This window comes from Gordonia paraffinivorans NBRC 108238, from assembly GCF_000344155.1.
Taxonomy (GTDB): domain Bacteria; phylum Actinomycetota; class Actinomycetes; order Mycobacteriales; family Mycobacteriaceae; genus Gordonia; species Gordonia paraffinivorans.
The window spans coordinates 1-57671 of sequence record NZ_BAOQ01000021.1 but is presented as its reverse complement, the minus strand read 5'-3'; the positions used below and the strand labels follow the sequence as shown (position 1 = coordinate 57671).

Genomic DNA, 57671 nt, shown 5'->3' with positions numbered 1-57671 from the left:
ATTCGTCGTCGGTCTCCTCGGCAACGACCCCGAGGGCGATCCGGTCGAGGCCGGCGTCGAAAGTGCCCTGCCGGAAGCGTTCGAGCCCGAAGCGGGCCCGTTCGGCGGTGCCCAGACCCCATCGGACGTTGCTGTTGGCCAGCCACTCCCGCACCAGTTCGAGATCGTCGTCGGTGAAGCCGAACCGGGCACGCACGGGCGGCGCGGAGAGCAGGTCGAGGACGTCGCCCGCGGTGACGCGTCCGGCCGCGAGTTCGACGATCTCGACGATCGTGTCGACGATCGGGTTGACGTGCCGCAGTCCGCGGTCGGCGAGGCGGACCCGCAGCTTGAAGGCGGGATGGGGCAATCCCGTCTGGCCGAACGCGCCCCGGATCAGCGGTGCGAATGTCTCGACGTCCGGGCACATGACGAGCACGTCGCGGGGTTCGAGCGTCGGATCGGCGTCGAACAGGTGCAGCAGCCGGTCGCGCAGCACCTCGACCTGGCGTTCGGGGCCATGGCAGGCGTGGACCTCGACCGAGCCGTCGTCGGCGACCGGTTCGGGCGGACGGCCGGCGGTGCCGTCGCGGATACCGGCCTGCAACGCCCCGAGGAGGGTGTCGGACCGCGGCGGGTCCACCGGCTCGTGGTGGAGGTCGGTGTCGACGATCCCGTCGAGTCGCAGCTGCAGCTCCTGCACGTCACGCGAGAGTGCGGCCAGCAGCGGGTTGTCCGGCTCCGGGGCCGGCCGGTCACGACGCCGCGGCGGCACGCCCGGCCCGGCCGGGGCCGCGTCGAGCGCGCGCAGGTCCGCCCACAGCCGCGGGCTCGGGTGCGGCACGAACAGATGCACGTCGTGATGTGCGGCGACCGCGGCGATGATCCTGCGGAACGACTCGGTGATCCGCGTGGGGCCGAACACCGACAGGCGTTCGGGAAGATCGGCCGCCTCCGGGTCGGCGCGCAGGCGTTCACACACCTCGTCGAGCCGTTCCGCCGGATGCGGCCGGCCGATCTCGGCGCGCACGGCGCGCCAGAAGTCCGCCTGCCAGGCGAGGTCCTCGCGCAACGCGGCACCTGCCCCGTCCAGGTCGCGCCCGGCCGCCCAGTCGGCGATCATCGACGGGCGCGAACGGCCGTACCGCTCGAACAACTCGGCGATGAACCGGGCCGTGGCGTAACGCCGCCCGGCGTTCGGGGAGTCCTCCTCGCCGAAGCCGAGGTGCCGGGCGATCACGGTCAGCGCCGGGTCGGCGACCCGCTCGTCGAGCACCCGCAGCACCGGCCAGGTGAGTTCCGCGGCACGCCACGGGTTCTCCGCCGACACCGGGGTGCCGGTGTCGAGACGCCGGCCGTGGAGCACGGCGTCGGCGATCGCGTCGGCGAGTCGGCCCGGGCCGGTGAAGTCGATGTTCGCGGCGATGCCGTCGGCGCCGAGGCGGCCGGCGCCGAGGCGGCACGCGAGATGCTGGGCGATCCAGCGTTCGACCCCCGCTGCGGGGACCGAGACGATCTCGGTCCGCATCGGGTCACGCAGCGGCGTCGACAGGACCTCGGCCAGGGCGTCGGCGAGGGTGTCGGTCCGTTCCGCCCGGTGCAGGATCAGCATGCGGACCGCTCGGTGTCAGCCCGCGAAGCCCCGCCGGCCGCCGAACTCCACCGGCCGGCCGAGACTGTTGGTGAGGACCTCGCGCAGGGGACTCTGGATCGGGGCGGGACGACCGGCCACCGGGTCGACGACCACCATGGTCGTCTCCGCGGACGCGCAGTGGACCCCTTCCTTGTCGAAGAGTCGCAGTGCCATGGTGAACGACGAGTTCCCGACCCGGCCGACGCACGACGTCACCGTCACCGGGTGTGTCGAGTAGTGGACCGGGGCGTGGAACTCGATGTCCTGACGGACCACCAGGAACGAGAAGTTGCGGGGCGCGTCGGCGATCCACGTGTGGAACGAGCGCACTCGCGCCTCTTCGAAGAGTCGCGCGATCTGCACGTTGTTGATGTGGTTGTTGATGTCCATGTCGCCCCACCGCAGGTGGATGGGGATCTCGAGGGAGTAGTCGGCTGCCGCGGATTCTGATGCCACGGACCAACCTTATCGGCGTGACACGCACGCGCCGAAGCGCGGTCCGCCGCAGGTCGAGACCGTAGACTCGCGACCGGGGACCGGAAGACCACCGGCGAGAACCGGGCGCGTCGCCGCGATGCGGACGACGCCGACGCGAGCGACCGCAGTGAGGGGCCAGGTGTGAACATCGACACGGCGCGGGCACGGTTGCGCCCGGTGTCCGCGTCCGACATCGACGACCTGGTGCATCTCGACAGCGATCCGGAGGTCATGCGCTATGTCAGCGGTGGCGTGCCGACGCCGCGCGCGGTCATCGAGGAGTGGGTGCTCCCCCGCGCCGAGGCCGAACGACGCCGGTACGGGACGGGCACGTGGGCGCTGTGCGACCCGGCCACCGGCGCATTCCTCGGTTGGGCGTCGCTGCGGACGCCGCGACACAGCAGCCGCACCGAACTCGAACTCAGCTACCGGCTGCGCCGTACGGTGTGGGGACGTGGCCTCGGCACCGAGGCGGCTCTCGCTCTCATCGCCTTCGCCTTCGACCACCTCGGGACCGAGCGGGTGTTCGCGAGCACGCTCGCGAGCAACATCCCGTCACGGCGCGTGATGGAAAAGATCGGGATGAGCCTGACCGGCATCCACCTGTGCGACGACTCCGACCTGTTCGGCACCCCCGACGCGCCCGGGCACGCAGTCGACCCGCGCACCGCTCCCTACGACCCCGATCGGTACGAGGTCGAGTACGAGATCCTGCAGACCGAATGGCGCCGGCGTTCTCTGCGCTGGTCATCGACGCGGCATCGCAGCGCGTGAGAGGCTCGGCACTGCCCGATCGGTCCGTCGTCCGCCCGCTCGATGTGCCGGATAACACCACACTGGCCGCGCCGTACTCGGAGTCATTGACTACCGTTGTGGGCATGTACGGTTCTCGTCGGCTCGCACGCCGATACGGTGAGACCGTGACGGTCTGATCCGCTGAGGCCGAACCCACTCGGGACCGACGCCGAACCGTCCCCAATCGAGCGAGAAGGAGATGTCTGGAGATGAGCAGCCCCGCCGCCCAGGCCCCCGCACTTGCGGGCAAGGACCGCCGCAAAGTGGTCATCATCGGCTCCGGCTTCGGCGGATTGTTCGCCGCCCAGCGTCTTGCCAAGGCAGACGTCGACGTGACGCTGATCGCCAAGACCACCCACCATCTCTTCCAGCCGATGCTCTACCAGGTCGCGACCGGCATCGTCGCCGAGGGTGAGATCGCGCCGGCCACCCGCGTGGTGCTGCGCAAGCAGAAGAACACCCAGGTGCTCCTCGGCAACGTGTTCGACATCGACCTCGAGGCCAGGACCGTCACCTCGCGCTTCCTCGAGCGCATCACGGTCACCCCGTACGACGACCTGATCGTGGCCGCCGGCGCCGACCAGTCGTACTTCGGCAACGACCACTTCGCCGAGTACGCCCCCGGAATGAAGACCATCGACCACGCCCTCGAGCTCCGCGGCCGCATCCTCGGCGCCTTCGAGCAGGCCGAGCTGTCCCACGACCCGGCCGAGCGCGCCAAGCTGCTGACGTTCGTCGTCGTCGGCGCGGGCCCGACCGGTGTGGAGCTCGCCGGCCAGATTGCGGAGATGAGCGACAAGACACTCAAGGGCGCCTTCCGCAACATCGACCCGACCGAGGCCCGGGTCATCCTCCTCGACGCCGCACCGTCGGTGCTGCCGCCGTTCGGCCCGAAGCTCGGGCAGAAGGCCGCGGCCCGCCTGGAGAAGTTGGGCGTGGAGATCCAGCTCAACGCGATGGTCGTCGACGTCGACTACGACGGTCTCGTGGTCAAGGAAAAGGACGGCACCACCCGCCGGATCGAGTCCCAGTGCAAGGTCTGGTCGGCAGGCGTCCAGGCCAGCCCGCTCGGCAAGCTGCTCTCCGACCAGTCCGGCGCCGAACTCGACCGGGCCGGCCGCGTGAAGGTCCTGCCCGACCTGACGATCCCGGGCCACCCGGAGGTCTTCGTGGTCGGCGACATGATGGCGGTCGACGGTGTGCCCGGCGTCGCGCAGGGCGCGATCCAGGGCGGCCGCTACGCCGCGGACGCGATCAAGGCGTCGATGAAGGGCCAGACGCCGGACCAGCGCAAGCCGTTCAGCTACTTCGACAAGGGCTCGATGGCGACCATCTCGCGGTACTCCGCGGTGATGCAGGTCCCGATCCCGGGCACCAAGAAGAAGTTCGAGACCGAGGGCTACTTCGCGTGGCTCGGCTGGCTCGCCCTGCACCTCGTGTACCTGGTCGGCTTCCGCAACCGCCTGAACACGCTGATCAACTGGTTCTTCGCGTTCACCACCCGCGGACGCTCGCAGCTCGCGGTGACCGAGCAGCAGGTCTACGCGCGCACCGCGATGTCGGCGCTGGAGAAGCAGAACGCCGAGATCGAGGAGGCGGCAAGAAAGCGGGCGAAGTCCGGGGCGGCCGCCGCAACCGACCCGGGGACGGTGTCATCGGACGAGACCCCCGCGACCGGATCGGTGCCGACGGAGGGCGACAAGTCCAAGGAGAAGGAGCCCGAGGCCAGTTGACGGCACGACCGACGCCGTAGATTCTCGACCGCAGCCCTGGGCCCTCAGTGGGGGACCAGGGCTGCGGCGTCGAGTGAGTCGGCGAGGCGCCGGGTACCCGCAACCGACGTGCCGAGGGCACTCGTCAGGGTCGCCGCGCCCGCCAGACGCAGCCGGGCGGCGAAGGCCGTCGGGTGGACGTCCTCGGGACGGTCGTCGGGGTGGCGGAAGACACTGCTCATGGCCCGGTGTCCGGCGGTCGCCGCCGGCGTCCGGTCGCCGAGCGCCACGCGATGCGCCAGCAGTAGCTCTCCCCCGACCTCGACGCGCAGACCGCCCGTCCACCGGCCGGCACGGTCCCGCCGGTTCCGGTCGGGATCGCCGCTGCTCGACGCGCGGCCGATCTGCACGTGTTCGTGAAGGTCCAGAGTGGCCGCGGGATCGAGGTCGACGACGATGTCCGAGGTGTGGAACGCACCGCCGGCGACGATCGTCGGTTGCGGGTCGACGCGCAGCCGCCCGCCGGCCCCGACCGTGATCTCCCACCGCGCACGCGAGTCGGCGCGATCGTGTGCCGGCAGTGCGATGGCGGCCGCCACGCTACCGAGGTGGAGATATGCGCCGGGTTCGACGGTGACCCGCACGACGATCTCGTCGCCGCCGAGCGGCGTGGCCGCGGTTCCGATCAGTTGCGCGTGGCCGGGCGCGGTCACCCGGACGGCGAGACCGCCTGTCGCCCTGTGCCGCACCCCGCGGCCGGCGGTCGCGACGATCTCGACGAGGGTGTCCACCGCTATCCGGCCGTCACGGTGCCGCGAGCTGTTCACGCACCCACGCCAGCACGTCGGTGGCGGCCGGATCCTCGGTCAGCGAGATCATCGCGGTCGGCCGGCCCTCGCGCACGTTCTCGGCATCGCGGCGCATGACGTCCAGGTCGGCGCCCACGCGCTCGGCGAGATCGGTCTTGTTGATCACCAGCAGATCCGAGAAGGTCACGCCCGGGCCGCCCTTGCGCGGCACCTTGTCCCCGCCCGCGACGTCGATGACGAAGATCTGCACGTCGATGAGGCCGGTCGAGAACGTCGCGGTGAGGTTGTCGCCGCCGGACTCGACGAGGATCAGGTCCAGGGGCGGATTCGCCTCGATGAGGTCGTCGATGGCGTCGAGGTTGGCGGTGATGTCGTCGCGGATCGCGGTGTGCGGGCAGCCGCCGGTCTGCACCGCGGTGATCCGCTCGTCGGGCAGGACCGCGTTGCGGCGCAGGAAGTCCGCGTCCTCGGTGGTGTAGATGTCGTTGGTCAGGACCGCGACCGACAGCTCGTCGCGCAACTGGCGGCAGAGGGCGGCGACGAGCGCGGTCTTGCCGGAGCCGACGGGGCCGCCGACGCCGATCCGCAGCGGCTCGCCCGGTGCACGCTTGCGGCGGGGCCGGTCGTGGTCATGGGCGTGCGGCTGCCCGTCGATGAGATGCGGGGGCATCGGTGACTCCTCTCGGTGGGGCTGTGCTCTCGGTGGGTTTGGCGTCCGGTCGGTGGGGACTGCATCCGAGCGTCGGCGCGCTCAGGACATGAACAACGGCATCGGTTGCCGCTCGTGGCGTTCGGCGAAGACGTCGAGAATCGGATCGGACAGGTCGGCGAGCCCGACCGCGGCCTGTGCCGCGACGCGTTCGCACTCGGCGCCGAGCTCGGCGATCATGATCGCCACATCGGCCGGGTCGAGCGCGAGCAGTCGCTGCCCCGCGGTCGCCGAGCCGCTCATCGTCGTGTAGACGAGGACCAGCGCGGTATGGAAGCCCGACAACGACGACGCGGCGCCGATCGACCCGCTGATCACCGGCAGGTGCGTCGCCGGGCGGTGCGCCGACCAGTCGTGGTCGGGGAACATCCTCCGGGCGAGGCGGACCATCCCCCTCCCCTGCGCCAGCGAGGCCTTGCGCGCCGCCGCCGACGGGGTGCGGGCATCGGTCTCCCGTTGCGCAGCGGCGACGTCGAGCCTGCCGTCGGCCACGGCGGCCGCGATCGACCCCGTCACCAGACCGCTGGTGGTGACCCGGCGGTAGAGGAAGCCTGCGAGCTCGTCTGCGGTGCGGATGAATCCGTCGGCGATGGCCTGCTCGACGCCGCCCGAGTGGACGTGACCGCCCACCGGCAGCCGGGAGTCGGCCAGCGACAGCATCATCGCCAGCGGGGCGTGCGCGGGCGACTGCGTCCCCGGCGCCGGGCCGGCGGGTTCCGGTCGGTCCGACATCAGAACAGGAAGTATCTCTGTGCCATGGGCAGTTCGGCGACCGGCTCGGCGTCCCAGACCTCGCCGTCGACCGTGACCGTGAACGTGTCCGGATCGACCTCGATGGTCGGGCAGGCGTCGTTGTTCACCATGTCGGCCTTGCCGACCTTCCGCGTGTACTTGACCGGGACGAGCCGGCGGTCGACGCCGATCCGCCCGGCGAGGTCCGGATCGGCGCCGGGCGCGACGAAGCCGACCGACGTCGCGGACGCGAGTTTCGGCGCGGAGCCGAACATCGGCCGCGGCAGGATCGGCTGCGGCGTGGGGATGGATGCGTTCGCGTCACCCATCGCCGCCCAGGCGATCGCCCCGCCCTTGATGACGAGGTCGGGACGGACGCCGAAGAACGCGGGGTCCCACACCACGAGGTCGGCCAGCTTGCCAACCTCCACCGAGCCGATCTCGTCGTCGAATCCGTGCGCGACCGCGGGGCAGATCGTGTACTTCGCGACATAGCGCCGGGCGCGGTTGTTGTCGGCCCGCCCGTCGCCCGGCAGCGAGCCGCGCTTGCGTTTCATGACGTGGGCGGTCTGCCAGGTCCGGAGCACGACCTCGCCGATGCGGCCCATGGCCTGCGAGTCCGACCCGATCATCGAGATCGCGCCCAGGTCGTGCAGCAGGTCCTCCGCGGCGATCGTCGACGGCCGGATGCGGCTCTCCGCGAAGGCGAGGTCCTCGGGGACCGTCGGGTTGAGGTGGTGGCACACCATGAGCATGTCGAGGTGCTCGTCGAGGGTGTTGACGGTGTGCGGACGCGTCGGATTGGTCGACGAGGGAAGCACATTCGGGTACGCGGCCACGGTGATGATGTCGGGCGCGTGCCCGCCGCCGGCCCCCTCGGTGTGGTACGCGTGGATGCTCCGGCCGCCGATGGCGCCGAGGGTCGACTCGACGAAGCCCGCCTCGTTGAGCGTGTCGGAGTGCAGGGCCACCTGGACGCCGGTCTCGTCGGCGACCCGCAGGCACGCGTCGATCGCCGCCGGGGTGCTCCCCCAGTCCTCGTGGAGTTTGAATCCGGATGCGCCGGCGCGGATCTGCTCGTGCATCGCCTCCGCGCTGACGGTGTTGCCCTTGCCGAGCAGCGCGATGTTCATCGGCCAGTGATCGGTCGCGGCGAGGATCGACGCGAGATGCCAGGCGCCCGGGGTCACGGTCGTGGCCTTGCTGCCCTCGGCCGGTCCGGTGCCGCCGCCGATCAGCGTGGTGACGCCGTTGCCGAGCGCCTCGTCGAGGATCTGCGGGCAGATGAAGTGGACGTGGCAGTCGATGGCGCCGGCGGTGACGATCTTGCCGTTGCCGGCGATGATCTCGGTGGTCGGCCCGATGACAAGGTCCGGGTGGACGCCGTCCATGGTGTCGGGGTTGCCGGCCTTGCCGAGCGCGACGATGCGTCCGTCGCGAATCCCGAGGTCGGCCTTGACGATTCCCCAGTGGTCGAGCACGACGACACCGGTGATGACGGTGTCGGGGGCGCCGTCGGCGCGGGTCGCGCGGCTCTGCCCCATGGATTCGCGGATCACCTTGCCGCCGCCGAAGACGGCCTCGTCCCCGGCGCGCCCCGGTCCGCCCGAGAGGTCGTCGGTGATCTCGATGAGCAGGTCGGTGTCGGCGAGGCGGATGAGGTCGCCGGTCGTCGGGCCGAAGAGCTGCGCGTACCGGTCGCGTCCCAGGATCGCCATCACGGCCTCCCGTCGGCAGCGTCGGCCACCGGGCCGAGCGCGCCCGGCGGGTCCAGCGAGATCCCGTGCACCTCACGGGATCCGCCCAGCGGGACGAGCGCGACGGTCATCTCGATCCCCGGCTCGAACCGCACCGCGGTCCCCGCGGGGATGTCCAGACGCCGCCCGCGCGCGAGTGCGCGATCGAACTCGAGCGCCGCGTTGGCCTGGGGGAAGTGGACGTGGCTGCCCACCTGCACGGGCCGGTCGCCGGAGTTGACCACGGTCACCTCGACGACCTCGGCGCCGGCGTTCAGCTCGATCGTGCCCCCGGCGGCGATGATCTCGCCGGGGACCACGGACGACCTCGTCGATGTGGTTGGCGTTCCCGACATCTCGGCCTTTCTCGGTTGCGTCAGCGGCTTCGGGTGGTGCGGTACTACGAGATCGGGTCGTGGACGGTCACCAGCTTGGTGCCGTCCGGGAAGGTCGCCTCGACCTGCACGTCGTGCAACATCTCGGGCACCCCGTCCATGACGTCCTCGCGGCGGAGCACCTCACGGCCGGAGGCCATGAGCTCGGCCACCGAACGACCGTCGCGCGCGCCCTCGAGCACGTGGTCGGTGATGATCGCCACCGCCTCGGGGTGATTCAGCTTGAGCCCGCGGGCCTGTCGTCGTCGAGCGAGTTCGGCCGCGTAGGAGATCAACAGCCGTTCCTGTTCATGCGGCGACAGTCGCACCGGGTTCACTCCTCAGCAGTTCGCCGACCGTGGGTCGTATCTGGTGTCGGTGACGGGTCTTTCGGTGACAAGCCGACATCCTGCCACGCACCGGCGTCATCGGCGCGGCGACGACGAGCGCAGGGGCGAAGACCGAGGTCAGTCCCCGAGGCTCCCGCCGGCCGACCGCAACTCGTCGAGCCACGCCGCGGTGACGAGCGGCGCGATCGCGGCGACCTCGTCGTGGGTGAACGCCCCGGCGTGGACCCCGCGCCGGATGACCAGAGCGAGCGACATCGCGGTGGCCGGTTCGTCCATCACGTCCGAGCCGGTGCGCTCGGCATACGCCTGCAGGCGCCGGGCCGCGACGGGCATCGCCGACCGGTAGAACCCGGCGACCGCGAGCCAGCGCGTGACGAGATGGCCCGGATGCATGTCCCAGCCCTGATAGAACCCCCGCTCGAGGGATCGCACGACCAGGCCGTGGTGGCGCCGGACCGCGGCCTCGACGGCGTCGCGCGGCCCGACGGGCACGACCTGTGTCGAGCCGTCGCTTACCCAGACCCCGGTCTGGGCGGCCGCGGCCTGCATGACGGCCTTCGCGTGGTCGGCGACCGGATGCGCAAGCGACTGTTGCGCCGAGACGATGCCGCACGCCGCGCTGTAGTCGTAGGTTCCGTAGTGCAGTGCGCGCACCCGCGGCCGGCCACGATGGATCGCCTCGGCCACGGTCGCCCGGCCGTCGGCGCCGAGCACCGCCTGCGGGATCTCGACCTGCAGTTCGTAGCCGAGAGCGCCCTCGTCGAGACCGTGGACGCGTTCGAACTCGGCGCAGATGAGGTTGACCGCGTCGACCTGCCGGGCGTCGCGCAGCTTCGGGACGGTGAAGACGAATCCGTCCGGCACGCCGCCGGCCGCGTCGAGGACCAGCTCGAGGGTGCGCAGGCCTCGGCGGCGTTCGCCGGCGCCGAGGCCCTTGGCCCGGACCCCGGCCATGCGCGGGGCGGCCGGACGCATCGACGTCCACGCCGCGAGCACCTCGCCGGCGTGACGGGCGTGACGATCCTCGACGGCGTCGTCGCGCCGGCCGTAGCCGTCCTCGAGATCGATGCGCAGGTCCTCGATCGGGTTGGTCCGCAACCTGCTCAGCGCGACCGCGAGCGCCTCCTCGCCGGCGAGGTCGGCCAGCACCGGACGTACGTCGGCGGCGAGTTCCAGGGCTCGCCGGCCCCACTGCGCCGGCGTGTCGACCTCGACGTCGGCGGCGCTGACGTAGACGGTGTGCACCGGCTGCGGTTCGGCCCGGTCACCCGGGAACCCCGCGGCGAGGTCGGCGTCGACCGCGCCGAGGATCTCCTCGATCCGTGACGTGGTCTCGGGGTTCACCGACCCCTCACTCGCCCTCGAGGTTCTGGAGGCGGACCTGGGTCTTGGCGACCAGCCGGCCACTCTCGTCGACCATGTCGACCGCCCACAGCTGCTGGCGACGACCACGGTGGATCGGCGTGGAGGTCGCGGTGATCGTGCCGGAGGAGACCGAGCGCAGGAAGTCGGTGTTGTTGTTGACGCCGACCGCGTGACCGCCGATGCCCGTCTCGTGCAGCCAGAGGAATCCACTCATGCTCGCGACGCTCTCCCCGACCGCGCAGTACACGCCGCCGTGGACGATGCCGAACGGCTGGTGGTGCTTCTCGGTGATCTCCATGGTCGCGACGATCCGATCGGGCCCCGCCTCGACGACCTCGAGGCCGAGAACGCCGTCGAGTCCCTTTCCGGCCGAACCCCGGAGGATGTCATCCACACTGTTCGCTGTCATGGCGTCAACATTCGCATGAGCGCCCGCGGTTCGCGATCCCACCCCGGGAACCCCACCCCGGGAACACAGTCGGCGCGCGCGGGAACACAGACGCCGCGCGCGTCGTTGACACCGCACACGAACGAACCGGAAGGCCCCGCACCTCGGGGAGATGCGGGGCCTTCCGTGATGTGGACCGGGGGTCTCTGCAGCCCTCAGGACACTCGCGCGGTCCGACGACAATTAATGTAGGCTAGCCTTACCAACGTGTCAAGGGCGCGGGAAGACGCCACGCGAGAGGCGTGGCCACCCGTGCCGAACCACAACGAGGTGGAGCGCGACGGGCCGGCGGACAGACAGAGGAAGGCACGGCAGTACAATGCGAAAGATGAATGGGCTCGGCGACCTCGAACGCGCGGTCATGGACACGCTGTGGGCGAGCGCGGAACCGCAGACCGTGCGACAGGTGCACGAAACGCTGTCGCGCGATCGCTCCCTCGCGTACACCACGGTGATGACCGTCCTGCAGCGTCTCGCCAAGAAGAATCTGGTCACCCAGATCCGCGACGACCGCGCCCACAAATACGTCCCCACCCACCCGCGTGAGGATCTGGTGGCAAGCCTGATGGTCGACGCCCTCAGCGAGGCCGATGCGCCCGGATCGCGTCACGCCGCGCTGGTCTCCTTCGTCGGCCGCGTCGGCGCAGACGAGGCCGCCGCACTCCGCCACGCACTGGATGAACTCGAAGCAGCACGAGGAACTCGCGAAAAGGGATAGATTCTCCGCACGCCCCCGCAGCCGACCCTGAGGAAGACACCGGATGACCGCCCTGCTCTTCGGCATCGTCAGCCTGGTGCTCGCCGGACCCGTACCCGAGGCCTTGTCCCGGGCCAAGTGGCCGATCCGAGCCCCACGCGCGGCGATGACGCTGTGGCAGGCCATCGCACTCGCCGCGGTCCTCTCGGCATTCAGTTGCGGCCTGGCGATCGCGTCCAATCTCCTCGTCATCGGCCCCGACGGCACACCCTCGGCCAATCCGCTGCGCGAGATCGACCGCCTCGGCCTGCCGCTGTGGCTCACGTGTGTCGCGGTCTTCGTGCTCACGCTGCTGATCGGCGCCCGCCTCTTCTACACCACGATCCGCGTGGGACTGCGCACCCGCGCCCGCCGCAAGGCCCATCGCCAGCTCATCGACATCCTCGACCGCTGCGACCGCAGCGACGCCGACGATCCGCTCTATGCCCGCGACGTCCGGATGATCGACGTCGAGCAGCCCCTCGCCTACTGCCTCCCCGGACTCCGGCAGCGGGTCGTCGTCAGCGAGGGCGTCGTACACCGGCTCACCCGTGACGAACTCGTCGCGGTGCTCGCCCACGAACGGGCCCACCTGCGCGCTCGACACGATCTCGTCCTCGAGGCCTTCATCGCGCTGCACGAGGCCTTCCCTCGTTTCGTGCGCTCGCAGTCGGCGCTCGGCGCCGCGGAGCTGCTCGTCGAGGCACTCGCCGACGACCAGGCCGTCCGCAAGACCACACCCACCACGCTCGGCCGTGCGCTCGTCGCCTGCGCCGACGCGGTGGCCCCGCGCGGGGCGATGGCGGTCGGCGGCCCCACCACCCTCACCCGGGTCCACCGCCTGCGCGACAACCGCCCGGCCCGGTGCATCGCGGCGACCGCCTACACCGCGGCCGCGGCCATCCTCGTCGTGCCGACGCTGGCCGTCGCGATCCCCTGGCTCACCGAGCTCAACCGCCTCATGTCGGCCTTCTGACGCGCGAGCCGCACCCGACCCCCGTCCACAGGGTGATCGCCCGTCGGACAAGTACATCGGGAGAGCCGATCGCGTGATCGGGCCGTCAGGCAATAGGCTGTCCGCATGAACAACGTCGAGGCTTCGTCATCGTCCGGAAAAGCGCAGATCGGTGTCACCGGTCTGGCCGTCATGGGTTCCAACATCGCGCGTAACTTCGCGCGTCACGGGTACACCGTCGCGCTGCACAACCGCAGCATCGCCAAGACCGACGCCCTGATCGCCAACCACGGCGACGAGGGGAACTTCATCCGCACCGAGACGATCGCCGAGTTCGTCGCCGCCCTCGAACGTCCCCGCCGCGTGCTGATCATGGTCAAGGCCGGCGCCCCGACCGACGCGGTCATCGAGGAACTCGCCGATGCGATGGAACCCGGCGACATCATCATCGACGGCGGCAACTCCCTCTACACCGACACCATCCGACGCGAGGCCGCCATGTCGGCCCGCGGACTCAACTTCGTCGGAGCCGGCATCTCCGGCGGCGAAGAGGGCGCCCTCAACGGCCCCGCGATCATGCCCGGCGGCCCAGCCGAGTCGTACGAGTCGCTCGGTCCGATGCTCGAGTCGATCGCCGCGCAGGTCGACGGCGAACCGTGCTGCACGCACATCGGCCCCGACGGCAGCGGCCACTTCGTCAAGATGGTCCACAACGGCATCGAGTACGCCGACATGCAGCTCATCGGCGAGGCCTACGACCTGATGCGCAAGGCACTCGACCTGCCGGTCGCCGAGATCGCCGACGTCTTCCGCGAGTGGAACACCACCGAACTCGAGAGCTACCTGATCGAGATCACCGCCGAGGTCCTCAGCCAGGTCGACGCCGAGACCGGCAAGCCGCTCGTCGACGTCATCGTCGACGCCGCCGGCCAGAAGGGCACCGGCCGCTGGACCGTGAAGTCCGCGCTGGATCTGGGCATCCCCACCACCGGCATCGCCGAGGCCGTCTTCGCACGCGCTCTGTCCAGCTCCACCGACCAGCGCCTCGCCGCCCGCGGGCTGAAGGCCGGCGCGCTCGGCGAGGCCCCCGCCGACAAGGCCCGGTTCATCGAGGACATCAAGGCCGCGCTGTACGCCTCGAAGGTCGTCGCCTACGCCCAGGGCTTCGACCAGATCGCCGCCGGCAGCGCCGAGTACGGCTGGGACGTCGACCGCGGCGCGCTCGCCACCATCTGGCGCGGCGGCTGCATCATCCGCGCGCAGTTCCTCAACCGCATCCGCGAGGCCTACGCCGACGACCCCGCACTGCCCAGCCTGCTACTGGCCCCCTACTTCCGCGACGCGGTCGAGGCCGGCATCGACAGCTGGCGGCGCGTGGTCTCCACCGCCACCCTGCTCGGCATCCCGGTGCCCGCCTTCGCCTCCTCGCTGTCCTACTACGACGCCCTGCGCGCCGAGCGCCTGCCCGCCGCCCTCACCCAGGGCCTGCGCGACTACTTCGGCGCCCACACCTACCAGCGCGTCGACAAGGAGGGCACCTTCCACACACTGTGGAGCGGCGACCGCTCCGAGGTCGCCGAATAAGGAGCCTGCGAGCAACCGGTGCGATTCATCGAAGGCCATCGGCCGACCCACGATCTGACCTACGACGATGTGTTCATCGTCCCGGGTAGGTCCGATGTCACCTCGCGCTTCGACGTCGACCTGTCGACCGCGGACGGCACGGGATGCACCATCCCGATCGTCGTCGCGAACATGACCGCGGTCGCGGGCAAGCGCATGGCCGAGACGGTCGCACGCCGCGGCGGCCTCGTGGTCCTGCCACAGGACCTGCCCATCGAGGCCGCCGCGGCATCGATCGCCTACGTGAAGTCGCGCCACCTCGTCGCCGACACCCCGGTGACCCTGAGCCCGTCGGACTCGGTGACCGATGCGGTCGCCCTCATCCCCAAACGGGCTCACGGCCTGGCTGTGGTGGTGGAGGACGGCAGGCCCGTCGGGGTCGTCACCGAGCGACGCTGCCGCGACATCGACCGGTTCGCCCGGGTCCGGGAGGTCCTCGACCCCGACATCGTCACCCTGCCGGTCGCCACCCCGCCGCGCGAGGTGTTCGACGCGCTGGGCGACCTCCATCTCGGGCTGGCCATCCTCGTCGACGACGACGGCCGACTGGCCGGCGTCCTCACCCGTCGCGGAGCACTGCGCCACGCCATCTACCGACCCAACGTCGACGCGACGGGCCGGCTCCGCATCGCCGCCGCCGTCGGCATCAACGGCGACGTCGTGGGCAAGGCCCGCGCGCTCGTGGGCGCCGGGGCAGACCTGCTGGTCATCGACACCGCCCACGGGCACCAGGAGAAGATGCTCTCCGTGCTGAGGGCGGTCGCCGACGCCGATCTCGGCGTTCCGATCGCGGCCGGCAACGTGGTGTCGGCGGAGGGCACACTCGACCTGATCGCGGCCGGGGCGTCCATCGTGAAGGTCGGCGTCGGGCCGGGCGCCATGTGCACGACCCGCATGATGACCGGCGTCGGGCGTCCGCAGTTCTCCGCGGTCGCCGAATGTGCCGCCGTGGCAGCAGGTCACGGGGCCTCGGTCTGGGCCGACGGCGGTGTGCGGCATCCCCGCGACGTCGCACTGGCCCTCGCGGCCGGTGCGTCGAACGTCATGATCGGGTCGTGGTTCGCCGGCACGCACGAGTCGCCCGGCGACCTGCTCGAGGACGAGAACGGCCCCTACAAGGTGAGTTTCGGGATGGCGTCCAAGCGCGCGGTGGCCGCCCGGTCGAGCGGCGACAGCGCCTATGACCGGGCCCGCAAGGCCCTGTTCGAGGAAGGGATCTCGAGTTCGCGCATCCGCATCGATCCCGACCGCCCCGGTGTGGAGGACCTCATCGACCACATCTGCTCCGGCGTGCGCAGCACCGCGACCTACACGGGCGACCGCAACCTCAGGGAACTGCACGACCGGGTGGTTCTCGGCGTCCAATCGTCCGCCGGCTTCGCCGAAGGGCGTCCCCTGCCGGGCGGGTGGTGACGTGGAGGTCTTCCTTCTCGTCGCCGGCCTCGTCGGCTTCGTCGCACTGACCCTCGGCACGGCGCTGTTCGTGGCGGCCGAGTTCTCCCTGACCGCGCTGGAGCGCTCGACGATCGCCGCCGACGTCGCCGCGCGCGGGGACCGCCGGTCCCGCCTGGTCCAGCGGGCGCACTCGACACTGTCGTTCCAGCTCTCCGGTGCCCAGCTCGGCATCACCATCACCACCCTGATCACCGGTTACATCGCCGAACCCGTGCTGGCCCGGATCATCAAGCCGCCGATGACCGCGCTCGGCGTCAGCGAATCGGTGGCCTCGGGGACGTCGCTGGCGCTCGCGCTCATCATCGCGACGTCGTTGTCGATGGTGCTCGGCGAGCTGATACCCAAGAACCTCGCCATCGCCAAGGCCCTCGCCGTCGCCCGGGCCACCGCCGGCCCGATGACGGTCTTCTCGGCCGTGTTCCGCTGGGCGATCAACGGACTCAACGGCACCGCCAACTGGATCGTGCGGCGGTTCGGCATCGAGCCGACCGACGAGCTCGCCTCCGCCCGTTCGCCCCAGGAGCTGGTCTCGCTGGTGCGCAACTCGGCCCGGCGGGGCGCGATGGACGAGCAGACGGCGACCCTGGTCGACCGTTCCCTGCGCTTCGGCGAGCTCACCGCCGAGGATCTGATGACCCCGCGCGTCACCATCGACACCCTCGATCGCGCCGACACCGTCCGCGATCTGGTCATCGCCTCGTCGCGCACCGGCCACTCACGGTTCCCGGTGGTCGTCGACGGCGACCTCGACGACCTCGTGGGCGTCGTGCACATCAAGCAGGCGTTCATGATCCCGCCCGAACTGCAGGCGACGACGCCGGTCACCTCGATCGCCCGGGCCGTGCCCCGGGTCCCGGCCAGCCTGGACGGCGACGCGCTCATGGAGCGGATCCGCGCCGACGGCATGGAACTGTGCGTGGTCATCGACGAGTACGGCGGGACCGCGGGGATCGTCACCACCGAGGACCTCATCGAGGAGATCCTCGGCGACGTCACCGACGAACACGACTACGAGCGGGCCGACGTGGCCGTCGACGGCAACGGCTACATGTGCTCGGGGCTGCTGCGGATCGACGAGCTCTACGACGCCACCGGCTACCACGCCCCGGACGGGCCGTACGACACCCTCGGCGGGCTCGTCATGTACTGCCTCGGGCGCATCCCGGAGGTGAACGACGTGGTCGACCTGCCGCACCGCTCCCCGGTCAGCGAGGGCGACGACGACTCGCCGGAGACCCCCGACACCGGACCCGAGGTCACGTGGCGCGCGACGGTGACCCACATGGACGGCCGCCGGGTGGACGTGGTCGCCCTGCGCCCGGCGCCCGCCGACGCCCCCCGACAGCCGGAGGCCCTCGATGGGTGACCTGTGGGCGGTCCTGCTCGCCGTCGTGCTCCTCGCGGGCAACGCCTTCTTCGTCGGCGCGGAGTTCTCGCTCATCTCCGCGCGGCGCGATCGTCTCGAGGCGCTCGCCGACAGCGGCAAGAAGCGTGCCCGCACCGTCATCCACGCGGGCGAGCACCTGTCGCTGATGCTGGCCGGCGCGCAACTGGGCATCACGATCTGCTCGATCCTGCTCGGCCGCGTCGGCGAGCCGGCCGTCGCGCACCTGATCGAGAAGCCGCTCGACCTGCTGCACGTGCCCCACGCCCTGCTGCACCCGATCTCGTTCGCGATCGCGTTGTCGCTGGTCGTCGTGCTCCATATCCTGCTCGGCGAGATGGTCCCGAAGAACATCGCCCTCGCCGGGCCGGAGGCCGCCGCGATGCTGCTGGTGCCGGCGCACCTGGTGTTCATCAAGCTGGTGCGGCCGCTGATCGCGTTCTACAACTGGATCGCCAACATCGGGCTGCGCCTGATGCGGGTCGAGCCCAAGGACGAACTCGAGTCGACCGTGTCGCTGGGCGAACTCGCGCAGATGCTCGGCGAGTCCAAGCAGGAGGGACTCATCGACGCCGAGGAGCACGAGCGCCTGACGCGCGCCCTGCAGTCGGTCGGCCGCAAGGTCACCGAGGTGATGATCCCGCTCGAGGCGATGCGCAGCGTCAAGGTCCAGGTGTCGGCGACCGGCGGCATCGGTCCGACGCTGGGCGCCGTCGAGAAGGCGGTGAGCGAGACCGGGTTCTCGCGGTTCCCCGTCCGTGGGACCGACGGCACCTTCACCGGGTATCTCCACCTGAAGGACGTGCTCGACGAGATCCTCGACGAGCACATCGGACCGGACACCATCATCGGCGTGGACAAGATCCGGCCGCTGCCGGTGATCGCCTCGACCACCCCGCTCGACGAGGCGACGACCATCCTGCGGCGGACGAGTTCGCACCTGGGCGCCGTGGTCGACGAGACCGGTCGTACGATCGGCATCGTCGCGCTGGCCGACCTCGTGGAGGAGTTCGTCGGCAACGTCCGCGACGAGACCCACCGGGTGTGACCACAGTGACCGTTCGACTCGAATCGCCGACCCTGCTGACCGGAGAGCAGTGGCGTGCGCGCCGCGACGCCCACCGCCGCCGCGTCGACGCCCTGATCGGCCCGTACCTCGCCGCGCGTCGTCGCGGACTCAAGCACCCGGTCATCGACTTCCTGTTCACCTACTACTCGTCGCGGCCCTCCCATGTGCTGCGGTGGCATCCGGGTTACGGGGTGACGCTCGCCGACGCCGCCGAGTACCTGCAGCTCCGCGGCTACGAGTCCGCCGACGGCGGCGTACGGGTCGGCGCGGTTTACCTCCGGCGCCGGCTCGACTCCATCGAGTCGACCATCGCGCTGCTGCGGGCGACGGCCTCGCGCCCGGCGCGGCTGGGCTGCTTCGGGCTGCACGAATGGGCGATGGTCTACCGCACCGACGAGACCCGACACGACATCCCGCTGCGGCTCGGACGGGAGGGGACCGACCGCGTCGTCGAACAGATGCCGCTGCGCTGCACCCACTTCGACGCCTTCCGCTTCTTCACCGGGCCGGCGCGTCCGCTCAACGAGAACCAGCTCACCCGCGACACCCAGATCGACCACGAGCAGCCCGGGTGCCTGCACGCAACGATGGATCTGTACCGCCACTGCTTCGGTCTCGCACCGCTGCTTCCGGCCGAGCTGACCGTCGACTGCTTCGAGCTCGCGCTCCGCGCCCGCGACCTCGACATGCGGGCGAGTCCCTACGACCTCCGCGACCTCGGCTACGAGCCCGTCGCCATCGAGACCCCGGCGGGGCGAGCCGAATACGTGCGGCGGCAATCGGCCATCGCGGAGGCCGGAACAGAACTCCGCGCGCAGGTGTTGGAGAGGTGCGCGCACCTGGCCGAGATCGCGCGCCGCGCCTAAACAGGACGCCTGTACGGTTCAGTCTTACCGGCTAGTAGCATAGGGGCGTCTTCATTCGCTCGAGAAAGGCAATCATGTCGGACCGGATCACCGTCAACGGGTTGCAGGTCGCTTCCGTCCTGTACGACTTCATCAACAACGAGGCGCTGCCCGGCACCGGTGTAGAGGCCGACGCCTTCTGGTCCGGTGCGGCATCGGTGATCGCCGACCTCGCGCCGCGCAACCGCGAGCTGCTGAGGGTTCGCGACGAGCTGCAGGCCAAGATCGATGCCTGGCACCGTGACCACAAGGGCGCCGACCTCACCCCTGGCACCGCGGACTTCGACGCCTACAAGTCCTTCCTCACCGAGATCGGCTACCTCGCCGAGGTCCCCGCCGACTTCCAGATCACCACCGACAACGTCGACCGCGAGATCTCCGAGACCGCCGGTCCGCAGCTGGTGGTGCCCGTCCTCAACGCCCGCTTCGCGCTCAACGCGGCGAACGCCCGCTGGGGTTCGCTCTACGACGCGCTGTACGGCACCGACGCCATCCCGGAGACCGACGGCGCCGAGAAGGGCTCGTCGTACAACAAGGTCCGCGGCGACAAGGTCATCGCCTACGCCAAGGACTTCCTGGACAAGGCCGTCCCGCTCGAGGGCGGCAGCTACACCGACGCCCGCGGTTTCGCCGTGGTCGACGGCGCCCTGCAGGTGACCCTCGACGGTGGCGCGACCACCACGCTCGCCGACCCGTCGGCCTTTGTCGGCTACCGCGGCGACGCCTCCGCGCCGTCGAGCGTGCTGCTGCGCCACAACGGCCTGCACCTCGACATCGAGATCGACCCGTCCTCGCCGATCGGTTCGACCGACCCGGCCGGCATCAAGGACGTCGTCGTCGAGTCCGCGATCACCACGATCATGGACTTCGAGGACTCGGTCGCCGCGGTCGACGCCGACGACAAGGTCGTCGGGTACCGCAACTGGCTGGGCCTCAACAAGGGCGATCTGGCCGAAGAGGTCAGCAAGAACGGCAAGACCTTCACCCGCGTGCTCAACGGCGACCGCGAGTACACCGCTCCGGACGGCTCGATCTTCGCGCTGCACGGCCGCTCCCTGCTGTTCGTTCGCAACGTCGGCCACCTGATGACCAACGACGCGGTCCTCGACGCCGATGGCAACGAGGTCCCCGAGGGCATCCTCGACGGCCTGGTCACCTCGCTGATCGGCATCCACGGACTCAGCACCGAGGGTCTGCAGAACTCCCGCACCGGCTCGATCTACATCGTGAAGCCGAAGATGCACGGACCCGAGGAGGTCGCCTTCACCGTCGAGCTGTTCGGCCGTGTCGAGCAGGTCCTCGGACTCCCGAAGAACACCCTCAAGGTCGGCATCATGGACGAGGAGCGCCGCACCACGGTCAACCTCAAGGCCTGCATCAAGGCCGCCTCCGAGCGCGTGGTCTTCATCAACACCGGCTTCCTCGACCGCACCGGCGACGAGATCCACACCTCGATGGAGGCCGGCGCGATGGTGCGCAAGGCCGAGATGAAGAAGCAGAAGTGGATCGCGGCGTACGAGGACTTCAACGTCGACACCGGCCTGCACGCGGGTCTGCAGCACAAGGCCCAGATCGGCAAGGGCATGTGGGCCATGCCCGACCTGATGGCAGACATGCTCGAGCAGAAGATCGGCCACCCGAAGTCCGGCGCCACCACCGCGTGGGTCCCGTCGCCGACCGCCGCGACCCTGCATGCGCTGCACTACCACTACGTCGACGTGTTCGAGCGTCAGGACGAGATCGCCAAGCGCGAGCCGGCCTCGGTCGACGACATCCTGACCATCCCGCTGGCCAAGAACACCGACTGGTCCGACGAGGAGAAGCAGGAAGAGCTCGACAACAACTGCCAGTCGATCCTGGGCTACGTCGTCCGCTGGATCGATCAGGGCGTCGGCTGCTCGAAGGTGCCCGACATCCACGACGTCGCGCTGATGGAGGACCGCGCCACCCTGCGCATCTCCAGCCAGCTGCTGGCCAACTGGCTGCGCCACGGCATCGTCTCCGAGGCCGACATCGTCGCCTCGCTCGAGCGGATGGCGCCGGTCGTCGACCGCCAGAACGCCGGTGACGCGAAGTACCGTCCGATGGCGCCCGACTTCGACTCCAGCATCGCCTTCCAGGCGGCCAAGGAGCTCATCCTCGAGGGCGGCAAGCAGCCGAACGGCTACACCGAGCCGATCCTGCACCGCCGTCGCCGCGAGTTCAAGGCCGCCAACCCGGCCGGCTGACCGACCGCAAGACACGCTCTGATACGACCGTGCCGGACCTTCGTGGTCCGGCACGGCGTATCGTCGTACCCTGCGCCGCACCACACGCGACGTGGCGCGGCGTGTTGTTTTGCGCACCAGTGCAGGGAGGGCAACGGCGTTGGCACATCATCGCAGTGGCGGCGGGCAGAGCATCCGCAACCGAGGCGTCAGCCGTGGAGTCGTGGCCGCCCTCCTGTCGGCCGTGCTGATCGCAGCCGTCGTGGTCGTCTGGTTCGATCTCGGCGACGCCATCGACAGGCAGGCCGACGACGCCGCGGCGCAGTGCGTCGAGGGGCCGGCGACCGTGCCGATCATCGCCGACCCGGACATCGCCCCGGGCCTCACCGCGATCGCCGAGGCGTTCGCCGCGACGAAACCCGTGATCCGCGATCACTGCGTCACCATCGCGGTCCGCCCGGGTGACGCGAAGATCACCCTCGACGGCCTCACCGGCACATGGGAGACCGAGTCGATGGGCGACTACCCGGCCGCGTGGGTCCCGCAGTCGTCGGTGTGGTCGGCCGACCTCGCCGCGGCCGAGCCGGGTCTGATCGAGGGCAACCCGCGCTCGCTGGTCTCGACCCCGGTCGTCCTCGCCGTCTCCCCCGACCTCGCGCGCGCCGTCGGCGACCGCCTCGACTGGTCTGCGGTCCCGACACTGCAGCGGCGCGACGCGTCGCTGACCGACTTCGACCTGCAGGGTTGGGGCTCGCTGCGCATGGCGATGCCGGTCGGCGCCCAGTCGGACGCCAGTGCCCTCGCCGCCCAGGCGGTCGCCACCAGCGTCACCCGCACGACCGGTCCACTCACCACCGCCGACGCCGAGTCCCCGCGCGTCACCTCGACCGTGCGAGCGATGCTCGAGGGGGCGCCGGTTTCGCCCGACGGCACGCCGCAGGGCGCGGCGACGGTCATCGCCGACGCACCCGATCCCGCGCGATCCCGAATCCACGTCGTGCCGATCACCGAACAGCGGCTTTACCAGATGACCAAGTCGGACACGACGGCACGCCTCGCCGAACTGGTGCCGGGAGGGCCGACGCCGATCGCCGACTACCCGATCATCCGGCTCTCCGGCGAGCAGGTCAGCGACGTCGCCGCCGACGCGGTGTCGGAGTTCACCGCCTTCGCCTCCGAACCCGATCAGCTGCAGCGGCTGACCGAGCTCGGGTTCCGCGGCGACGCCCCGCTGCCGGAGCCGACCGCGACCGTCGCCTTCCCGCGGACCCCGAGTCCGATGCCCACCCCGGAGAACGGCGCGATCGTGGCGATCAACCGCGTCGTGTACGGAACCGCCGCCGCGCCCACCGGTCCGACCGGAGCACCGGCGCCGTCGGGGGCCGGAGGCTAGGACCCGCCGAGCCCGCGAAGACAGCCGCGACGACGAAGGCGCCCCTCGACCCCGACACACCGGGCGAGGGGCGCCTGTCATGAGGCTGCCGGGCTCGTCAGCTGCTGTAGGCCTCGATCGGCGCGCAGCTGCACACCAGGTTGCGGTCGCCGTACGCGCCGTCGATGCGACGCACGGCCGGCCACACCTTGGTGCGGCCACCGGCCGACGGCAGGCCCGTCGGGTACACCGCGACCTCCCGCGAGTACGGGTGGTCCCACTCGCCCACCAGGCACTCCGGGGTGTGCGGGGCGCCGCGCAGCGGGTTATCGTCCACCGGCCACTCACCGCGTCCGACGCGGTCGATCTCCTCGCGGATGGCGATCATGGCGTCGCAGAAGGCGTCGATCTCGTCGAGGTTCTCGCTCTCGGTGGGTTCGACCATCAGGGTGCCGGCCACCGGGAAGCTCATCGTCGGCGCGTGGAAGCCGTAGTCCGCGAGACGCTTCGCCACGTCGTCGACGGTCACGCCGGTCTCCTTGGTGATGGCGCGCAGGTCGAGGATGCACTCGTGCGCGACGAACCCGCCCTCGCCGGTGTACAGCACCGGGTAGTGGTCGCCGAGCCGCTTGGCGACGTAGTTGGCGGCGGTGATCGCCGACAGGGTCGCCTTCCGTAGGCCGTCGGCCCCCATCATCGCGATGTAGGCGTAGGTGATCGGCAGGATGGTCGCCGAACCGTACGGCGCCGCGGAGACGGTCACGGGTCCCGGCAGCTCGTCGGCGAGCGGATGGCCCGGCAGGAACGGCGCCAGGTGCTCGCGCACCGCGACCGGCCCCACGCCGGGACCGCCGCCGCCGTGCGGGATGCAGAAGGTCTTGTGCAGGTTCAGGTGGCTGACGTCGCCGCCGAAGTGGCCGGGGCGGGCGACGCCCACCAGCGCGTTGAGGTTCGCCCCGTCGACGTAGACCTGGCCGCCGGCCTCGTGGACGGCCGCGCAGATCTCGGCGATGTCGTGCTCGAACACGCCGTGCGTCGACGGGTAGGTGATCATGATCGCCGCGATCCGACCGGGGTTCGCCTCGATCTTGGCGCGCAGGTCCTCGAGGTCGACGTCGCCGTTCTCGCGGCAACCGACCACGACGACGCGCATGCCGGCCATCACCGCCGACGCGGCGTTGGTTCCGTGGGCGCTCGACGGGATGAGGCACACGTCGCGGTCGTGCTCGCCGCGGCTGCGGTGGTAACCGCGAATCGCGAGCAGGCCGGCGAACTCACCCTGGGATCCGGCGTTGGGCTGCAAGCTGATCCGGTCGTAGCCGGTGACCGCGACCAGCCACTCCTCCAGCGTCGAGATCAGCTCGCGGAACCCGATCGAGTCCTCCGCCGGCGCGAACGGGTGCAGTTCGGCGAACCCCGGCCAGGTGATGGGCTCCATCTCGGTGGTGGCGTTGAGCTTCATCGTGCACGAGCCCAGCGGGATCATGCTGCGGTCGAGCGCGATGTCCTTGTCCGACAGCGCACGCAGGTAGCGCAGCATCGCGGTCTCGGTGCGGTAGCGGTTGAACGCCGGGTGCGTCAGGTACTCGCTGGTGCGGTTCTCGATCGGCTGCGCGAAGTCGGCCGGTTCCACGTCGGCGACGCCGAATGCCCCCAGCACGGTGCGGACGTCGGCGTCGGTGGTGGTCTCGTCGCAGGCGATGGAGACGGTGTCGGCGTCGACGCGGCGGAGGTTGACGCCCTCCTGCCGCGCCGCGGCGACGATCTCGTCGGCCCGGCCGGGCGCCGCGACCTCCACGGTGTCGAAGAACGACGCGTGCGCGACGGCGAGGCCGGCGGCGACCAGGGAGTTCGCGAGTGTCACGGCGGCGTCGTGGGTGCGGCGCGCGATCGCGCGCAGGCCCTCGGGACCGTGGTACGAGGCGTACATCGCCGCCATCACGGCCAACAGGACCTGGGCGGTGCAGATGTTGCTGGTGGCCTTCTCACGCCGGATGTGCTGCTCGCGTGTCTGCAGGGCGAGACGGTACGCCAGGTTGCCGTCGGCATCCTTGGAGACGCCCACCAGGCGTCCGGGCAGCTGACGGGTGTGCTTGGTGTTGACCGCGAGGTACCCGGCGTGCGGCCCGCCGAAGCCCATCGGGACCCCGAACCGCTGCGTGGTGCCGAAGCAGGCGTCGGCACCCTGCTCACCGGGCGGGGTGATCAGGGTGAGTGCGAGCAGGTCGGCACCGACCGCGACCAGTGCGCCGCGCTCGTGCGCGGCCTCGATGATCGGCGCGACGTCGACGATCCGTCCCGAGGCGCCGGGCACCTGGACGATCACGCCGAAGAACTCGCCGTCGGGCAGGCCGTGCCCCGGCGCAGCCGGGTCCAGGGTCGCCTCGACCACCTCGATCCCGAGCGGCTCCGCCCGGGTCTCGATGACGGCGTGGGTCTGCGGGAAGAGGTCGGTGTCGACGACGACGCGCGGCGACTTCGACTTGCCCGCGCGGCGCAGGAGGGTCATCGCCTCGGCGGCGGCGGTGGCCTCGTCGAGCATCGACGCGTTGGCCACCTCCATGCCGGTGAGGTCGGCGACCATGGTCTGGAAGTTGAGGAGCGCCTCGAGGCGTCCCTGGCTGATCTCCGGCTGGTAGGGCGTGTACGCGGTGTACCAGGCCGGGTTCTCGAGCACGTTGCGCAGGATGACGCCGGGCGTGTGGGTGCCGTAGTAGCCGAGGCCGATCATCGACCGCTTGACCGAGTTCTTCGCGGCGAGTCCGGCCAGCCGGTCGAGCACCTCGCGCTCGCCGATCGGCTCGGGCAACGCTCCGAGCACGTCCGAGTCGAGTTCGTCGGCGATGACCGCGGGGATGACGCGGTGCGCGAGCTCGTCGAGTGAGGACACCCCGATCACCGACAGCATGCGCTGCAGTTCTTCGGGATCGGGACCGATGTGACGGTCCACGAAGCCGGCGGGGGCGGGCGACCGATCGGCTGAGGACATGGAGGGCACCTCTCGCAGGCGCCGGCTGCGTGAGCCGGCGGGCGGGCCTCCCCCTCTGTCATGTCACCGGCGGATGCCGGCAGACGCCTGAGAGATTCGGTTGCCGCGCGGCCTCGCGTGGCGACCTTTCACCGTGGGCGGACGAACGGTTCGTCACTTTCCAGAGACGTCGTCACCACCACGGTCCCGGGTGCCTGAGAGTTTGGCGGAGAGGTGTTGCTCCTTCGGCGGCCGCCGTGAGGCGGCTCTCTCCCGTGGCGTAGCGACGCGCGTGCCAGTGTACGCAGGTCACCGGCCCGATGGGACCGGTGACGCGGCGAGAGTCATGAGGATCACGTGCGGGCCGACCCGCACGTGGCTATCCGGTGCGGCGGGCGCGGTTCTTGCGGCGGGCGGCCAGTTCGTCCTCGGGCGCCGCCTCGCTCACGCCGCCGTCGGCCCGTTCACCCGGGAAGTCGGCGATGGTGCCGGTCAGTTCCCGCATCGCTCCGCTGACGGCGATTCCGAACACGCCCTGGCCGCCCTGCAGGAGGTCGACGACCTCTTCGGCGGAGGTGCACTCGTAGACGGTGGTGCCGTCGGAGAACAGGGTGATCCTGGCGAGGTCCTCGACGCCGCGCTTGCGGAGGTGGTCCACCGCGACGCGGATGTTCTGCAGCGAGATGCCGGTGTCGAGCAGGCGCTTGACGATCTTGAGGACGAGGATGTCCTTGAAGGAGTAGAGACGCTGGCTGCCCGAACCCGCGGCGCCGCGGATCGACGGGACCACCAGTCCGGTGCGGGCCCAGTAGTCGAGCTGACGGTAGGTGATGCCGGCGATCTGGCAGGCGCTCGGCACGCGGTAGCCGATCAGTTCGTCGGGGACGGTGTCGTCTGGGAACAGGCCCGGCTCGATGTCCTCGAGGCTCCCCTGGACCGGTGCCGCAGGACGCTCGGTCGGATGATCAGCCGACGGGTCGTTCGACGTCACTTCGCTGTCGACCGGACGATCGCCCACTTCAGACTCCCTCGCAAAGCTCGGACCGGATGCGCGTCACGTGCCTGACATCCACGTCCACAGTACGCGGTCCAGGCCCGGCCGGGTCACCCGATCATCATCTTCATCGGCCCGGTGGTGGAGCGCGATGTCGTGGATGACGCTATGCCGACGCGGAGGGCCGATCAACGCGACGCGCCCATATCTCAACCTCAAGTTGAGATTGAGACCTTCGGTGACCTTCTGGTTGCCGATCCGTGACCGAAGGCTCCGGGGTCAGGCGCCGCTGGCCTTGAAGTCGTCGGGCGAGACGTTGTCGAGGAATTCCTTGAACTTCTCGACCTCGTCCTCGGCGGATTCGGCGGTCGCCTCCGCCCCGGCCTCGTCGGGTTCCTCTTCGGGGATGAGGAGGCCCGCCTCGGCGAGAACCTCCTCGTCGGCGATGATCGGGACCCCGGCGCGCATGGCGACCGCGATCGAGTCCGACGGACGCGCCGAGACGCGCAGGTCGCCGGCGAAGACCATCTCCGCGTAGAAGGTGCCCTCTTGCATGTCGACGATCCGGACCTCGACAAGGGTCTGGCCGAACTCTCGGATCAGGTTGACGATCAGGTCATGGGTCAACGGCCGCGGGGGCTCGATCCCCTTCTGCCGCAAGGCGATCGACGCCGCCTCGCTCTGCCCGATCCAGATCGGCAGGTATCGCTCACCGTCGACCTCGCGGAGCAGGAGCACCGGCTGGCTCTGCGGGGGCTCGACCCTGATGCCCACCACACGCATCTCGCTCATCTCGCACCTCCCAGACGCCTTGTACGGCGATCGATGTGATGATCTCGACGCTACACCGGTCCGGACCGCAGCGACGGCCGACGCGCGGCGGGTCGGTCACGTATTCGCAGCTCGGTGGGTGGATCCGCCGAGAGGGATCAGCGGGGCAGGTCAGTCCAGCACGTCGCGGACGGCGGCCTTGACCAGCTGGGTGTGCAGGGTCACCGACAGCGCGGCGATCTCGCGGACCAGTTCCTCGGCACGGTCGCGCGCACCGGTCCCCTTGCCCTTGGCGATCGGGCTGGCGATCTGGGCGACCAGGCCCGCCTCGCGGTCCGCGGACACCTTGAACGCACGGAGATGCCGAGTCTCGAGCCCGTAACTCGCCAGTGCCGCAGCGGCTTCGACGAGCCGGACGGCGTCCTCGTCGAAGAAGCCCGCCGGCCCCGCGCTGAGGAGGCCGTTGCGCTGCAGCTCGGTCACGAACGCCGAGTCGACGCCCGTCCGCTCGATGAGCTGCTCCCGCGAGACGCGGCCGCCGCGGGAACCGAAATCGGTCGCCGGGGCGACGGCGCCGCGGGCGGTGGACAGCGCCACCGTGCCCCCGGTGCCGAAACCGCCCTCGCCCTTGTCGATCGCGTCGAGCTGCTCCTTGATCACCTTCAGCGGGAGATAGCGATCCCGCTGGGCGGTCAGCACGAAGCGCAGTCGCTCACAATCGGCCTCGCTGAAACGGCGATAGCCGGACGGCGCCCGCTCCGGGGTCACCAGACCCTCCGACTCCAGGAATCGGATCTTCGAGATCGTGATGTCGGGAAAATCATCCCGCAACCGGGCGAGGACCGCGCCGATCGACATCGATCCTTCGCCGCGAGGGGCCGCAGACGCCGTCACGGCTGTCAGGCGTCTGCTTCGTCGCGCGGACCGCTCAGGAAGACCAGACGGAACTTTCCGATCTGGACCTCGTCGCCGTTGGACAGCGTGGCGGTGTCGACGGGCTCACGGTTGACGTAGGTGCCGTTCAGGCTGCCCACGTCGACGACCTGGAACTCGTTGTCGCCGAGGCGGAATTCGGCGTGACGACGACTGACGGTCACGTCGTCGAGGAAGATGTCGCTGTCGGGATGACGACCCGCAGAGGTCGTCGGCTGGTCGAGGAGGAACCGCGATCCCGCGTTGGGTCCCCGCTTCACGACAAGCAGCGCGGTCCCGGGAGCGAGTCGCTCGACTCCCGTGTCGGCCGGCTCACTCGAGGTGCTCGTTCCGGAATCGAGTTCATTGATGAACTCCTCCCGGAACACCGAGGTGGTCTCCACCGGCGCCTCGAAGTCCCTGTCGTTATCGCTCACCACTTCTCCTTCGTCGTCGTCAGTGCAAACGCACTGTCAGTGCGCAGTCGCACTGGTCGGCCAACCGCACTCTCCCGGCCACCGTGTCGGCGTCCCCGACCACGTGCGCGTCGGGTCGGCGTCGGCTCTCACCGAGTCGGCCGGTCGAATCTACATGACAGTGCGGACGGGTAGATCCCGGTGCGTGATCCGCGAGAACGGTCTCTCACGTCACGCCTCGTTGCCTATGCCGTAACCGTACCGGTCACACCGATCGCACCGGCGAGCGAGTCGACTCCGGCAACGTCGATCATATCGTCACCGGGGCGATCAGCCGGGTCGATCAGGGCCACCAGGTGGCCACGGCGTGAGACCTACCCTTCGATGACGGCGCGGTAACCCGCGGCGTCCAGGACGGCTCCCAACTGCTCGTCGAGAGACGCCTCGTCGGAGACCTCGATCTCCACCAGCCAACCCTCGCCGTACGGGTCGGAGTTGACCAGTTCGGGCGACGCGTCGAGTGCGTCGTTGACCGCACTGACCGTACCCGCCACGGGACCGTAGATGTCGGAGACACTCTTGGTCGACTCGACCTCGGCGAAGGACTCGCCGGAGGTCACCTCGGCCCCGGTGTCGGGCAGCTGCACGAACACCACGTCGCCGAGCGCGTCCTGCGCGAAGTCGGTGATGCCCACCCGCACGGTGGTCGGCCCGATCTTCTCGATCCACTCGTGCTCTGCGGTGTAGCGCAGGGTGTCTGGCACTTTGCTGTCGGTCACGGAGGCCCCTTTCGTCTTCGGATCAGACTCTACTGTCTGCCGGGGTGTGCGCTGCACGACGTGGCGGCATGTGTCGGATCACGAGCACGGTCTGATACCAGTACAGGACGAAAGACCACAGGTACAGGCCCACACCCCAGATGAGGAACGCCCATCCGACCGGGTAGGCGATGGTTCCCACGATCGAATCGAGTTGTCCGGCGAGCAACCACGGGAACGCGCTCATCAGCGCGAACGTGGCGGCCTTGCCGATGTAGAGCACCGGCAGGGCGAGCACGCCCCGGGTCTTCAGCAGCGGCGCGGTAGCGAACAACAGCACGTCGCGGCCGATGATGACGCCGATGAGCCACCACGGGATGAACTCGCGGAGGCCGAACGCCACCGGGATGATGACGATGTAGAGCCGGTCGGCCAGCGGATCGAGCAGCGCGCCGATCCGCGACGACTGGTTCAGCAGCCGGGCCAGCTTGCCGTCGGCCCAGTCGGAGACACCCGAGAAGAACAGGATCGCGAACGCCCACCCGTCGGCCTTCTCGACCAGGAGCAACCAGACGAAGACCGGGACGAGGACGAGGCGCAGCACGCTCAGCGCGTTGGGGACGGTGACGATCCGGTCGGGAGCCGGCCCGGCGGCCGCCTCCTGATCGGTCACCGGAAGATCCCGATGATGCCCTGCAGCGTCTTCGCCCCGCCCGAGGCGAAGAGGTTGTCGTGGACCATGTAGGTCCAGGTCGTCGTCGACCGGTGCATGTCGGCGGTGTCGAGGTCGACGCCGTCGGCGGTGATCTTGGCCTCCCGGAACGTCTTGCGCGCGTTCTCCAGCGCCTCGCCGGGCAGATCGGTGAACTCGGAGACGATCATCCGGTGGAACTCGTCGAGCGGGCTCTCCTTGCCGAGTGCCCGCAGGTGGATGCTCGAGCGGGCGTCGGCGACGAAGGCGAGATGGTCGGCCCAGGCGCGGTCGAGGTGGTACAGCATGATCTCGCGGGCGGCCTGCGACAGGACCTCGCGCGGCACCGGCGCGACATCGGTCGTCGTCGCTTCGGCTGCGGCGTCGTCCACCGAATCAGAGGACTTCTCCCCCGCTTCCGCGTCGACCTTCGCCGGGCTCTTCTCGCCGGTCAGCTCGGCGTACCGCTCGGGTTCGAGCTCGGCGAGCTCCTCCAGCGCCAGGTCGGTCGTGAGGATCTTCATCCGTCGCTCGACGACGATCTCGCGCTGCTGGTTGACGAGCTTGTTGTAGCGCCAGGTGTTGGCGTGCAGCTCGAGGCGGACGCCCTCGGCGATGCGCTGGGCCTGCTCGATCAGGTCGATGCCCTTGCTGCCCATCGAGCCGTCCTCGTTGGGCGAGACCGGGTCGCGCTTGAACGCCATGTTCTTGGTGACGAGCGGGTCCTCGAGGCTGGAGAAGAACACCGAGGTGCCGGGGTCGCCCTGGCGCCCGGCCCGGCCGCGCAGCTGATCGTCGAGGCGTGCGGTGTCGTATCGACCGGTGCCGACGACGCAGAGGCCGCCGAGCTCGACGACCTCCTCGCGCGCCTTCGGGTCGTCGGCGGAGCCGCCGAGGCGGATGTCGGTGCCGCGTCCGGCCATCTGGGTGGAAACGGTGACCGCGCCCTTCTTGCCGGCCTCGGCGATGATCTTCGCCTCCTCGGCGTCGTTCTTCGCGTTGAGCACGACCGACTTCACGCCCGCCTTGTCGAGGAAGTAGGCCAGCTCCTCGGACTCGGCGACGTCGTGGGTGCCGATGAGGACCGGCTGGCCGGTCTCGTGCACGGACTTCACGTACTCGACGATCGCCTCGACCTTGTTGGCCTTGGTGTCGTAGACGCGGTCGGGCAGGTCGGTGCGGCCGTTCGGGGTGTTCGGCGGGATCTGCGAGATCCGCAGGTCGTAGAACTGGCGGAACTGCTCGCCGGCCGGCAGGGCGGTGCCGGTCATGCCGCACACCTTCGGGTAGCGGCCGATCAGCGCCTGGACGGTGATGGTGTCGATGACCTCGCCGGAGTCGGTCTGCGCGAGCCCCTCCTTGAGCTCGACGGCCGCCTGCACGCCGTCGGGCCACCGTTGCAGCTGCGCCACCCGCCCGCGGGAGGCGTTGATCAGGTGCACGCCGCCGTCGCGGACGATGTAGTGGATGTCGCGCTCGAGCAGGAAGTGGGCGTGCATGGCGACGTTGAGGTGCACCAGGGTGGTGCCGACGTGTTCCTCGCTGTAGAGGTTGATGCCGCCGAGCTCCTCCTCGACGAAGGCCGCACCCTCGTCGGTGAGGGTGACATTGCGCCCCTCGGGGTCGATCTCGTAGTGCTTCTTCTTCATCCGCGACACGACGTCGTGGATGGCCTGGTCGGGCACCTCGGTCTCGGTGGAACCGGCGAGCACGAGCGGCACGAGCGCCTCGTCGACCAGCACGGAGTCGGCCTCGTCGATGATCGCGACATCGGGCTTCGGGGAGACGAGGTCGTCCTCGGACAGCGCGAGCTGGTCGCGCAGGACGTCGAAGCCGATCTCGTTGACCGACGCATAGGTGACGTCGCCGGCGTAGGCCGCGCGGCGCTCGTCGCGGCTGGAGTTCTCCGACAGCGCGTGGACCGCGATGCCGAAGACCTCGAACAGCGGCCCCATCCACTCGGCGTCGCGGCCGGCGAGGTAGTCGTTGACGGAGATGACGTGCACCTGGTGCCCCTGCAGCACGTAGCCGATCGCGGCGATCGCGCCGGCGAGCGTCTTGCCCTCACCGGTCGCCATCTCGACGATGTCGCCCTCGAGCAGGCGCAGCGCGCCCTGCAGCTGGACGTCGAAGGGGCGCAGCCCGATCGAGCGGTCGGCGGCCTCGCGGACCAGGGCGAGGAACTTGGCGCGGTCACCGGGCCGGGCACCGATGTCGAGCTTCTCGGCCTCGGTGACGAAGGCGTCGTCGGCCAGATCCGCGGCCCAGTCGGTGTGGTTGCCGGCCTCCTTGATCAACGCCAGCGACTTCGACTGGTTACGAGTCGACTGGGCGCCCAGAAGTCGCCACATGCTGTTGGTCAGCTTTCCCACCGAAACACTTCTCCTGATCGTTTACCGGCCAACTACCCGACCCGACGGGCCCCGCGGGCCGTCAGGTCAGCAACAACGGTACGCGGACCCTGGTAGAGCGGGGTCGGCGACATTATGATCAGTCCACCGATTTTCCCGCAGATCTCGACCTACCTTCGCCTCCCGGCACCGGACGGTGTCACCGACCCCGAGGACGGCCGATGCCCGCGACGCCCGAGTCCAGACGCAGGATGCGGTTCGTGCGGGCCGTGGCGGCCGGCCTCGTCATCGCGACCGGGATCGGTCTCGGAGCGTTCAACGCCTGGTGGGTGGCCCTGGTCGTCGGCGTCCCGCTCGTCTTCGTCGGACTCCTGATCAGCCCACGCCCGTCGCGGGTGTCGGAACTGCCCGAGTTCCGCCGAGGGGTGACCCGCGACGCACCGCAGGCCGACGTGGAGGCCCTCACCCGCAGCAGCCTCACCGCCGAGGACCTGCAGCCGACGATGGTCTCGGCGACCATCCACCTGCCCAACGACACGTCCTATCGCGCGCGGTGGCTGACCGCCATGGGCAAGGGGCATTTCGAGGCCCTGTCGTCGAACCCGCGCACGACGCTCGGCCCGGCGCAGGTGCCGCCCCGCGACCCGTCGGCCACCCCGCGGTTCGACGACCATCCCGGCCGCTGGGCGGTGATCTATCCCGCGGTGACGTTCCTGTCGACCTGCGCGCTGCTCTTCGGCGTCGCGGAGAACTGGGAGGTCTCACTGCCGTCGTTTCCGTCCATCGACTCGGTGGTCGGCGGCGTCGGCGGGGGCGACGACGCCGCGCCGGCCTCGCTCGCCGCCCGCCACCAGCGCCTGCTCGACGCGATCGTCGAGTACGAGGGGCCGTCGGCGGTGCGAAACGTGTTGCGGCTCAACTACAGTCTCGGATCGGGTTCCGACCAGGCGGTCGTCTTCGACCCGTCGAACGGACGCGCCACGAGCATCAACGTCTACAGCGGCGGCTCCAACTCCTCGGCGGTGCCGAACCTGGACCGCGCGGACAAGACCTTCGACGCCGCGGAGATCGACCCGACGTCACTCGGCGAGATCGCCGGGGCGATGGTGCCGGAGGTGGCCGGCATGCTCCCGGAGGCAACGCTGGAGCGCCTGTCCATCCAGCGCCCGCAGGCGAACGCCCCGGTGACGCTGACCGGCACCCTCGATCCGGGGGACGCGTTCATCCGAGACGTGGACATCCAGGCCCACACCGACGGCACGGTCGCCAAATTCTTCGATCCGGGCGACTTCGCGGTCGCGTTCGCGGTGGGGCGCGAGGCGCTCGCCGCCGCGCGCATCGCGCCGAACGCCCCCGTTCTCGACGGCTTCGTGCTGCGCGGCATCGCCGACAACACCCCCATCATCAGCGCCAGCAGCATCCAGAACAGCGGCGGCGTGCTGTTCCGGTACACCACGCCCGACCGGACGGGCCAGATCGTGGTCGCGCCGGGCAGGTTCCCCGAGATCAGCACGACCACCGGTCGCTTCCGCAACGACCACGGGTTCGCGTTCGACGCGCTGTCGCCGCAACTGTTCGATCGCATCCGCGACGACTCGATGCGACGCGGCTCGATCCCGGCGTACGACCGCAACGCGGTCACCATCGACGTCACCGATGTCCCGACGACCGACGCCGACCACGTCATCCGCATCGAGATGGCCCGGGTCGACGCGTCGAAGGGCATGTACACCCTCGACGGACGGTTCATCAAGCCTGCGCACTACTGAAAGCCCGCGCACTACTGAGGCGGACACGGACCGTGCCGAGTGGACCCGAGCCCGCAGCGGCCGGTGTCGGCTATGCCGGACCCGCCTCCAGCGCGCGCCTGGTCACGTTCTCCAGCTCGGACAGCGCGGCCTGCGGCGGGTGCAGAACCCCTCGATCGGTCATGGTGGAGACGATGTCGCGGACGCGTCCGTAGTAGGAGGCCTGCTCGGTCGGCGTGCTGCTGGCCGCGGCGTGGTTGTACAGCTTCAGCGCGGTGTCCAGCGAGTTCCGGTCGGCCGGGTCCAGATAGCCGGTGCCGACACGCCGACCGTGCTTCTCGCACGCGATCCATGCTCGACGCAGCCGGCGGACGGACTGCTGGTAGGCGTCGGCGATCCCGCGGTCGCCCGGGTAGGCGTCGGTGCGCAACGCGCCCGCCTCGTCGAGGGCGTGGTGGAAGTCCTGCGTCTGCTCGACGGTCACGTCGGTGACCGCCGGGTACCGCAGCAGCATGGCCGAATCGAGTTCGTAGCCGGCGTAGGCACGCAGGATCTCGTCGTGGCGGCGGACGGACTCCTCCCACAGGCGCCGCGCGGCCTCCTCGGTGCCGGCGTCGGCGATGCGCGGGCGGCGCAGGTCCACGTCCGGCTCGCCCCCGGGCAACGGTCCGTCGTCCTCCGGTTCGGGGGCCGAGCCCACCGAGACGCTCACCGTGGAACGGGCGACATCCGCGGCCGCCGCCTGCTTGCGCGTCGACACCCGCTCCGGGGCGTGGGCCCGGAGCCGATCGACGATCGCCGTCACGGCCGGGTCCCCCTCGACGATCGCGACGCGCCACCGGTCGGTGTCGAGATCGTCGTCGACGTGCGAGCCCACCTTCGGGACGTCGCGCGCGAAGGTGAGCGCGAGGTACTTCTGGCCGAAGACGGTGAGGTGGTGCGACCGACCGGTCGACGCCGAGGTCACGTCGGCCGGCCCCCCGACCGCGAACGACCGCAGCGACTCCAGCGGATACGAGACCAGTTCACGCCGCTCGTCCCCGAAGTAGACGGTCTCGTCGTCGACGGTCAGCAACACCGCGCCGCGCCGGCCGAGCCGACCGTGGGCGGCGATCGCCATCGAGCATCCGAGCAGCCCCGCGACCACCGCGGCGGTCGTCATCCCGCCGACGCCGACGACGCGCAGGCCGACGAGTGCCACGAGCGCTGTCACCGTCAGCAACCCGGCCGCGGCCGCAGAGTTGTGGTGCCGACCCGTCAGATACTCGGTCCGACATGTAATCGAGACCACAGCCCCACCTCCGTTCGGCATATCGCTTCGCCCGTCCGGTCGGCTACCGTGGTGGACGTGAGTCTCGGGGATCGCGCTCAGTCGTCACACCGCCGCTACCCAACCCGTGGACGTCGCATCAGCTTACGCACTGTCGCACTGGTCAGCGCGCTGTTCGCGGCCGCTGTCGTCGGTGCCGTGAACGGCGCCCCGGGCCGGGCGGCCCCCGCCGACCCGCACTTCGTCGGCAGGTCCTACACGTCGACCGTCGTGAACGGCGCGCAGATCCCCGGCGGAGGACCGTTGCAGGTGAGCTTCCCGGCCGCCAATCGCATCTCCCTGACCGCCGGCTGCAACCGGCACATCGGCGAGCTGCAGGTCGACGGACCGTTGCTCCGCCTGGGCGCCCTGGCATCGACGATGATGGCCTGCCCCGGCCCGCGTGCACAGGCCGACGACTGGATCACCTCGTTCACGTCCGAACCCCTCACCTGGTACTCGGTCGGTCAGGCGCTCGTCCTGGTCGGCCCCGACGCCCAGGTGCTCTTGACGGAGAAGTACTCATGAGCAGCCCAGCACCCGCTGTCGTCACCGTGACCGGAGCGGCAGGCAGCATCGGTTACGCCAGTGTCTTCCGCATCGCGGCGGGCGAGATGCTCGGGCCCGATCAACCGGTCGCCCTCCGCCTGCTCGAACTCCCGCAGGCGATCCCCGCGGCCGTGGGCACGGCCATGGAACTCGACGACGGCGCCTTCGGCCTGCTCAAGTCCGTCGAGGTCCTCGACGACCCCCGCAAGGCGTTCGACGGCGCGAACTTCGGTCTCCTGATCGGAGCGCGACCGCGCACGAAGGGCATGGAGCGGGCGGACCTGCTCGCGGCCAACTCGAGCATCTTCGCCTCGCAGGGCGAGGTGATCAACGAGGTCGCCGCCGACGACATCCGGGTGATCGTGGTGGGAAATCCCGCCAACACCAATGCCGCGGTCGCCGCCGCGCACGCCCCCGACGTCCCGGCGGAGCGGTTCACCGCGCTGACCCGGCTCGACCACAACCGCGCCGTCGCCCAACTCGCCCACCGCGCCAACGTCGACGTCGGCGAGATCAGCCGGGTGACGATCTGGGGCAACCATTCGGCGACCCAGTATCCCGACATCTTCCACGCCCGGGTCGGTCGTCGCAGCGGCGCGGAGTACGCGGCCGACCGCGAGTGGCTCGTCGACGACTTCATCCCGACCGTCGCCAAGCGCGGCACCGCCATCCTGGAGGCCCGCGGGGCGTCGTCGGCCGCGTCGGCGGCCAACGCGACGATCGACCACGTCCGCGACTGGGTGCTGGGCACCCCGACAGACGAGTGGACCTCGGCGGCACTGTCGTCCACGGGCGCCTACGGTATCCCCGAGGGCCTGGTCAGCAGCTTCCCGGTCCGGTCGGTCGACGGCCGCTGGGAGATCGTGGAGGGACTCGAGATCAACGAGTTCTCGCGTGCCCGCATCGACGCATCCGTCGCAGAATTGCAGGCCGAGCGGGACGCGGCCTTCAACCGCTGAGCGCCTTCGGACCGTAGGCTTCCCACCATGGCCAAGAAGGACAAGGGCAGGCACGGGAAGATCCCCAACAAGGTCTACGAGGCGGAGTTGTTCCGCCTGCAGACCGAGCTGGTCAAGCTCCAGGAGTGGGTGCGCGCGACCGGCGCCCGCATCGTGGTGGTCTTCGAGGGCCGGGACGCGGCCGGCAAGGGCGGGACGATCAAGCGCATCACCCAGTATCTGAGTCCCCGCGTCGTGCGGGTCGCGGCGCTGCCGGTCCCGACCGAGCGCGAACGCGGACAGTGGTACTACCAGCGCTATGTCGCGCATCTGCCCGCTCCCGGCGAGATCGTGCTGTTCGACCGTTCCTGGTACAACCGTGCCGGAGTCGAGAAGGTCATGGGCTTCTGCACCCCCGAGGAGCACACCCGGTTCCTGCGGCAGACCCCGATCTTCGAGCAGATGCTGATCGACGACGGGATCATCGTGCGCAAGTACTGGTTCTCGGTCTCGGTGGAGGAACAACTGCGGCGGTTTCGCGCCCGCATGGAGGACCCGGTGCGCCAGTGGAAGCTGAGCCCGATGGATCTCGAGTCGGTGTACCGCTGGGAGGACTACTCGCGCGCCAAGGACGAGATGATGGTGCACACCGACACGCCCCAGAGTCCTTGGTACGTCGTCGAATCCGACGTGAAGAAGCACGCCCGCCTCAACATGATCGCGCACTTCCTCGACAGCATCGAGTACCACGAGGTGCCGCGGCCGAAGGTGAAACTGCCCAAGCGTCCGATCGAGTCCGGCAACTATCAGCGTCCGGCGCGCGAGCTGTCGAAGTACGTCCCGGACCACGTCGCGACGCTGATCCGCACCGACCACTGAGGATCGGATGTGGATCGGGTTCTGCGAGTTCGACTACCGGCTCGGTGACGTCCACTCGCTGAAGCAGAAGCGATCGGTCGTCCGGCCGATCGTCGCCGACATCCGGCGCCGCCACCAGGTCTCGGTGGCCGAGGTCGGACACCTCGACGTCCATCGGCGCGCCTCGATCGGCGTGAGCGTGGTCGCCGCCGATCGCGGACACGTGGTGGACCTGCTCGACGCGATCGAGCGGACCGCCGCCGATCACCCCGAGGTGGAGCTGCTCTCGGCCCGCCGGCGCATCATCAGCGCCGACGATCTGTGACCACGCCGGCGGCGACCGCCGCCTGCCGATACGCCACGGCGAGCGAGTCGACGGTCTCGTGCGCGTTGAGTCCGCTCGGATTCGCCACGACCCAGAGCTCGGCCCCGTCCCACGTCTCCTCCTGACGACCGGGCACCGCGTCGCGGCGCCCGAATGCCGTTCGGTAGGCGGTGATCCCGGCGACCGCGACGACGCGCGGGCGCACCCGCGCCACGCGTTCGCGCAGTCGCCGTCCGCCTTCGCGCAGTTCCTCGGCGGTCAACTCCGCCGCGGTCGCGGTGGCCCTCGGCACGACGTTGGTGATGCCGACGCTCCGCGCGGTCAGCATCGCGGCGTCCTCCGGCGACATCCCCTGCGACGCATCGATCACGCGGTCGACGATGCCCGCGCGGGCCAGGGCCGGGTAAAAGCGGTTACCCGGCCGGGCGAAATGCGCCCCGGTCGCCGCCGTCCACAGGCCCGGGTTGATCCCGACAAACAGCAGGCGGCAGTCGTCGCCGATGAGGTCGTCGACCGTGCGGTCCCGGTGGGCGAGCAGCTCCTCCTTCGTGAACCCCATCCGCGCGGGCCGTCTCAGCCCTCGTGTCCCGGCGCCACGCAGAACTGGTTGCCGTCGGGGTCGGCCAGGGTCACCCAGGAGAAGCCGGGCATCTCGTGCTCGGCGACCCTCGTGGCCCCGGCCGCGACGAGCCGATCGACCTCCGCCTCGACGTCGTCGGCGGTCAGGTCCAGGTGGATGCGGTTCTTGCCCGGTGTCGGGTCGCCGACCTTCTGGAAACCGAGCCTCGGTGCCGCCTCGCCGAGCGAGACGACGACGAAGAACCCGCCGTTCTCCTGAATGATGTTTCCCCCGAGCTGTTCGGCCCACCACCGGGCCAGCGGAACCGGGTCGGTGGAGTCGATCGAGACCATTCCCACTGTAAGAGCCATGGAAACAACCTATCGCCGGGCCGCCGGCGGTGGGGCCGGAACCCGTGCCACGGACGCCGCAGCCGGTTTCGCAGTCCGTCCCGCTGTGTGGCGACGCCCACTATACTCACGCTGATGCGCGGATTGTCCTACACGCTGCTCGGCGGTCTCGGGGCCCAGATCGGTTCGGAACCCGTCGAACTCGGCACCCGCAAGCAGCGGGCCACCCTCGCGCAGCTCCTGCTCGCCGAGGGCGCTCCGTTGCGTGCCGACCGGCTGATCGAGGGCATCTGGGCCGACGCGCCGCCCGAACGGGCCGAGGTGTCGTTGCAGTCCTACATCTCCGGGTTGCGCAAGGCTCTCGAACCCGATCGTCGGCCGCGCAGCCCGTGTACGGTGCTGCTGACCCACGGCACCGGTTACAGCCTGCCGACCACACCCGAGCAGGTCGATCTCCGGCGCCTGTCCGCGGATGTCGCCTCGGCGCGAACCCTGATGCAGGAGGGCGACACCGCGGCGGCCGCGCCGCTCCTGCAGAACGTCCTCGACTCCTATCGCCCGCTGCTCCCCGAGTTCGAGGGTCTCGCCTTCCGGGACGAGGCCGCCGACCGTCTCGATCGCATGGTCGGCGCCGCCCGCGAGCTGTCGTTCGAGGCGCGGATGGCCGCCGGCGACCATCGGCTGCTGGTCACCGAACTCGAAAGTGCCGTCGGGCAATCCCCGCTCGACGAGGGGCTGTGGGTCCTGCTGGCCACGGCGCTCTACCGCGTCGGCCGGCAGTCCGACGCGCTCGGGGCCATCGCGAACGCACGCCGGATCCTCGCCGAGGAGATCGGGGTCGATCCGGGCCCACGACTGCGCGACCTCGAACGCGACATCCTCGACCAGGCCGCGCATCTCGACGCGCCGGCCGCGCCCCGCGACACGGCGAGGGTCGGCCGGGACGGCGGCCCGTCGTCGGCGGGCACCGGCGACGGACCCGGGGCCGACTCCGACGCGGGCTCCACCGGGCCGCTCGGCGCCAAGCCCGACGACGGGCCCGCGCTCGTCGGCAGGGTCGACGAGCTCGCCGCCCTGCACCGGTCGGTGCTCGCCTCGATGACCGGTCCCGGCGGTGTGGTGATCGTCGAGGGCGAGCCCGGGGCGGGCAAGACCGCGCTGATCGACGAGGCCGGGCGGCGAGCGGCCGGGGCCGCGGACCTGTTCGTGCTGTGGGGGCGCTGCGTCGACGATCCCGCCGCGCCGTCGATGTGGCCGTGGGTCCAGATCCTCGGCGCGGTCCTCCCCCGCCTCGATCCCGCCGACCGCGAGCACCTGCTCGACAGCCCGCTCGGGCGCATGGTGACCGAGGGCGTCAACGTCATCCCGCCGCCGCGCCAGATGCCCGACGCCGCAGCGCGTTTCCAGTTCTACGACCAGGCCGCGGACCTGCTGGACGGGGTGGCCGGGCGCCACAAGCTGATCATCGTCCTCGACGACCTGCAGTGGGCCGACGGGGCATCCCTGGAACTGTTCGCGCACATGGCATCCCGACGGACGCCCGGAGTCACGTTCTTCGCGTCGGTGCGCACCCCCGTCCACCGGCGGATCGTCGCGTCGACACTCGCCCGGCTCGCTCGGCTGCCCGAACACCGGCGTCTCACGGTCGGCCCGCTCGGCGGCGACGACATCTCCGAGCTGATCCGCCGCGAGACCCTGCAGTGGCCCGAGGTCGCCACCGTCTCGTCGATCGAGCGGCGCACCGGCGGCAACGCGTTCTTCGTCCGGGAGCTCGCACGCATCCTGGCCGCACAGGGGTCGATCGCCGCCAACGCGGTCCCGTCAGGAGTCCGGGACGTCGTCCGGCAGCGTCTCCTCGGCATGTCGCCGCAGACGTCCGAACTCCTCGACGTCGCGGCGCTCATCGGCACGCGCGTGGACCTCGTCCTGCTGGCGTCGGCCGCCGGGACAGCCGTCGACGAGGCACTCGAGCTGCTCGATTCGGCAGCGACCGCGGGCGTCGTCGACCTCGGTCCCGAGGACCCGTTCGGCTTCAGCTTCAGCCACGACATCATCCGCGAGGCCATCGCCGACGGCATACCGTCGACGCGCGCCCGACGCATCCACCTGGCGATCGCCGACGCGCTCGCGTCGAACACCTCACCGCACGCGGTCACCCGCATGGCGCGACATCTCTGGTCCGCAGGTCCGCTGGCCGATCGCGAACGGACCATCGAGGCGCTGCTGGCCGCCGGCGACATCGCCCTGCGCACCTACGATTTCGACGGCGCGAGCCGTCATCTCGGTGACGCTGCGACGCTGGCGCGGGCCACCGGAGACCAGGAGGCCGAGTTGCGGGCGATCGCCGCCCAGCACGCGAGCGAGGTGTCGGCGCACGGCTACTTCGCCGTGGAGGCCGATCTGCGGGAGCGTGCACGTTCCCTTGCGTCGGCTCTCGGTGACACCCGGTTGCTCGCCGACCTCGACTACGCCCGCTGTGCCGCGCACATCCAGGTCTCCGACACCGACACCGGGCATCGGCTCGCCACCGAGCTGAGGGCACGGGCGGAACGGTCCGACGATCCGGTGGTCGTGCATCTGGGCATGCAGATAGCGGGCTTCGACGAGTTCAGCCGCGGAGACTTCGGCGCGGCGTACCGCATCCTCGACCGGTACGCCCCCATCGAGCCCGTGCCGGGCCTGCGCGACGACCAGCTGGCGATGGCGCGCGGATACCGCGCCTGGGCGACCACGATCCATCTCGGCCGAGACGCCGGACGGTCCCTGTTCGGCACGCTCGCCGACACTCTCGGGGATCCGCGGTCGCGCCTGGGTACGGCAATCTTCGCGGTGGGGGCGGCGGCGATGATCGGCGACGCCCGGTGGGCTCTGGAGGCCGGGCAGATCATCGACTCCGACCGGCCCGGCCCGCTCGCCTACCTGCGCCGCAGCGGCGAGCGCATGTACTGGTGGGCACGGGCGATGACCGGCGACGTCGACGACGCCCTGACCCGTATCGACCAGCTCGAGGCCGTCGAGCGCAACGGGGACGACCGCAGCGGGGGCGACGCCGGGGAGGACAGCAGCGCCGGTCACGTCCGGCAGCGCACCGGAGAGGGTTTCTGGCTCGGCCTCCACGCCGAGGTCCTCATCGCCGCCGGCGAGCTGACCGGCGCCGCCGCACTCCTCGACCGGGCCGACGACCTGGCCGCGCGGACCGGGGAGCGCTACGGGGACGCCCATCGCATGCTGGTGCGCGCCCGGTACGAGTACGTCGGCGGCCGCACCCCCGGGGTGGTCGCCGACACCCTGGCCCGTGCCCGTCGGACGGCCCTCGACCAGGACGCGCAGGCGCTCGTGCAACGGGTCGACGCGCTCGCCGACGAGTGGGGGCTGTCGTCGGGTTGATCCCCGACGGGCGCGGGTGAGCGGATAGGCGGTGCGGGTAGGCCGTGTGGGTAGGAGAGCCGCAGGCCCAAGCCTGCCCCAAGTCGTCGTCAAGAGTCCTCGGACAGGCTGATCGGCACACCGGGAGGGTCCTGCCGCCCGGTGTCACCGACCCGGCCCCGGCATCCACGCCGGCAGACACCAGAGGACGCCCTGCATGACCGCAACCCCTGCCTCCCCGACCGGCGGGCCCGAGAACCTGACCGTCCGGACCCGCAGTTCTGTACTCGCGCAGTTGCGCGCGCGCATCGCCGGCGAGGTGTTCGGTCCCGGCGACCCCGGCTACCGCGAGGCGTGCGCCGGCTTCAACCGGATGGTCACGCACCGGCCCGCCGTGGTCGCCCTCCCGGAGAATCCCTTCGACGTCGTGGAGGCCGTCCGGTTCGCCGCCGAGGAGGGCCTGCGGGTCACCGTGCAGGCGACCGGTCACGGCACCGGCGTGCCGATCGACGGCGGCCTGCTCGTCAACACCTCCCGGCTCGACGGGGTCACCGTCGACCCGATCGCCCGGACCGCCCGGATCTCCGCGGGCGCCACCTGGAAGACCGTTCTCACCGCCGCGGCCCCGTTCGGCCTGGCGCCGCTGATGGGCTCGTCGAGCGGTGTCGGTGCGGTCGGCTACACGCTCGGCGGCGGGTTCGGCTGGCTCGGGCGTCGCTTCGGGCTGGCGTCGGACGCGGTCCGTTCCTTCGATCTCGTCACCCCGGACGGCACCCCACGCCGGATCACCGATTCGAGCTCCCCCGAACTGTTCTGGGCGCTGAGGGGCGCCGGCGCCGGGAGCCTGGGGGTCGTCACCGCGATGGAGATCGGCCTCGTGGAGGTGTCGACGGTGTATGCGGGCAACCTCTTCTACCCCGTCGACGACGCCGAGGAGATCTTCGCCCGGTTCCGCGACTGGGCGCCCACGCGACCCGAGGAGTTGACGTCGGCGGTCGCGATCCTCAACCTCCCGCCCACCGACGACGTGCCGGAGCCGTTGCGCGGCGGCAGCTTCGCCGTGGTGCGGGGCTGTTGGTCGGGAGACGTCGACGCGGGCCGACGCCTCGTCGACGAGTGGCGTGAGTGGAGGACCCCGCTGATCGACATGTGGGACGAGCGGCCGTTCACCGACGCCGACGCGATCAGCATGGACCCGGTGGAGCCGATGCCGCACCTGGTCACCACGGAGTGGTTCGAGGACCTGCCCGACGACGCGATCGACGTCATCGCCCGCCGGGTCCGGCCCGCCGCCGGGTCCGCGCCGCTCGTCGTCGGGGAGATCCGCCACGCCGGCGGCGCCGTCGCCCGTGCCGCGGCGACGGCCGCCAACGACCGCGCGCGGTCCGGTGAGTTCCTCCTCGAACTGATCGCCGCTGTCCCCGATCCCCAGGTCGCACTCGCCGTCGAGTCCGCTCTGCGCGTCACGCGACAGGAGTTGGCCCCCTTCGTGACCGGTGCCGCCTACCTCAACCTCGTCTCCGGCCCCGAGCGTGCGGCTCGCGCCTACGCCGCGTTCGGCGCCGAGAACCGGCGGCGTCTGGCCGGGATCAAGGCCGCCGTCGACCCGTCGAGGCGGTTCAGCCGCGGCGACATCGTGTGAGCGGTCGTCGCACGGTTGCGTCACCCGCCGCGTTGTGGGCTGATGTCAGTTGTGAGCGACCAACCCACTCCCCTCGCCCCCGTGCTCATCGTGGACGCGGCGAACGTCGTCGGTTCGGTCCCGGACGGGTGGTGGCGCGATCGTCGGGGCGCCGCGGAGCGGTTGCGGGATTGTCTCGAACCCCTGGCCGTGACGGGTCTCGACTCGCTGCCGGGGCCGCTGGAGATCGTCCTGGTCGTCGAGGGCAGGGCCCGCGGCGTCCGCTCCTCCGGGAACGTCGAGGTCGTCGAGGCGCCCGGGTCAGGTGACGACGCCATTGTCGACGAGGTGCGCGCACGGCCGGATCGGCGACGGGTCGTCGTGACCGCCGATCGCGGTCTGCGTGCCCGGGTGACCGAGCTGGGGGCGGAGGTCCTCGGCCCCTCGGCGATCCCGCGCTGACCGGTCCCGCGCCGACCGGTCCCGCGCCGGCCGAAACCCGCCCGGGCGAGGAAGATCCCGGACCGGTTTTCCCGAGCGGTCACGCCCGATGGCGGATCGCGATGATAATCCTCTTGCGACAACACCGTCCGAGAGGAAGCCTCCGCATGAACGACGTCGACGTTCTAATCGCGGGCGCCGGCCCCGTCGGCCTCACCGCCGCCGTCGAACTGCGGCGACGAGGGGTTGGGGTACGGATCGTGGACCCGATCACCGAGCCCCCGCAGTACGCGAAAGCCGTTGGCATCCAACCCCGAACACTCGAGGTGTTCGAGAGCATGGGTGTCGTCGAACCCGTGCTCGACGCCGGGCTCGAGATGCGCGGCCAGCTCATCTACGTCAACGGCACCCAGGTGTCGCGCTTCGACCTGTTCGTGCCCGACGACGTCCCCTACCGCTTCCACCTGATGCCGCAGTACGCCACCGAGCAGGTGCTGCGCGACCGGTTGCTCGATTTCGGCACCAGCGTCGAACGCGGGATCCGCGTGTCGGCGTTCGAGCAGGACGACGACTCCGTCACCGTCACGCTGACCGACCTCGACGGAGGGTCGAGCACCGTGCGCGCGTCGTACCTGATCGGTGCGGACGGGGCGCACAGCACGGTCCGAAAGACTCTCGGCCTGACGTTCGAGGGCGGGGCGTTCCCCGAGCAGTACATGCTCGCCGACGTCGCGGTGGACTGGTCCATGCCGCGCGGATACGCGGTCCGGACGATGCACCAGCGGGACGACGGCACCACCGACGACCTTCTCGTGGCCATCCCGCTGCCCGGTCGCGGGCGGTACCGCATGTCGATGTTCGTGCCCGACGAGCTGGCCGTCGCGCCCGGCGGGCAGGATGTCGCGCACGGCTTCGAGGGAACCCGGGCACCCGAGCTGTCCCACATCCAGGCCGTCGTCGATCGCCTTGCGCCCGAACCCGCGACGGTCTCGGATCTGCGCTGGTCGTCGGTCTTCCGCATCAGCCACCGGATCGTCGACTCGTACTCGCGCGGCAGGGTGTTCGTCGCCGGCGATGCCGCCCATATCCACCCGCCGACCGGCGCGCAGGGCATGAACACCGGGATCCAGGACGCACACAACCTGGCGTGGAAGCTGGCCCTCGCCGTCCACGGGGACGCCGCGCCGGAACTGTTGCAGACCTATGACCTCGAACGGCGGCCGGTCGGTGAAGAGGTCGTCGGCCGCACCGTACGCGATGCGCGGGAGGGCATCGGCGCCGACTCGGACGACATCGGCTTCATCATGCGGCGCGAGGCGCAGCTGTTGATCTCCTACGCCGACAGCCCGCTCGCCGCCGGCTCGGCGCTCCCGTCCGCGGCGGCCGCGCCGCGCGCCGGTGAGCGGGCCCCCGACGCATCGGGGCTGAGCCGCGAATCGGTCAACCACCCGTTGCGGTTGTTCTCGCTGCTCGACGGGGTCGACCACGCGCTGATCCTCTACGCCGACGCGACCGCGGGACCCGCGCAGGTGCCGTGTCTCGAAGCGCTCGCCGACGACGCAGTCGCCACCGCGCGCGGCCGCATGACCGCGCATGTGGTCGCCGCCCCGACGGCCCAGGTCGGCAGCGTCGAGATCCCGCTGCTGCGCGACACCGAAGGCCACTTCGCCGCGGGGTACCGACCCGACGGCTCGACGATCTTCGTGATCCGGCCCGACGGCCACATCGGATACCGCGGTCCCCTGGGCGACACGCACGCCGCGCTGTCCTATCTCGAGTCGACCTTCCGTTAGTCGCCCGAGCGAGCCGTGTCGTCGCGCGCGTCACACCCCGGCAGACCGACGGCGTGCTCGTCCACCCGGCCACCGTAGGCTCACCCCATGACCAGATGGGGGCAGGTGGAGCGGGTTCGGTCCCTGGCCGGCCGTGTCAACTCGTCGGCTCGGCGCCGGGTCGACGACTCGTACGTGGGCCGGTCGCTGGGTGCTCGCGAGGTGATCTACCTCGTCGCCCCCACCGGGTATCCGAACTACGGCGACGAGATCATCGCCCGGACCTGGCTGCGGCATCTCGCCCGCGTCCGACCCCAGGCCACCGTGGTCCTGGACTGTCACAGCCCGGGATCGGCGAACGTCCTGCTCCGCGACGCGCATCCGCGGATGATCGTGGTCGACACCCTGTGGCAGCTCACCAATCACGCGCGCGACGCCGAACCGTCGAACCCGTGGGAGTGGGTGTCGCGCGCGGCCATCGACTCGGGCCTCGCGCCGCGACTGGCGGTCGGACTGGATCTACTCGCCTCGTCGACCACCATCCACCTCCTCGGCGGCGGATACGTCAACACCGTGTGGCCGCACCACGTCTCGCTGTTCGTGGCGGCCGAGGCGGTCGCGCAGCGCAGCGGGGCACGACTGGTCGCGACCGGCCAGGGCCTGGTGCCCACGGTCGACGAGCCCGCCTGGTCGGCACTGACCGCGGCACTCGGTTCGTTCGACGTGATCGATGTCCGCGACTCGGCGTCGGAGAAGGCGCTCTCGGACTTCGACCACGTGCGCCTCTCGGGCGACGACGCGTGGCTGGCGCTTCATCGGCCGATGCCCCCGCTCTACCGCGAAGAGCCACCCGCCGCGGAGTCCGGACGCGATCCGGGCGTGGTGCTGTGTCTGCAGTCGGATCTCACCGAGAAGTTCCGGGGGCCGGGCGGATCGGGGCTGGAGGCGCTCACCGACCTGGTCCGCGCGACCCTCGACGCCTGGGACGTCCCTGGTTCGGCGGTGACCGTCGTCGAGGGAATCCCCGGTCACGACTACGAGATCCCCCACCGCCTGGGATCGCGGCTCGACGGCGCACGCGTCCTGAGCTTCCGAGACATCTGGTACCACGGGCTGCCCGCGGGGCGCGGCGACACCTGGATCAGCACGCGCTTCCACCCCCATCTGCTCGCCGCGGCCGCCGGCGACCCGGGAGTCGCGATCGTGCCGATGCCGGAGTACTACTCCACCAAGCACCGATCCCTCATCGACGCCGGATCCGCCTGGACCGTCGTCGAATCCGGCGACGCCGTTCCCGGGCGTCCGACGGCGGGCGGGTTCGGCGACGCGGACCGGGCGCGTGCGATCGAGGCGAAAGTCGCGTCCGCACATGACATCTACCCGGTGGCCCCGCTGCTCGCCCATCGCGCGTAAGGTCGGCGGCATGGCGAGAACCGTTGCGAGAGCCGATGCCGTCGACCATGCGGGACTGCTGGAGTTCGTCCGGCCGCGCCACCAGATGATCCTCAGCACCATCCGTTCCGACGGTCGGCCTCAGATGTCGCCGGTGACCGGCGGTGTCGACGATCAGGGCCGCATCGTGATCTCCACCTACCCGGCCCGCGCCAAGGCCGCGAACCTCCGCCGCACGCCGGTCGCGAGTGTGGTCGTGCTCTCCGAAGAGTTCACCGGGGCATGGGTGCAGATCGACGGCGACGCCGAGGTCATCGACATGCCCGACGCCGAGGACGCCCTCGTCGACTATTACCGCTCGATCGCCGGCGAGCACCCCGATTGGGACGAGTACCGGGCGGCGATGCGCCTGCAGGGCAAGTCGCTGATCCGCATCACCCCGACGCAGTGGGGTCCGATCGCGACGGGTGGTTTCCCCGCCGACGTCGCGGCGCGACTCGACGAACAGGACGGCTGACCGGCCGCCTGCCGTCCTCGCAACGGATGACACTCATTTGTGTCATCTCGGAGATGCGCGCACACTGTGACACGTGTCACTCGATGCGCAGCTGACCTTCGCCGACCACATGGCCCGATTCTGCGCGCGCCGCTACAGCTATCCGCCGATGGTCGGGCGCGTGCTCGGATACCTCGCCGTCTGCGACTCCCCCGCACCCACCATCGCCGACCTGAGCAACGCGCTGCTCGCGAGCCGCACGGCGATCACCAACGCGATCGCGACGCTCGAGTCGGTCGGCCAGGTGGTCCGCACCCGGGCCGCCGGCGAACGCATGGACCGGGTGTCCATCGACATCATGTCGGCCCGCGGGCTCGGCATGGACAACTCCGAATACGCCGAGCTCGGCGCCCTCGCCCGCGAGGGCCTCGAGTTGCTGCGCGACGCCCCGCCGGAGCGTCGCGCGGTCCTCGGCGAGATCGCCGCGTTCACCGACTTCCTCTGCAGCCGGATTCCCGCCCTGTACGAGGAATGGCGGAAGGAACGGGAAGCACTCATCGCCGCGGGTGAGATCCCCTCGCCCCCGACGGAAGGGCGACGCCCATGACCCACCGGCCGGGCGCCGCCGGCGCCGACATCGTCATCCGCGGCCTCACGAAGAGCTATGGCGCGCATCGAGTCCTGGACGGCATCGATCTCACCGTCCCGGCCGGTTCGGTGACCGCGCTGCTCGGGCCCAACGGTTCCGGCAAGACGACCACGGTGAGCATCGCGTCGACCCTGTTCCCCGCCGACGCCGGCTCGGTGACGATCGCCGGCCACGACACGGTCCGCGACGCACGCAAGGTGCGCTCGCTCATCGGGGTCACCGGGCAGTCCGTCGCGATCGACGACCTGTTCACCGGCCGCGAGAACCTCCGTCTGATGGGCGATCTCCGCCACCTCGGGCGCGGAGAGAGCCGACGCCGCGCGGACGAGTTGCTCGAACGCTTCGACCTCGTCGGCGCCGCGGATCGCCCGGTGTCGACGTACTCCGGCGGGATGCGACGACGTTTGGACCTGGCGATGACACTCGTCTCCACGCCACGGGTGATCTTCCTCGACGAACCGACGACGGGACTCGACCCGCGCAGCCGCCGGGTGCTGTGGGACATCATCGGCGGCCTGACGGCGAGCGGCGTCACCATCTTCCTCACCACGCAGTATCTGGAGGAGGCCGACCAGCTCGCCGACCGCATCGCCGTCCTCGACCACGGGCACATCGTCGCCGAGGGCACTGCGCAGGACCTCAAGCGACGAGTCCACGAGTCCGAGATACGCCTGTCCTTCGACGACGACGAGTCCTTCGACGCGGCGCGCACACTGCTGCCGTCGGCACGTCCGGTCGCCGACGCGCGTCGTCTCGACCTGCCGACCGACGACACCGTGACGGCGATGCGCACGACCCTCAACCTCCTCGACGCCGCGTCGATCGACGTCGCGGACGTCGAGGTGCACACGCCGACACTCGACGACGTGTTCTTCGCACTCACCGGATCGGCGTCGGCCGGCGCGGACGCAACCGGCTACGTCGACGCCGACGACGAATCGGGGGCAGCGTGATGCCGACACTCGCCTACGCCGTGACGGATTCGCGGATCATGCTGCGCCGCAACCTCCGACGGCTCGTCAAGTACCCGATGCTGACCGTGATGCTGCTCGGCCTGCCGGTCGTGTTCCTGCTGCTGTTCGTGTTCGTCTTCGGCGGACAGCTCGGCGCAGGCATGACGACCGCGTCGGGGATCACGGGGCGAGAGGCCTATCTCGACTACGTGGTGCCGGGTATCATCCTGGTCACGGTCGCCTCCGCGGTCCAGGGTTCGGCGATCGTCGTCGCCATGGACATGACGTCGGGAATCATCAACCGCTTCCGGACCATGGACATCGGACGATCCTCGGTGCTCGTCGGCCACGTGCTCGCGAGTCTCATCCAGGCGCTGATCTCGATCGCGATCGTCCTGCTCGTCGCAGTGGCGCTCGGCTACCGGCCGACCGCGAATCCCTTCGGCTGGCTCGGCGCCCTCGGCGTCACCGTCATGTTCTCGATCGCCCTGATCTGGCTGGCCATCTACCTCGGACTCGCCGCCGACAGCGTGGAGACCGCCAGCAACTCCCCGATGTTCCTGACGATCATGCCGTTCCTCAGCACAGGTTTCGTCCCCGCGGATTCCCTTCCGGTGGGGGTGAGGCAGTTTGCCGAGCATCAGCCTTTCACCCCGGTCATCGAGGTGCTCCGCGGCACTCTCGGCGACACGCCGGTTCCTGCCGGAAGCGTCATCGCGTCGATCGCCTGGAGCGTCGGGATCGGCGGCGTGTCGTACCTGCTCGCGCTGCGCACATACGAACGCCGGGCGATCACCGCCTGACCGGCACAGCGCCCTCAGCGGTAGGGGTCGGTGATCTCGCGGAGCCGGGTCATCGTCTTCTCGAGCAAGTCGAAGTCGTCGCCGAGGTATTCCCGCCAGTCGTCCTCGATCGACTCGACCTCGCGGGCCGCGATCGCGCAGAGCTCCTCGCCACGCTCGCTGAGAGTGACGAGGCGCGCCCGGCGATCCGTCGGGTCGGACACCCGTCGCAGGTACCCGGCCGCCTCCAGCTGATCGACGATCCCTCCGGCCGTCTGCTTGGTGACCCCGGCCTGTTCGGCGAGGTCGGTCAGCCGCATCGGCTCCGGCGCGAGACGTTGCATGACCCGCGCCTGCGCGAGGGTGATGTCGTCGGCGCCTTCCTCCGCGAGGCGCGCCATCACCCGCCGTTCCATGTGGCGGTGCGCCACGAACATCAGCACGCCCAGAGGCGGTCGCTCATCGGCCATACCGTTGACTTTAGTACGGATGCCTGACTATTATAGTCAGGCATCCTGACCAATTGCGACGGGAGCCGGCCATGGACAGCGACACCCTCTGGCGCCACATCGACCACGAACGCCTCTCGCTGGCCGATCTCATCGAGTCCCTCACCCCCGAACAGCTCGCGACCCCGTCGTCGTGTGAGGGGTGGACCGTCCGGGACGTCGCGGTTCACCTCACCCAGTCGCATGCGGGCGCACGCGAGGTCCTCTCTGCCGCCGCGCGTCACGGCTTTCGCTTCAACACGATGATCCGAGAGATGGCGATCCGGGATCGAACACCTGCGGATGAGGTCGCCGACAAGCTCCGACGGATGGTCGGCTCGCGCCGCCACCCGTTCGGAACCAACGAGCGGGCGCCGCTCATCGACTCGCTCCTCCACGGCCAGGACATCGCGGTGCCGCTGGGGATCGACCGCCCCATGCCCGTCGACGCCGCGGCCGCCGCGGCACGCGAGATCTGGGATGTCGCCTTCCCCTTCTTCGCCCGCCGTCACAACCGGGGACTGCGCTTCGTGGCCACCGACGTCGACTTCGACGCCGGTACCGGCCGCGTGGTCGAGGCGCCGATCCGCGACATCCTGATGCACGTCAGCGGGCGCACCCCGGTCAGGGGACTCCGGTGGCCCGACGACGTGGGCTCCCGCCACCGGGCGGGCTGACCCGACGCCGAGAGACCGTTTCCTCGACGATGCGACCGGTGGCCGGCCGCATCGTCGAGGCATGATCACCGAGCGCCTCAGCCGGCCGGCGCCGGTTCCCACTCGTCGGTGGCGCGATTGTAGGAGACCCGGACGATGTCACCGGTCTCGAGTTGCGCTGCGAGCAGCAGATTCGGCAACAGGAGCTCTATCGCGCAGACCGTGACCGGTTCGGGCGCATCCGGTTTCGCGTCCAGCCTCAGATAGCGAGCCCATCCCGCCGCCTCCAGGTAGGCGATGGCGGCGCTCACGAGATCCTCGACCGTCAGATCGAGGTCACGGACCATCATCGTCGTCGTCGCGCGGCGAGAACCGAGTCCGCCGAACGCGCGGTCGCACCCGCACGTCGGACATTCGCAGACCACCGACGGCAGCACGATCTCGCCCTCGACGGCATGACAGAAGTCATCGTCGCGGGTGGCGCCGGACGAGGTGGCGGTGAGGATCTTCATGAGCGACTCCTTGTGTCGGGCTGCCCCGCCGTTCTCGCGGGGACCACGCCGCCCGGCGTGGCGCGACCCACGTTGTCGACAACCCCCGACACCAAGCGGCGTCACCGCCTCCACCATCCACAACCGACGAAATCCTCCACAGGCGAACATCCGCACCCGGACGCCCCGGGATTCGAGCGGGCGGACTGCGAAGCGGGTCACCGAGACGTCGAGCGCGTCTATAGTCGGCAACACAACCCGGACCCGACGGAACGGATCGCCATGTCGACAACTGTGGCCGAGAGGATCGTCGAAGAACTCGAACGTGCGGGGGTCCGGCGGGCGTACGGGATTCCCGGCGACTCGCTCAACGGTCTGACCGACGCCCTGCGCACCACCGAGGCCATCGCGTGGCAGCACGTCCGCCACGAAGAGGCCGCCGCCTTCGCCGCCTCCGCCGAGGCCGCCCTCACCGGCGAGCTCGCCGTGTGCGTCGGGAGTTGCGGCCCGGGCAATCTCCACCTGGTCAACGGCCTGTTCGACGCCCATCGCAGCCGCGTCCCGGTGTTGGCGATCGCCGCGCACATCCCCGGCGCCGAGATCGGCAGCGGATACTTCCAGGAGACCCACCCGGAACAGCTGTTCCGCGAATGCAGCTCGTTCTGCGAGATGGTGAACACCCCCGATCAGCTGCCCCGCCTGCTCGACGTCGCGCTGCGCACGGCCGTCGAGCAACGCGCGGTGGCGGTCCTGGTGATCCCCGGCGAGCTGTTTCTCCAGGCCTGCCCGAAACGTCGCGCGGGTGCCCCGATCCGGCGGGTGCCGCGCGTCGTGCGGCCGGCCGACGACGAGCTGGCGCGTGCGGCCGACACCCTCAACGGTTCCGAGCGCGTCACGATCCTCGCCGGTGCCGGCGTGCAGGGCGCCCACGACGAGGTCGTCGAACTCGCCCGGGCGCTGCGGGCTCCGATCGTCCATGCGCTGCGCGGCAAGGAGTTCATCGAGTACGACAATCCGTACGACGTGGGAATGACCGGCCTGCTGGGCTTTTCGTCGGGCTACCGCGCGATCGAGAAGTGCGACACCCTGCTGATGCTGGGCACCGACTTCCCCTATCAGCAGTTCTATCCGTCGAAGGCGACGATCGTCCAGGTCGACATCCGCGGCGAGCAGATCGGCCGACGCTGCCCGGTCGACGTCCCGCTGGTGGGCGACGTCGGCGACACGGTCCGCGCACTGTTGCCCCTCATCACCGGCGGCCGCGATCCCGAACACCTCGAGGCGTCGCTCGCGCACTACCGCAAAGCGCGGCGGCGCCTCGACGAACTCGCCGACAACGACCGCAACCGGACCCCGATCCACCCGCAGTACCTGACGAGGCTGATCAGCGAGAAGGCAAGTGACGATGCCGTTTTCATCCCCGATGTCGGCTCCCCCGTCGTCTGGGCCGCGCGCTACCTCACCATGAACGGCCGGCGCCGCCTCATCGGGTCGTTCACGCACGGCTCGATGGCCAACGCGGTGTCGCAGGCCATCGGCGCCCAGTCGGCGTTCCCCGGCCGTCAGGTGATCGCCCTGGCCGGCGACGGCGGCCTCGCGATGCTCCTCGGCGAGTTGCTGACGATCACCCAGAACAGGTTGCCGGTGAAGATCGTCGTGTTCGACAACTCGTCGCTGAACTTCGTCGAGGTCGAGATGAAGGCCGCCGGATTCGTCAACTACGGAACCGATCTGGAGAACCCCGATTTCGCGCGGCTCGCCGAAGCCGTGGGCATCCACGGACGCAGGGTGGAACGCCCCGACGACCTGCCCTCGGCGATCGACGACCTCCTCGCACACGACGGGCCGGCACTGCTCGACGTGACGACCGCGCGCCAGGAGCTGTCGATCCCTCCGACGGTCACGGCCGCACAGGCCAAGGGTTTCACGCTCTACACGCTGCGGACCGTGCTGTCCGGGCGCGGCGACGAGATCATCGACCTGGCCGAGACCAACGTGTTCCGCCGGTTGTTCGACTGATCGCGGTCGAAGAGACGCTCGCACGAGCCCGATGGGTGGGTGCGCACCCCATGCGGTAGTGATACACATGAAGCAATTCGTCTCATTCCACCGACGGGGTGGATGTCACCGATGGGGGTAACCGTGTCCAGCACGCTGTCGAGTCAGGACGGCACGGGTTCCGGCGCACCCGCGTTCCCCACGGCCGTCGCCTACGACGCCGCGATGTCGAGCCGCACACTGACAGCCGTGCGCGCCGCGGCCCGAAAGATCACCGGCAAGGATCTGTTCCCAGAGCCGGAACATCTGCGCACCTTCGCCGAGGACATGTTCCGCACCGACCCGGTCGCCGAGCGGTTCGTCGACGAGGTCTACGGCTCGCTCGGACCCGAAGCGGCCCGGGCGCTGCTGGACAAGGCGCTGACCGACGGTCTGGACAGCATCGAGAACCCGCCGCCGGCGCTGGTCGAGCTGTTCCGGGAGTTCGAGACGGTGCCGGACTGGGTGGACCCGCAACTGATCGCCGAGGGCGAGGAGATCTGGCGTCGCTGGGGAACCTTCCTGTTCAGCGTGGCCGGCGGGGAGACGCTGGAGATGTACACCGAGGCCGCCGTCGCCAAGCCCCTGTCGCTGGCCGGCGGCTATGCCGGGGACAACGCGCTGCGCCGCTTCCTGGAGACCGCCAGGTTCTGGATCGACGTCTCGCAGCCGGGTGCGCTGCTCACACCCGGGTCGGAAGGGCGGGGCACCGCGATGCGTGTGCGCGTGATGCACGTGTGGGTTCGTCGCACCGTGGCCGGACATCCCGAACGGGATCGCGAACGCTGGGGCGAACCGATCAGCCAGTCGTACCAGCTCCTGACACTGCTCGGCGGGAGCATCGTCCCGGCCCTGGCGCTGTGGCTCACCGGCGTCCAGACGACACCCCGCGAGATCCGGGTGCTGTTCCACTACCAGAAGTACCTCGGGTATCTGCTCGGCGTCCGGACCCAGTGGTATCCGGAGACCATCGGCGACTCGCTGCGCCTGCTCACCTTCGTCATGTCGACCCGCAGCCATGACGCGGGCGACGACGGCAAGGAGTTGATCGAGTCCTTCCCCGCCGCCTTCGCGAACGCGGACGCGAGGGGCCTCGAATGCCTCCGCGGCCGGTACAACGCGATGATGTACGCCGCGTACTCGACGATCTACATGGTGCCCACCACGCGCTTCCGCTATCGCATGCCCAATCCGCTGCCGGGCATCGCGCTGATCGTCCTCCGGTGGCCGCTGCTGATGGCCGTCGAAACCCTGCGTCGGGTGTCTCCCGGTTTCCGGCGCTTCCACGAGAGGCTGATGTGTCGGCACCGGGAGAACTGGCACCGATGGCAGTCGTCGGGGCGGCCCGCCGAGTTCGCCCACGGCAAGGGCCTCCGGCGCTGACCGTCGATCCGGGTCAGGTGTGTGACGAGAACCCGACCTCGGGTTTTGCCGGCAGACGGCACCCGATTAGCGTGGACGGAATGACGGAACCCCCGACCATCGCAGAAGCGCCGACCGCCGAGGCACCCGATCTCGAGACCCGCGTCGGCCATTACTACGTTCTCGACGGCGCCTACCAGGTGGGCCGCGAGAAGGTACGTGAGTACGCCCGCGCGGTCCAGGACTACCATCCTGCGCACTGGGAGCCGGAAGCAGCAGCAGCGCTTGGTTATCCGGGAGTGGTCGCACCGCTGACCTTCACGTCGATCCCGGCGATGGTCGCCAACCGTGAATTGTTCGAGTCCGTGATCGTCGGCTACGACACCTACGTTCAGACCGAGCAGGTGTTCGAGCAGCATCGGCCCATCGTCGCCGGGGACGAGCTGGTGACCGACGTCGAACTGTCAAGCGTGCGCAAGGTCGCCGGTCGCGAACTGATCACCGTCACCAACACCCTGACCGACGCGCGGGGTGAGAAAGTGCACACGATGCACACCACCGTCGTCGGCGTGACGGCCGAAGAGGTCGACCCCGAACTCGGCGCAGCGGTGCGCAAGGTGATGATGCACGACGTCAACATCTTCAGCCACGACCCCAACCCGGAACTGTACGAGAAGACGGTCCGCCCGGAGGGCGAGGTCCGCGTCGCCGACGGCGCGGCCCGCGCATCGGGCGCCCGTTCCTTCGACGAGCTGTCGGTGGGCGACGAGCTTCCCGTCCACACCGCGCGGATCTCCCGCGGCGACCTGGTCAACTACGGCGGCGTCGCCGGCGACGCCAACCCCATCCACTGGGATGAGGCCGTCGCCAAGCTCGCGGGCCTTCCCGACGTCATCGCACACGGCATGCTGACGATGGGGCTCGGGGCGGCGTTCGTGTCGTCGTGGTCCAGGGATCCGGGTGCGGTGACCCGCTACGCGGTGCGCCTGTCGCAGACCGTGCCGGTGTCTGCCGACGCCGGCGGCGAGATCGAGTTCAGCGGACGCATCAAGTCGCTGGATCCGGAGACCCGCACCGGTGTCGTCATCATCACGGCCAAGTCCGGCGGTCGTAAGGTCTTCGGACTGGCGACGATGAACATTCGGTTCGCCTGAGAATCCCGCCTTCGACATCAGAGCCCCCGACGTTCACGTCGGGGGCTCTGATGCCTGCGGGCTGCAGAAGAATCATTCGAGAACGAACACCGGGATCTCTCGATCGGTCTTGGTCTGGTACTCGGCATACGGCGGGAACGCCTCGACGGCGAGCTTCCACCAGTGGGCCCGCTCCTCACCGCTCACCTCACGTGCGGTCAGCTCTTTGACCTCCGTGCCGTCCTGGACGGTGACCTGAGGGTTCGCCTTCACGTTGTAGTACCACGCCGGATGCTCGGGGGCGCCGCCCTTGGAGGCGACCATGGCGTACTTGCCGTTCTCCTCCACGCGCATCAGCGGGACATAGCGCTTCTTGCCGGACTTGGCACCCGTGGTGGTGAACAGGACGATGGGGCGTCCCATCACTTCGACACCTTCGGTGGTGCCCTGTTCCAGGATCTTCTCGGTCTGTTCGCGGACCCAGCCCTCGGGGCTCAACTCAGCTTTGGCGGTCATGGTCGGCTCAACAACCCTCAGCCTGCGCCTATTCCCTGCGCCCTCCGTCGAGCTCCCCTCGTCGGCGATACCGCCGACCGCCTCAGTTCGGGTAGGCGTGGTCGAGTAGTGCGGCGTAGAGCGCGAGTTCGGCCGGTGTGGCGTGTTGCAGGTCGGTGTAGTGGAACCGTGGTGGGTGTGGCGGATCGTCGGGC

Annotated in this window: 53 protein-coding genes and 1 riboswitch (1 of these 54 running past the window's edge); of the genes, 29 read left to right on the top strand and 24 right to left on the bottom strand. The window is 70.1% G+C overall.

The genetic code is table 11. The annotated features are described in order from the left end of the window. Together recC and GP2_RS10920 are read right to left on the bottom strand one after the other, a co-directional pair. Window positions 1-1591: the 5' portion of an exodeoxyribonuclease V subunit gamma gene (gene recC / locus GP2_RS10925; RefSeq protein WP_006900570.1), read on the bottom strand. It extends 1823 nt beyond the left edge of the window; 1591 of the gene's 3414 nt are visible here — the first part of the coding sequence; it begins with the start codon at window positions 1589-1591; its stop codon lies beyond the left edge, outside the window. A gap of 15 nt (window positions 1592-1606) precedes the next feature. After that, window positions 1607-2068, bottom strand: coding sequence for an acyl-CoA thioesterase (locus GP2_RS10920; RefSeq protein WP_006900569.1), 462 nt, complete (start codon window positions 2066-2068; stop codon window positions 1607-1609). Between the two features lie 162 nt (window positions 2069-2230). Between GP2_RS10920 and GP2_RS10915 the strand changes: the two genes are divergently transcribed. Further along, complete coding sequence (locus GP2_RS10915; protein WP_006900568.1) at window positions 2231-2863, top strand: GNAT family N-acetyltransferase; 633 nt, start codon at window positions 2231-2233, stop codon at window positions 2861-2863. A gap of 230 nt (window positions 2864-3093) precedes the next feature. Continuing rightward, window positions 3094-4617, top strand: coding sequence for an NAD(P)/FAD-dependent oxidoreductase (locus tag GP2_RS10910; RefSeq protein ID WP_006900567.1), 1524 nt, complete (start codon window positions 3094-3096; stop codon window positions 4615-4617). 44 nt (window positions 4618-4661) lie between these two features. Here GP2_RS10910 and GP2_RS10905 read toward each other — a convergent pair whose 3' ends face one another. The 8 genes from GP2_RS10905 to GP2_RS10870 form a co-directional block, all read right to left on the bottom strand. After that, window positions 4662-5387, bottom strand: coding sequence for an urease accessory protein UreD (locus GP2_RS10905; RefSeq protein ID WP_006900566.1), 726 nt, complete (start codon window positions 5385-5387; stop codon window positions 4662-4664). 13 nt (window positions 5388-5400) lie between these two features. Beyond that, window positions 5401-6075 carry an urease accessory protein UreG gene (ureG, locus tag GP2_RS10900; protein ID WP_006900565.1) on the bottom strand — a complete coding sequence of 225 codons (675 nt, stop codon included), beginning with the start codon at window positions 6073-6075 and terminating at the stop codon, window positions 5401-5403. Window positions 6076-6156: 81 nt separating this feature from the next. Beyond that, window positions 6157-6846, bottom strand: a complete 690-nt coding sequence (locus GP2_RS10895) for an urease accessory protein UreF (protein WP_006900564.1) — start codon at window positions 6844-6846, stop codon at window positions 6157-6159. Then, a complete protein-coding gene (locus GP2_RS10890; RefSeq protein WP_006900563.1) occupies window positions 6846-8564 on the bottom strand; it encodes an urease subunit alpha in 1719 nt (572 codons plus the stop codon). The genes GP2_RS10895 and GP2_RS10890 overlap by 1 nt, the downstream gene beginning before the upstream one ends. Continuing rightward, on the bottom strand, window positions 8564-8938 hold the full coding sequence (locus GP2_RS10885) for an urease subunit beta (RefSeq protein WP_040526798.1): 375 nt from the start codon (window positions 8936-8938) through the stop codon (window positions 8564-8566). Before GP2_RS10885 ends, GP2_RS10890 begins: the two co-directional genes overlap by 1 nt. 44 nt (window positions 8939-8982) lie before the next feature. Then, window positions 8983-9285, bottom strand: coding sequence for an urease subunit gamma (locus GP2_RS10880; protein ID WP_006900561.1), 303 nt, complete (start codon window positions 9283-9285; stop codon window positions 8983-8985). Window positions 9286-9423: 138 nt separating this feature from the next. Then, window positions 9424-10650, bottom strand: coding sequence for a DUF6986 family protein (locus tag GP2_RS10875; RefSeq protein WP_006900560.1), 1227 nt, complete (start codon window positions 10648-10650; stop codon window positions 9424-9426). Between the two features lie 7 nt (window positions 10651-10657). After that, window positions 10658-11080, bottom strand: coding sequence for a PaaI family thioesterase (locus GP2_RS10870; protein ID WP_040526797.1), 423 nt, complete (start codon window positions 11078-11080; stop codon window positions 10658-10660). A 358-nt stretch (window positions 11081-11438) separates the two neighbouring features. Between GP2_RS10870 and GP2_RS10865 the strand changes: the two genes are divergently transcribed. The 9 genes from GP2_RS10865 (at window position 11439) to GP2_RS10825 (ending at window position 22846) form a co-directional block, all read left to right on the top strand. Continuing rightward, entirely contained in the window at window positions 11439-11837 is a 399-nt protein-coding gene (locus GP2_RS10865; protein ID WP_006900558.1) for a BlaI/MecI/CopY family transcriptional regulator, read from the top strand. 43 nt (window positions 11838-11880) lie between these two features. Further along, window positions 11881-12831, top strand: coding sequence for a M56 family metallopeptidase (locus GP2_RS10860; protein ID WP_006900557.1), 951 nt, complete (start codon window positions 11881-11883; stop codon window positions 12829-12831). A 105-nt stretch (window positions 12832-12936) separates the two neighbouring features. Continuing rightward, on the top strand, window positions 12937-14394 hold the full coding sequence (gnd, locus tag GP2_RS10855; RefSeq protein ID WP_006900556.1) for an NADP-dependent phosphogluconate dehydrogenase: 1458 nt from the start codon (window positions 12937-12939) through the stop codon (window positions 14392-14394). 18 nt (window positions 14395-14412) lie between these two features. Beyond that, entirely contained in the window at window positions 14413-15846 is a 1434-nt protein-coding gene (guaB1, locus tag GP2_RS10850) for a GMP reductase (protein ID WP_006900555.1), read from the top strand. Window position 15847: 1 nt separating this feature from the next. Continuing rightward, entirely contained in the window at window positions 15848-17254 is a 1407-nt protein-coding gene (locus tag GP2_RS10845; protein ID WP_006900554.1) for a hemolysin family protein, read from the top strand. Then, window positions 17247-18320 carry a hemolysin family protein gene (locus tag GP2_RS10840; RefSeq protein ID WP_006900553.1) on the top strand — a complete coding sequence of 358 codons (1074 nt, stop codon included), beginning with the start codon at window positions 17247-17249 and terminating at the stop codon, window positions 18318-18320. Before GP2_RS10845 ends, GP2_RS10840 begins: the two co-directional genes overlap by 8 nt. Next, on the top strand, window positions 18317-19207 hold the full coding sequence (locus GP2_RS10835; RefSeq protein WP_006900552.1) for a hypothetical protein: 891 nt from the start codon (window positions 18317-18319) through the stop codon (window positions 19205-19207). The genes GP2_RS10840 and GP2_RS10835 overlap by 4 nt, the downstream gene beginning before the upstream one ends. Before the next feature lie 74 nt (window positions 19208-19281). Beyond that, a complete protein-coding gene (locus tag GP2_RS10830; RefSeq protein ID WP_006900551.1) occupies window positions 19282-21474 on the top strand; it encodes a malate synthase G in 2193 nt (730 codons plus the stop codon). Window positions 21475-21613: 139 nt separating this feature from the next. Next, the gene (locus tag GP2_RS10825) at window positions 21614-22846 is read left to right on the top strand and encodes a hypothetical protein (protein WP_040526795.1); all 1233 of its coding nucleotides are present in this window, start codon (window positions 21614-21616) and stop codon (window positions 22844-22846) included. A 97-nt stretch (window positions 22847-22943) separates the two neighbouring features. On the opposite strand, the gene gcvP is transcribed toward GP2_RS10825, so the two are convergent. From gcvP to secA2, 8 genes are all read right to left on the bottom strand, one after another. After that, window positions 22944-25814, bottom strand: a complete 2871-nt coding sequence (gene gcvP, locus GP2_RS10820) for an aminomethyl-transferring glycine dehydrogenase (RefSeq protein ID WP_006900549.1) — start codon at window positions 25812-25814, stop codon at window positions 22944-22946. A 171-nt stretch (window positions 25815-25985) separates the two neighbouring features. Beyond that, a riboswitch (glycine riboswitch) is annotated at window positions 25986-26079 on the bottom strand. A gap of 93 nt (window positions 26080-26172) precedes the next feature. Next, window positions 26173-26811 (bottom strand): MerR family transcriptional regulator, encoded by a 639-nt coding sequence (locus GP2_RS10815; protein WP_006900548.1) that lies wholly within the window; start codon window positions 26809-26811, stop codon window positions 26173-26175. 255 nt (window positions 26812-27066) lie between these two features. Beyond that, entirely contained in the window at window positions 27067-27579 is a 513-nt protein-coding gene (locus tag GP2_RS10810) for a bifunctional nuclease family protein (protein WP_006900547.1), read from the bottom strand. A gap of 150 nt (window positions 27580-27729) precedes the next feature. Then, complete coding sequence (gene ftsR / locus GP2_RS10805) at window positions 27730-28416, bottom strand: transcriptional regulator FtsR (protein WP_006900546.1); 687 nt, start codon at window positions 28414-28416, stop codon at window positions 27730-27732. 41 nt (window positions 28417-28457) lie between these two features. Next, a complete protein-coding gene (garA, locus tag GP2_RS10800; protein ID WP_006900545.1) occupies window positions 28458-28910 on the bottom strand; it encodes a glycogen accumulation regulator GarA in 453 nt (150 codons plus the stop codon). Between the two features lie 350 nt (window positions 28911-29260). Beyond that, window positions 29261-29665, bottom strand: coding sequence for a glycine cleavage system protein GcvH (gene gcvH / locus GP2_RS10795; protein ID WP_006900544.1), 405 nt, complete (start codon window positions 29663-29665; stop codon window positions 29261-29263). A 22-nt stretch (window positions 29666-29687) separates the two neighbouring features. Beyond that, entirely contained in the window at window positions 29688-30317 is a 630-nt protein-coding gene (locus GP2_RS10790) for a CDP-alcohol phosphatidyltransferase family protein (protein ID WP_006900543.1), read from the bottom strand. After that, window positions 30314-32707, bottom strand: coding sequence for an accessory Sec system translocase SecA2 (secA2, locus tag GP2_RS10785; RefSeq protein ID WP_006900542.1), 2394 nt, complete (start codon window positions 32705-32707; stop codon window positions 30314-30316). Before secA2 ends, GP2_RS10790 begins: the two co-directional genes overlap by 4 nt. A 200-nt stretch (window positions 32708-32907) precedes the next feature. On the opposite strand from secA2, the gene GP2_RS10780 reads away from it, so the two are divergent. Next, window positions 32908-34455 (top strand): hypothetical protein, encoded by a 1548-nt coding sequence (locus tag GP2_RS10780; RefSeq protein ID WP_006900541.1) that lies wholly within the window; start codon window positions 32908-32910, stop codon window positions 34453-34455. 70 nt (window positions 34456-34525) lie between these two features. Here GP2_RS10780 and GP2_RS10775 read toward each other — a convergent pair whose 3' ends face one another. Continuing rightward, complete coding sequence (locus GP2_RS10775) at window positions 34526-35725, bottom strand: hypothetical protein (protein WP_006900540.1); 1200 nt, start codon at window positions 35723-35725, stop codon at window positions 34526-34528. 57 nt (window positions 35726-35782) lie between these two features. Here GP2_RS10775 and GP2_RS10770 point away from each other — a divergent pair, with 57 nt between their 5' ends. From GP2_RS10770 to GP2_RS10755, 4 genes are read left to right on the top strand one after another with little or no spacing between them, the layout of a single operon-like run. Beyond that, the gene (locus GP2_RS10770) at window positions 35783-36271 is read left to right on the top strand and encodes an META domain-containing protein (RefSeq protein ID WP_006900539.1); all 489 of its coding nucleotides are present in this window, start codon (window positions 35783-35785) and stop codon (window positions 36269-36271) included. Further along, window positions 36268-37251 carry a malate dehydrogenase gene (locus GP2_RS10765; RefSeq protein WP_006900538.1) on the top strand — a complete coding sequence of 328 codons (984 nt, stop codon included), beginning with the start codon at window positions 36268-36270 and terminating at the stop codon, window positions 37249-37251. Before GP2_RS10770 ends, GP2_RS10765 begins: the two co-directional genes overlap by 4 nt. Window positions 37252-37278: 27 nt before the next feature. Further along, complete coding sequence (gene ppk2, locus GP2_RS10760) at window positions 37279-38109, top strand: polyphosphate kinase 2 (RefSeq protein ID WP_006900537.1); 831 nt, start codon at window positions 37279-37281, stop codon at window positions 38107-38109. Between the two features lie 7 nt (window positions 38110-38116). Then, window positions 38117-38413, top strand: a complete 297-nt coding sequence (locus GP2_RS10755) for a DUF503 domain-containing protein (RefSeq protein WP_006900536.1) — start codon at window positions 38117-38119, stop codon at window positions 38411-38413. Here GP2_RS10755 and GP2_RS10750 read toward each other — a convergent pair. Both GP2_RS10750 and GP2_RS10745 read right to left on the bottom strand, forming a co-directional pair. After that, complete coding sequence (locus GP2_RS10750; RefSeq protein ID WP_006900535.1) at window positions 38394-38972, bottom strand: mismatch-specific DNA-glycosylase; 579 nt, start codon at window positions 38970-38972, stop codon at window positions 38394-38396. The genes GP2_RS10755 and GP2_RS10750 overlap by 20 nt on opposite strands. 14 nt (window positions 38973-38986) lie before the next feature. Continuing rightward, complete coding sequence (locus GP2_RS10745; protein WP_006900534.1) at window positions 38987-39343, bottom strand: VOC family protein; 357 nt, start codon at window positions 39341-39343, stop codon at window positions 38987-38989. Between the two features lie 114 nt (window positions 39344-39457). Between GP2_RS10745 and GP2_RS10740 the strand changes: the two genes are divergently transcribed. The 9 genes from GP2_RS10740 (at window position 39458) to GP2_RS10700 (ending at window position 50815) form a co-directional block, all read left to right on the top strand. After that, complete coding sequence (locus GP2_RS10740; RefSeq protein ID WP_006900533.1) at window positions 39458-42709, top strand: ATP-binding protein; 3252 nt, start codon at window positions 39458-39460, stop codon at window positions 42707-42709. 196 nt (window positions 42710-42905) lie between these two features. Next, window positions 42906-44330 carry an FAD-binding oxidoreductase gene (locus tag GP2_RS10735; RefSeq protein ID WP_006900532.1) on the top strand — a complete coding sequence of 475 codons (1425 nt, stop codon included), beginning with the start codon at window positions 42906-42908 and terminating at the stop codon, window positions 44328-44330. Window positions 44331-44372: 42 nt separating this feature from the next. Next, the gene (locus tag GP2_RS10730; RefSeq protein ID WP_051997204.1) at window positions 44373-44771 is read left to right on the top strand and encodes a PIN domain-containing protein; all 399 of its coding nucleotides are present in this window, start codon (window positions 44373-44375) and stop codon (window positions 44769-44771) included. Window positions 44772-44917: 146 nt separating this feature from the next. Continuing rightward, the gene (locus GP2_RS10725; protein WP_006900530.1) at window positions 44918-46543 is read left to right on the top strand and encodes an FAD-dependent monooxygenase; all 1626 of its coding nucleotides are present in this window, start codon (window positions 44918-44920) and stop codon (window positions 46541-46543) included. Window positions 46544-46630: 87 nt separating this feature from the next. Next, on the top strand, window positions 46631-47935 hold the full coding sequence (locus tag GP2_RS10720) for a polysaccharide pyruvyl transferase family protein (RefSeq protein ID WP_040526791.1): 1305 nt from the start codon (window positions 46631-46633) through the stop codon (window positions 47933-47935). A gap of 10 nt (window positions 47936-47945) precedes the next feature. Continuing rightward, window positions 47946-48431, top strand: a complete 486-nt coding sequence (locus tag GP2_RS10715; RefSeq protein ID WP_006900528.1) for a PPOX class F420-dependent oxidoreductase — start codon at window positions 47946-47948, stop codon at window positions 48429-48431. Window positions 48432-48504: 73 nt separating this feature from the next. Then, complete coding sequence (locus GP2_RS10710) at window positions 48505-49017, top strand: GbsR/MarR family transcriptional regulator (RefSeq protein ID WP_006900527.1); 513 nt, start codon at window positions 48505-48507, stop codon at window positions 49015-49017. After that, window positions 49014-50012: a daunorubicin resistance protein DrrA family ABC transporter ATP-binding protein gene (locus GP2_RS10705; protein ID WP_006900526.1), complete on the top strand. Its 999-nt coding sequence runs from the start codon at window positions 49014-49016 to the stop codon at window positions 50010-50012. The genes GP2_RS10710 and GP2_RS10705 overlap by 4 nt, the downstream gene beginning before the upstream one ends. After that, window positions 50012-50815 (top strand): ABC transporter permease, encoded by an 804-nt coding sequence (locus GP2_RS10700; protein ID WP_006900525.1) that lies wholly within the window; start codon window positions 50012-50014, stop codon window positions 50813-50815. The genes GP2_RS10705 and GP2_RS10700 overlap by 1 nt, the downstream gene beginning before the upstream one ends. Before the next feature lie 14 nt (window positions 50816-50829). Here GP2_RS10700 and GP2_RS10695 read toward each other — a convergent pair whose 3' ends face one another. Then, a complete protein-coding gene (locus GP2_RS10695; RefSeq protein WP_006900524.1) occupies window positions 50830-51264 on the bottom strand; it encodes a MarR family winged helix-turn-helix transcriptional regulator in 435 nt (144 codons plus the stop codon). Between the two features lie 71 nt (window positions 51265-51335). Here GP2_RS10695 and GP2_RS10690 point away from each other — a divergent pair, with 71 nt between their 5' ends. Beyond that, window positions 51336-51959 (top strand): maleylpyruvate isomerase family mycothiol-dependent enzyme, encoded by a 624-nt coding sequence (locus tag GP2_RS10690; RefSeq protein ID WP_006900523.1) that lies wholly within the window; start codon window positions 51336-51338, stop codon window positions 51957-51959. A 77-nt stretch (window positions 51960-52036) separates the two neighbouring features. Here the strand turns inward: GP2_RS10690 and GP2_RS10685 are convergent, their stop codons facing one another. Continuing rightward, on the bottom strand, window positions 52037-52450 hold the full coding sequence (locus GP2_RS10685) for a DUF7715 family protein (RefSeq protein ID WP_006900522.1): 414 nt from the start codon (window positions 52448-52450) through the stop codon (window positions 52037-52039). A gap of 261 nt (window positions 52451-52711) precedes the next feature. On the opposite strand from GP2_RS10685, the gene poxB reads away from it, so the two are divergent. The 3 genes from poxB (at window position 52712) to GP2_RS10670 (ending at window position 56982) form a co-directional block, all read left to right on the top strand. Then, complete coding sequence (poxB, locus tag GP2_RS10680; RefSeq protein WP_006900521.1) at window positions 52712-54448, top strand: ubiquinone-dependent pyruvate dehydrogenase; 1737 nt, start codon at window positions 52712-52714, stop codon at window positions 54446-54448. 111 nt (window positions 54449-54559) lie between these two features. Beyond that, entirely contained in the window at window positions 54560-55849 is a 1290-nt protein-coding gene (locus tag GP2_RS10675; protein WP_006900520.1) for an oxygenase MpaB family protein, read from the top strand. An 80-nt stretch (window positions 55850-55929) separates the two neighbouring features. After that, entirely contained in the window at window positions 55930-56982 is a 1053-nt protein-coding gene (locus tag GP2_RS10670) for a fused (3R)-hydroxyacyl-ACP dehydratase subunits HadA/HadB (protein WP_006900519.1), read from the top strand. A 72-nt stretch (window positions 56983-57054) separates the two neighbouring features. Here the strand turns inward: GP2_RS10670 and GP2_RS10665 are convergent, their stop codons facing one another. Beyond that, window positions 57055-57477 (bottom strand): nitroreductase family deazaflavin-dependent oxidoreductase, encoded by a 423-nt coding sequence (locus GP2_RS10665; RefSeq protein WP_006900518.1) that lies wholly within the window; start codon window positions 57475-57477, stop codon window positions 57055-57057. Window positions 57478-57671 lie beyond the last annotated feature (194 nt).

Excerpts from the sequence above, each read along its gene's own strand:
- GP2_RS10910 (WP_006900567.1), top strand. The coding sequence starts at position 3,094 with ATGAGCAGCCCCGCCGCCCAGGCCCCCGCACTTGCGGGCAAGGACCGC.
- ureG (WP_006900565.1), bottom strand. The coding sequence starts at position 6,075 with ATGCCCCCGCATCTCATCGACGGGCAGCCGCACGCCCATGACCACGAC.
- GP2_RS10895 (WP_006900564.1), bottom strand. The coding sequence starts at position 6,846 with ATGTCGGACCGACCGGAACCCGCCGGCCCGGCGCCGGGGACGCAGTCG.
- GP2_RS10890 (WP_006900563.1), bottom strand. The coding sequence starts at position 8,564 with ATGGCGATCCTGGGACGCGACCGGTACGCGCAGCTCTTCGGCCCGACG.
- GP2_RS10885 (WP_040526798.1), bottom strand. The coding sequence starts at position 8,938 with ATGTCGGGAACGCCAACCACATCGACGAGGTCGTCCGTGGTCCCCGGC.
- GP2_RS10870 (WP_040526797.1), bottom strand. The coding sequence starts at position 11,080 with ATGACAGCGAACAGTGTGGATGACATCCTCCGGGGTTCGGCCGGAAAG.
- GP2_RS10865 (WP_006900558.1), top strand. The coding sequence starts at position 11,439 with ATGCGAAAGATGAATGGGCTCGGCGACCTCGAACGCGCGGTCATGGAC.
- GP2_RS10860 (WP_006900557.1), top strand. The coding sequence starts at position 11,881 with ATGACCGCCCTGCTCTTCGGCATCGTCAGCCTGGTGCTCGCCGGACCC.
- gnd (WP_006900556.1), top strand. The coding sequence starts at position 12,937 with ATGAACAACGTCGAGGCTTCGTCATCGTCCGGAAAAGCGCAGATCGGT.
- GP2_RS10840 (WP_006900553.1), top strand. The coding sequence starts at position 17,247 with ATGGGTGACCTGTGGGCGGTCCTGCTCGCCGTCGTGCTCCTCGCGGGC.
- GP2_RS10830 (WP_006900551.1), top strand. The coding sequence starts at position 19,282 with ATGTCGGACCGGATCACCGTCAACGGGTTGCAGGTCGCTTCCGTCCTG.
- gcvP (WP_006900549.1), bottom strand. The coding sequence starts at position 25,814 with ATGTCCTCAGCCGATCGGTCGCCCGCCCCCGCCGGCTTCGTGGACCGT.
- GP2_RS10810 (WP_006900547.1), bottom strand. The coding sequence starts at position 27,579 with ATGAGCGAGATGCGTGTGGTGGGCATCAGGGTCGAGCCCCCGCAGAGC.
- ftsR (WP_006900546.1), bottom strand. The coding sequence starts at position 28,416 with ATGTCGATCGGCGCGGTCCTCGCCCGGTTGCGGGATGATTTTCCCGAC.
- GP2_RS10780 (WP_006900541.1), top strand. The coding sequence starts at position 32,908 with ATGCCCGCGACGCCCGAGTCCAGACGCAGGATGCGGTTCGTGCGGGCC.
- GP2_RS10765 (WP_006900538.1), top strand. The coding sequence starts at position 36,268 with ATGAGCAGCCCAGCACCCGCTGTCGTCACCGTGACCGGAGCGGCAGGC.
- ppk2 (WP_006900537.1), top strand. The coding sequence starts at position 37,279 with ATGGCCAAGAAGGACAAGGGCAGGCACGGGAAGATCCCCAACAAGGTC.
- GP2_RS10755 (WP_006900536.1), top strand. The coding sequence starts at position 38,117 with ATGTGGATCGGGTTCTGCGAGTTCGACTACCGGCTCGGTGACGTCCAC.
- GP2_RS10750 (WP_006900535.1), bottom strand. The coding sequence starts at position 38,972 with ATGGGGTTCACGAAGGAGGAGCTGCTCGCCCACCGGGACCGCACGGTC.
- GP2_RS10745 (WP_006900534.1), bottom strand. The coding sequence starts at position 39,343 with ATGGCTCTTACAGTGGGAATGGTCTCGATCGACTCCACCGACCCGGTT.
- GP2_RS10740 (WP_006900533.1), top strand. The coding sequence starts at position 39,458 with ATGCGCGGATTGTCCTACACGCTGCTCGGCGGTCTCGGGGCCCAGATC.
- GP2_RS10735 (WP_006900532.1), top strand. The coding sequence starts at position 42,906 with ATGACCGCAACCCCTGCCTCCCCGACCGGCGGGCCCGAGAACCTGACC.
- GP2_RS10730 (WP_051997204.1), top strand. The coding sequence starts at position 44,373 with ATGTCAGTTGTGAGCGACCAACCCACTCCCCTCGCCCCCGTGCTCATC.
- GP2_RS10725 (WP_006900530.1), top strand. The coding sequence starts at position 44,918 with ATGAACGACGTCGACGTTCTAATCGCGGGCGCCGGCCCCGTCGGCCTC.
- GP2_RS10720 (WP_040526791.1), top strand. The coding sequence starts at position 46,631 with ATGACCAGATGGGGGCAGGTGGAGCGGGTTCGGTCCCTGGCCGGCCGT.
- GP2_RS10715 (WP_006900528.1), top strand. The coding sequence starts at position 47,946 with ATGGCGAGAACCGTTGCGAGAGCCGATGCCGTCGACCATGCGGGACTG.
- GP2_RS10705 (WP_006900526.1), top strand. The coding sequence starts at position 49,014 with ATGACCCACCGGCCGGGCGCCGCCGGCGCCGACATCGTCATCCGCGGC.
- GP2_RS10700 (WP_006900525.1), top strand. The coding sequence starts at position 50,012 with ATGCCGACACTCGCCTACGCCGTGACGGATTCGCGGATCATGCTGCGC.
- GP2_RS10695 (WP_006900524.1), bottom strand. The coding sequence starts at position 51,264 with ATGGCCGATGAGCGACCGCCTCTGGGCGTGCTGATGTTCGTGGCGCAC.
- GP2_RS10690 (WP_006900523.1), top strand. The coding sequence starts at position 51,336 with ATGGACAGCGACACCCTCTGGCGCCACATCGACCACGAACGCCTCTCG.
- GP2_RS10685 (WP_006900522.1), bottom strand. The coding sequence starts at position 52,450 with ATGAAGATCCTCACCGCCACCTCGTCCGGCGCCACCCGCGACGATGAC.
- poxB (WP_006900521.1), top strand. The coding sequence starts at position 52,712 with ATGTCGACAACTGTGGCCGAGAGGATCGTCGAAGAACTCGAACGTGCG.
- GP2_RS10675 (WP_006900520.1), top strand. The coding sequence starts at position 54,560 with ATGGGGGTAACCGTGTCCAGCACGCTGTCGAGTCAGGACGGCACGGGT.
- GP2_RS10670 (WP_006900519.1), top strand. The coding sequence starts at position 55,930 with ATGACGGAACCCCCGACCATCGCAGAAGCGCCGACCGCCGAGGCACCC.
- GP2_RS10665 (WP_006900518.1), bottom strand. The coding sequence starts at position 57,477 with ATGACCGCCAAAGCTGAGTTGAGCCCCGAGGGCTGGGTCCGCGAACAG.